Below are 56,536 nucleotides of genomic sequence, written 5' to 3' on the forward strand. Positions count from 1 at the left end.
GTGCCCCGGGGCCGGTTATGGGGGGGGTGGGGTGGCACTCTGTGCCACCCCACCGCCCCTTTCGCGCGGCGCGGAACGGTGCCGGCTCACAGCCAGCCGTCGAGGGGGACCTCCTCGCAGAGCCGGACGACCGGCCTGCGGCCGGACACGCCGGCGCCCGACGCGAGCTTGACCCGGACCCCGGGACGCACCGCGTGCAGCGGTCCGTCGACCCGGCAGCGGACCACGAAGCCCTCCGTCATGTGCACCGGCCAGAGGTCCGCGTCGGCGGCGGCGACCCCGCGCCGCACGGAGATCACGCCTTCTCCGTCGCTGAGTTCGGGCGCGAGGTCGGTCGACCCGCAGGTCGGACAGAGCAGCCGCTGGAACGTGGTGGTGTGGCACCAGCGGCAGCGCTGGAAGTAGAGCTCGGAGTCGGGGGCCGACTCCTCGGCCTGGACGGCGGTCCCGCTCCTCAATCCCGTGTGGAACACGATGCCTTCTCCTTGCACTCGACGGCTCGACCGTGCACGAGGCAAAGATATGGCACTGAGTGCCATCAAATAAAGACCTGAGTTCCCTCAATCGAAGATACCGGGGCCCCCGGGCGCCGTCCGGCCCCGCTCAGGTGCGCCCCGCGGCGCCCTCCGTGGTCCCGTCCCGGGCCGCTCCGGGCCTCCCGGATTCCCCACGGGCTGCTCCGGGGCCTCCCCCGGACTCCCACGGGCTCCTTCGGGCCTCCCCGGGCCTCCCCCGGTTCCGTCCCGGGCGCCCCTCAGCCCTCGCCGAGGCTCGCCTCGACCTCGCGCACCACGCGCCACATCGGGGTGGACCGCTTGGTGATCACCACCACCACGTCCTCCGTCTCCTCGGCGGCGGCCGGGGCGGGTCCCCAGGTGGCGCGCACGAACTCCAGGGCCTCGTCCACCGCCGCGAGCGGATCGCCCTCGCCCCCCGAGCGCAGCCAGTGCCGCAGGGCGTGGTTGTGGGCGGCGACCACGGCCGCCGCGACCACGTTGGCGCGCAGGGTGCCGTCCCTGCGGTCGGCCCAGCGGGCGCGCAGGTAGTCGCCGAGGGTCTTCTCGTACCGCCAGACCACCGACAGCTCGTACGTCCGGAGGCCGGTGACCTCGCGGGTGAGCCGGTAGCGCTGGACGGAGAAGGTGGGGTTCTCGGCGTACATCCGCATGACGAGCCGGGCGGCGTCGCCGACGCGGACGACCGGGTCGTCCGTGTCGGCGCTCGCGGCCAGGAAGCGGGTCATGTCGGCGAGGCACTGCTCGTGGTCGGGGAAGACCACGTCCTCCTTCGACGGGAAGTACCGGAAGAAGGACCGCCGGCCCACGCCCGCGAGCGTCACGATGTCGTCCACGGTGGTCTGCTCGTAGCCCCGCTCCAGGAAGAGCTGGAAGGCGGCGGCGATGAGGGAGTCCCGCATCGCGGGCTTCGTGGAGTGCGTCGACGCTGTTCCCATGGCCCGAACCTAACACCCGGGCGGACCCGGCGCGGCACTAGGTGCCAGAGAGATACGGCACCCAGTGCCCTCGCGGGGTACGGGGATCAGCGGGCGGTCATGCGGAGCGCGCCGTCCATGCGGATCGTCTCGCCGTTGAGGTAGTCGTGCTCGACGATCATCGTGACGAGGCGGGCGTACTCCTCCGGACGGGCGAGGCGCTGCGGGAAGGTGACGCTCGCGGCGAGCCCGGCCCGGACCTCCTCGGTGAATCCGGCCATCATCGGGGTGTCGACGATGCCGGGGGCGACGGTGACGACCCGGATGCCGAACTGGGCGAGGTCACGGGCGGCCGTGACGGTCATGCCGGCGACGCCCGCCTTGGAGGCGGCGTACGCGATCTGGCCGACCTGGCCCTCGAAGGCGGCGATGGAGGCGGTGTTGACGACGAGACCGCGCTGTCCGTGCCCGTCGGGCTCGTGCCGGGCGATGGCCTCGGCGGCGAGCCGCATCACGTTGAACGTGCCGATCAGGTTGACGTCGAGCACCGCGCGGAACAGGTCGAGGTCGTGCGGGCCCTTCCGGCCCAGGACGCGGGCGGAGGGGGCGATGCCGGCGCAGTTCACGGCGAGCCGCAGCTCGGCCCCGTCGGCGTCGGCCACGGCGAGGGCCGCGCGGACCTGCTCCTCGTCGGTGACGTCGGCGGCGAGCAGCCGGACGCCCTCGGGGAGCGGCCCGGCGGCGGCCACGGCCTTGTCCAGGTCCAGGCCGTAGACGGTGGCGCCGCGCGCGGCGAGCGCGGCGGCGGTGGCGGCGCCGAGGCCGGAGGCGGCGCCGGTGACGAGAGCGGCGGAGCCGGCGATGTCCATGGAACTCCTCGTTCGTGTCGTGCGGGTGCGACCCCGCCGCCGGGATGGCCGCCGGATCGGACGCGTGCCCGCGGAGGACCGCGCGGTCCGCGCGATCTGCGCCGCCCACCATAGAACCGCGTGCCGCGCTCCCGGAAGCGGAGGCGGCGCGCGTCTCCGCCGGTCCGCCGGCACGGGACCCGGGAAGGACGCGTGGCCCGAACCGGTTGGCCGAAAATCCTGTGTCAGCGGGGCGTTAGCGCGACGGCAGCGGGACGTGAGCACCGCACGCCAAGGTGGAGGGGACCATCGTGGCCGGCGGGCCGGCCACGGACACCAGACCGCGGGGACCGCCACGCGCGCCGGACACCGGCCGACGGGCACCGGCGCGGCCGCCTTGCCTTCCGCACCCGGGCGCCCGACCACGCCCGTGCGGTCGGGGCGTGTGAGAAGGGGCAGGTAGCGGAAGTGCTCACCAAACGGGTGACGGTGACCGTCCACGCGTCCGATCCGCTCAGCCGGGCCGGTCTGATCAGCCACCTGCGGCACCAGCCGTCCCTGGACGTCGTGCCGGAACAGGACGGCGGCGAGCGGGACGGCGGGGACGGGGACGACCGGGCACGGAACGCCCCCGCGGTCGCCGTGATGCTCGCGGACCGGATCGACGAACCCACCACGGCCGAACTGCGGCGCCTGCTGCGCGGCCGGGACCAGCGCGTCGTCCTCGTCGCCGGCGAACTGCGCGAGCCGGACCTGCTGTCGGTGGTCGAGTACGGGGTGCGCGCCATCATCTGGCGCCACCAGGCCACCGAGCAGCGGCTGTTGAGCGCCGTGCACAGCGCGGCGCGCGGCGAGGGGGAACTGCCGCCGGACCTGGTCAGCCGCCTGCTGAACCAGGTGGGCCGGCTGCAGCGGGCGACGGCGGCGGGCGCGGCGGCCGGCGGGACGGCGCCGCTCTTCGGCATGGCCCCGCGCGAGGTGGACGTCCTGCGGCTGCTCGCCGAGGGCCTGGACACCCGGCAGATCAGCGAGAAGCTCGCCTACTCCGAACGCACCGTGAAGAACATCCTGCACGCGCTGATGACGCGTCTCCAGCTCACCAACCGGGCGCATGCCGTCGCGTACGCGCTCCGCGAAGGTTACATCTGATGATCCACGAGATCGACGAGGCGCTGCGCCGTCTCCTCGCACCCGCCGTCACGGGCGACGTCGCCTTCGACGCGCCGACCCGCGACTGGGCGGCCCGCCGCAACGAGCCGACCCTGAACGCCTATCTGTACGACATCCGGGAGGACGTGTCGCGGCGCGAGGGGGGCACGCTGGCCGAGCGGGACGCCCGGGGGATCGTGACGCGCGTGCGCCGGCCTCCGCGCTGGTTCCGGCTCTCGTACCTGGTGACCGCCTGGACCTCGCGGCCCGAGGACGAGCACCGGCTGCTCGCCGGCGCGCTCGCCCTCCTGCTGCCCCACGAGGCGCTGTCGGGCGACGCGGTGCCGGAGTCGGTGCGCCCGATCGCCACGGCCCTCCCGCTCTCCGTCGCGGTGCCGCCGGCCGAGTCGCGGTCGCTCGCGGACATCTGGTCGGCGCTCGGCGGCGAACTCAAGCCGTCCCTGGACCTCGTGGTCGCCACGCCGTTCCCCGTCACCCCGGTGTACGAGCCGGCGCCGCCGGTCACCGAGGGCGCGGGCCTGATCGTACGGGGGATCGACGGCGTGCCGGACGACTCCGGGCTCCGGATGTCGCGGCGGACGGGGACGGCGCCGGGAGCGGCGGCCCCCGGCGGGAAGGACGGGGACGGGCATGGCCTCCGGCGCTGACACCGGCACCACGGACACCGACATCACGGACACGGACACTACGGACACGGACACCACGGACACGGGCCGTCCGGGCGGGGACGGCGTGCTCGCCCGGATCGCCGCCCTGCGCGCCCGGGTCGCCGCCCTCGTGGACGCCCGCAGCGCCGGGGACCCCACGGCGGGCGATCCGCTGCGGGGCCTGTACGTCACCGGGGAGACGGCCCGCCGGATCATCGCGGCGGGCCCGCCCCCGGCGGCGCGGGAGGAGGACGTCGTGCCGCCGGACGCCGGCGGGACGGACCGGGCCGCCGGGCTCGCCCGCGCCTTCGGGCTCTCCCCGCTCGACGTCCATCTCCTCGTCGCGGCCCTCGCGCCCGAGGTGGACCGGGGGTTCGAGGCGCTCTACGGCTACCTCAACGACGACGTCGGCCGGCGCCGCGCCACCGTGGCGCTCGCCCTCGACCTCGCGGGCAGCGGCCCCCACGACCCGGCCGGCCGCGACCGCTTCCACCCGGCCGCGCCGCTGCGTTCCGGCGGACTCCTGGAGGTCGAGGACGAGGACCGGCCGCTGCCGGGACGGGCGCTGCGCGTGCCGGAACGGGTGGTGGCGCACCTCCTCGGCGACGACGGCCGCCTCGACGCCGCGCTGATCGGCGCGGGGGTCGAGCTGCTGCCACCCGAGGCCGCCGGGACGCCCCCGGAGCCCGCCTCGGTCGGGGCGCGGGTCGCGGCCGCCGGTCCCGTCACCGTCCACCTGCGGGAACGCGTGCCCGGGTCCGGTGCCGATCCGGTGGTGGCCGCGCTGCGGGACGCCGGACGGTCCGTGCTGCGGTACCGGCCGGAGTCCGTCGACGTCCCGGTGGCGCGGGCGCTGCTGCGCGAGGCCCGGCTGCGCGGTGCCGCCGTGGTCGTCGAGCCGCTGCCGGCGGGGCCGGGGCCGCTGGTGCGCGCGCTGGCCTCGCCCGCCGTGACGGTGGTCCTCGCGGGCACCGGCGCGCCCGACCCCCGGTGGGCGCCGGACGCCGACCTGCTCGCGCTGGACGCGCCGGGCGGCACGACGGCCCCCGGCGACCTGTGGCAGCGCGAACTCGGCACCTGCGACGCCGGCCTCGACCTGGCGGAGGCCACCGCTCCGTACCGTCTCAGCGGTGACCAGATCCGCCGGGCCGCCCGTTCGGCGCGGACGCTGGCCGCGTTCGAGGGCACCGGTCCGAACCTCGCGCAGGTGCGGCGCAGTGCCCGGCTGGTCTCCGCGCCGCTGCTCGACAGCCACGCGCGGCGGATACGGCCCGCCGTGGGGTTCGCCGATCTCGTGCTCCCCGGGGAACCGCTGGGGCTGCTGCGCGAGCTGACCGGGCGGGCCCGCGACCGGGACCGGGTCCTCGGCGAGTGGCGGCTGCGGACCGGGGGCGGCCGGGGGCGCGGCGTCGTCGCGCTGTTCGCCGGCGAGTCGGGCACCGGGAAGACGCTCGGCGCGGAGGTCGTCGCGGGCGAACTGGGCCTCGACCTCTACGTGGTGGACCTGTCGTCGGTGGTCGACAAGTACGTCGGGGAGACCGAGAAGAACCTGGAGCGGATCTTCACCGAGGTGGACCGCACGGACTGCGTCCTGCTCTTCGACGAGGCCGACGCGGTCTTCGGGAAGCGCTCGGAGGTGAAGAGTTCGCACGACCGGTACGCCAACCTGGAGAGCGCGTACCTGCTCCAGCGGCTCGAGGCGTTCGACGGGATCGCGGTGCTCACCACCAACCTCCGGGCCAACATCGACGAGGCGTTCACGCGCCGGCTCGACCTGGTCGTGGAGTTCCCGTTCCCCGATCCCGGGCAGCGGCTCTCCCTCTGGCACGCGTGCCTGGCGGGCGCGCCGAAGGAGGCGGACGTGGACGCGGAGATCGCCCGCTGCGCCCGGGAGTTCGAGCTGGCGGGCGGCGCGATCCGGTCGGCCGCGGTGACGGCCGGCTACCTGGCGGCGGCCCGCGGCTCGGCGGTGACCGGCGCGGACGTACGGGCGGGGGCGCGGCGCGAGTACCGCAAGGCGGGCCGGCTGGTGCCGGACGCGGGCCTCCCCTGGGCTCCCTGACCGTTCCGGCGGCCCGGCGCGGGGAGGGGACCGGCCGTGCGGCCGGTCCCCTCCCCGCGGTCCGCGTTCCGGCTCACATGACGCTGCCGCCGCGCATCCGGTGGAGCGTCGGCCCGTCGACGACGCCGGTGACGCCCAGTCCGACGGCCTGCTGGTACAGGCCGATGTACCGGGTGACGTTCTTGTCGTAGGCGGTGGGCGCCGTCTGCCCGGTGGCGAAGTAGGCGATGCCCTGCCGGGCGTACAGACGGTCCCGGGCGAGGTCCTGGTCGCTGTGCTCGCGGTTGTACGCCCACCAGAAGGCCGCCACGACCCGGGTGGTCTCCCAGCTGGAGCCGCCGGGCTTCAGCCGGTCGGCCGTGACGCCCTGGACCCACAGCGAGGTGAGGGTGGCGCGGCCGAGTTCGCCCTTCTTGTCGGTTTCGAAGATCGCGGCGGAGTTCTGGTTGTTCGCGAGGCCGTCGTCGACGACGGCCTGCTGGTAGCAGGCGAGGGAGGCGCGGGTCGGGCCGTCGATCACGCCCTTGCTCCAGGGCGGCTTGAGCGTGCAGCGGTTCTTGCTGCCGAGGGCGGCGAGGCGCGCCTGCGCGAACTCGACGACGTCGTCCTTCGGGTACCCGGCCTTCCACGGCGGCACGGTGACGGAGGGTGCGGGCGGGGCGGGGGGCTGTCCGCCCCCTCCGCCGCCCCCTCCCGGGGCACCGCCCGAACCGCCGTCGCCCGCGCCGCCGGGTGACCCGCCGGCGCCCGGTCCGCCCCCGCCGGGACCCGCCCCGCCCGGCCCGTCGCCCGTGCCGGGGTCGCCTCCGGCGGGCGGCGGCGTTCCGCCGCCCACGGGGGGCGGGGAGCCGCCGGGCTGGTTCCCGCCGGGCACGGGGCCGCCGGTCTCCGAGGGCGGGGGCGGGGGCGCCGCGGGGAGCGCGGTCCCGGCGCCCTGCGGGGCGGGGCGGGGCGCGCCCGTCGCCCCGAGGTCCCTGGCCGCGCTGACGACCTTCGGGGAGAAGCCGAACCAGAGCACGCAGAAGGCGATCGCGGCGGTCATCAGGAGCCCGCCCGCCACCATCAGCCAGGTCCCGAAGACGGGACGCTGGTCGAAGGTGGCCTCCAGGTCGAGGGGCGTGTCGTCGCCCGCCCGCCGGACGGCCACGGTGAACCGGTGCGACTCCTCGGCTCCGGTCCAGCGCACGGCCTGCGGCCGCACCACGAGGTCGCCGAAGGCGGCCCGGCCCGGGGCGATCTGCACGGCGTTCGGCCGCATGTCGAAGGTGAGCCGGTTCGCCTCGTCGCGCACCACCAGGGAGGCGGTCAGCGGGGTGTTGCCGAGGTTGTCCACGGCGATGCGGGCACGTCCCCGGAAACGGCCGAAGAGCGCGGGCGGCAGCACTTCGGCGCGCGTCTCGGTGAAGGGGGTGACGGTCAGCCGGCCCTCCACCACGTCGCGGGCGCCGGAGTTCTCCCGGGGATCGACGCGGACGCCGTACGCGACGGGCCCGGCCTCCACGTCCGAGGAGCGGGGCGGGGCGAACGAGATCTCGGCGGTCCCCTCGGCGCCCGGGTAGAGGCGGAGGACGTCGGGCTCCACCCGGGACCAGCCCGCGGGCCTGCCCACCAGGGAGAGCCGGTACTCCTCGACGGTGTCGCCGGTGTTCCGCACCCGCAGGCGGGCGGAGGTCCGGGCCCCTGGCTCGACGGTCGCCTCGGCCGGGTCCAGAGAGGTCCACATGGTCATGGGCGAAGGCTAGGGGTGAAGGGGCGGCGTCCGGTTGCCCGAACGTACCTGTTCGGGGGCAGCACGGCGTGCCTCCGCGCGCCCCGGAGCGGCCCGGGGGCGGGTTCCGGCCGTGAACCGGGGCGTGCCCCCGGGTCGTACCTTCGCACGCGCGGGCCGCGCCACCAAGGGGGTCCCTCCGCCCGGCCGTACGGCCCCGGCCGGGCCGCCCCGCGAAACGGAGGCGCTCGCGGCCGCCGGCGCCGAAGCCCGTGCCCGGCCCGTGCCGGTGGTGCCGGTGGTGCCGGTGGCACGCCTACCCGCCCCGGGCGTACGAAAACCCCGTGGGCGGCCGGGCGAAAGGGCACCGGGGCCTGCCCCCGGGGTTTCCCGCGCGCGCCTCCCCGCCCGCCGGCCCGCCCGGCAGTCTCGTCCTGTGGGTACGGGCCGGTCCGCACGGCCCGGACCGCACGGGCCGGTCCGTGGAACCGGCCCGTACGGGCGGTGGAGGCGAAGGCCCCCGCCGTCCCCGCGTCCCGGCCCTCCCGGGCCCGGCGGTCCTCCGCGGACGTGCGGACGTGCGAACGGAGGGCGGTGTCCGCGAGGGCAACCGCCCCTGCCCTCGCGAGCGCCCCTTCTTCCCTGGTCGCGGCGGTGGAGTCCGGCGAAAGTCGGAAGCGTACGACCACCGGCCGGGAACGCAGGGGAGGGCAAGCGGGATGAGGGCGGCGCACCACGGCGTCACCAGGACGGTCCGGGACGACCGCCCGGCACGGACGCCCTTTCCGGGAAACACCGCACGGCCCGGGGAAACCGTCCCGAACCCCTGAACCGCCCCTCACTCCCTAGGAGCACCACACCCATGCCCACGTACCTGTCCCCCGGCGTCTACGTCGAGGAAGTGGCCAGCGGCTCCCGCCCCATCGAGGGGGTCGGGACCTCCGTCGCCGCGTTCGTCGGGCTCGCACCCGCCGGGCCGCTCAACGAGCCGGTCCTGGTGACCAACTGGTCCCAGTACGTGGCGGCGTTCGGGGACTTCACGGACGGGTACTACCTCGCCCACTCCGTGTACGGCTTCTTCAACAACGGGGGCAGCGCCGCGTACGTCGTGCGCGTCGGCGGCGGGGACGCCCAGGGCGCCGCGCGGGCCGTCGCCTCCGCCGCCGACGCGCCGCGCGAGCTGGTGGCCGGCGAGGCCGTGGCGCTCGGCTCCTTCCGGGTCGCCGCCCTGACGGCCGGGACCGGGGCCGACGGGGCGCTCACCGTCGAGGTGCAGGACGTCGAGGGCGAGACCGAGCGCTTCAAGCTGGTCGTCAAGGACGGCGAGAAGGTCGTCGAGAGCTTCGACGCCTCCGCGAAGAAGAGCGCCCGCAACTACGTCGTCGCGCAGGTCAAGCAGCGTTCCAAGACCATCGTCCTGGAGGAGGCCGTGGCGGGCGGGCAGCTCGCCAGGCCCGACGCGCAGGCCGTCACCCTCGCCCCGCCGGCGCAGGCCCCCGTGGCCGTCCCGGCGCAGGCGGCGGGCCCCGCCGCGATGGAGTCCGGGCAGTTCATCGGCGACTCCGCCGACCGCACCGGCTTCGGCGGCCTGGAGGCGCTGGACGAGATCAACATGGTCGCCGTGCCGGACCTGATGGCCGCCTACCAGCAGGGCCTCATCGACCTGGAGCAGGTCAAGGCCGTGCAGCTCGGCCTCATCGCGCACTGCGAGCTGATGGGCGACCGGATGGCGATCCTCGACCCGCCGCCCGCCCTGAACGCCCGCGACGTCCGCAAGTGGCGCCAGGAGATCGCCGGTTACGACTCCCGGTACGCGGCCCTCTACTACCCGTGGATCAAGTCGTTCGACCCGGCGACCGGCCAGACCCGTACGGTTCCGCCGTCCGGCCACATGGCCGGCGTCTGGGCCCGCAACGACTCGGAGCGCGGCGTCCACAAGGCCCCCGCCAACGAGATCGTGCGCGGCGCGGTCGACCTGGAGCTCCAGATCACGCGCGGCGAGCAGGACCTGCTCAACCCGATCGGCGTGAACTGCATCCGCGCCTTCCCGGGCCGGGGCATCCGCGTGTGGGGCGCGCGCACCCTCGCGTCCGACCCGGCGTGGCGGTACCTGAACGTGCGCCGCTACTTCAACTACCTGGAGGAGTCGATCCTCGTCGGCACCCAGTGGGTCGTCTTCGAGCCCAACGACCAGTCGCTGTGGGCCCGCATCCGCCGCAACATCTCCGCGTTCCTCGTCAACGAGTGGCGCCAGGGCGCCCTGTTCGGCCAGCGCGCCGAGGACGCCTTCTACGTGAAGTGCGACGCGGAGACCAACCCGCCGGAGTCGATCGACCTCGGCCGCGTGGTCTGCGAGATCGGCATCGCCCCGGTGAAGCCCGCCGAGTTCGTGGTCTTCCGCCTGGCGCAGTTCCAGAGCGGTGGCGGCGAGCTGGAGGAGTAGACCTCCGCCCCGCCGCCCCACCCGTACGCCCTCCCCCGCCCCAACCCTCCGCGGAACCACGCGGGGCCGTCGCGAGCCGGCCCCGCGGTTCCCACCCGAACAGGAGTGACCCCTCATGTCCCTCGACACCGGTGACGCCCTCGCCGCCCACAATTTCGGCCTGCAGATCGACGGGGTGATGGTCGAGACCCTGCAGGAGGTCAGCAGCCTCTCGATGGAGCAGGACGTCATCGAGTTCCAGCAGGTCTCGGCCGACGGCAAGCCGATCATCAAGAAGCTCCCCGGCGTGAAGAAGGCCGGCGAGTGCACGGTGACCCGCGGCGCCACGCAGTCCGCCGCCTTCACCGAGTGGATCGCGGCCTCCATCGCGGGCGACATGGGATCGGCCCGCAAGAACGCCTCCATCATCTTCATGGACTACCAGCTGAACCCGGTGAAGCGGTACAACCTGCGCAACGCCTGGTGCACCAAGGTGGAGGTGAGCGGGGTCAAGGCCGGTGACGCGGCGGCCCTGACCGAGCAGGTCACCATCACCTTCGAAGAGCTGACGCTCGGCTGATGCGACGCGAGGGATCGGCGGGAACGCGGCAGGACCGCCCACACGAGCCGCTCCGTACGGAGTTCGAGTTCGAGCTGCCGCGCGGGTTCGTCGACGAGGCGGGCACCGTGCACCGCAACGGGGCGATGCGGCTGGCCACGGCCAGGGACGAGCTGGTCCCGCTGCGGGACATCCGGGTCCGCGAGAACCCGGCGTACCTGTCCGTGGTGCTGCTCGGGCGGGTCATCACCCGGCTGGGCACGCTCCCGTCGGTCCACGACGGGACGGTGGAGAACATGTTCGCCTCCGACCTGGCGTTCCTCCAGGACTTCTACCGGCAGATCAACGCGGAGGGCCACACCAGGGCCGCCGTCGCGTGCCCGCACTGCGAGGAGTCCTTCGAGGTCGAACTGGCCGGGAGCCGCCTGGGGGAATCGTGACGTACGCGGCCGACCGGATCGAGGAGGAGACCGCGTACCTCGCCTTCCACTTCCACTGGGGCATGGACGCCATCCTCGACCTGGAGCACGCGGACCGGCGCCGCTACGTGGCACAGGTGGCGTCGCTGGTGGAGCGGTCGCAGGAGTAGGGGCCGGGACCGGGATCACGGCCGGGGCCCCCGGGCCGGAGCAGGAGCAGGACGGGAAGGGAGGTCGGAGACGGTGGGAATGTTCGGGAAGTGGCGGACGCGCAAGCCGCGCGGTACGGGGGCGGACGCTCCCGCGGAGGCGGGTGCCCCCACGGGGGGCGCGGCCCCCGGGGCGGCGTCCGGCGACGCGTGGCGGGCGCTGCCGCCCGTGCAGCGGGTCCTCGACGCGCCGCGCACCGTGGCGGAGCACGGCTTCGCCTCCTCCCTCGCGACCCACTGGAACCCGTCCTTCCAGAGCGACCTGGGCCACGGCGCCCTCCCGGACGCCCCGGCCGGCGTCCTCCTTGACGCGGCGCGGACCGTCCGCCCGGCCACCGGCACCACCGCCCCCGAACTGCCGGGACTGCGGCTGCCGGTGGCACGGTCCGTCGCCCCGGACGCGGAGCCGGGCACCGGCCCGGACCCGGCCGACGGGGCCGGAGGGCCGCACGCGGTCCGGAGCGGGACCGCCGCTCCGGTACGGGGTGACGCTCCGGTGCGGAATGGCGGTCCGGTGCGAGGTGACGGCCCGGTACGGGGTGACGGCCCGGTACGCGCGGCGGGCTCCTCCGGCGCGTCCCCGGCCGTCCAGCGCGCCGCCGCGCCCGGGGGCGCTCCGGCGCGCCCCCCGGCGACCCCCGCACGCGGGGCCGTCGCGGGAACTCCCGGCCCCGCCGGTGGAAGTCCCGTACGGCGTTCGCCGCTGATCTCCGCTCCGCCCGTCCGGACGTCGCGCCTCCTCGCCCCGGCGGGCGCTCCCCGCCCCACCGTCCCGGCGTCCTCGCCCGCGCCCGCGGCCGGGGAGACGCCCACGGCCGCACGGCCCGCCGTCGCGCCGGAACCCCCGGCCGCCGAACGGCCCCAGATCGTCCCGGGCCCCGACTCCCCCGCGGGGCCCGGGACTTCCACCGGCACGCAGGGCGCGCCGGTCCAGCGCCGCCCCGCCGTGCGCCGTTCACGGCGTGCCCCGGGCGCGGACTGGAGCACGACGGCCTCCGCGCCCCAGGCACCCGCGCCGGGCCCGGCACCCGCACCGCCGGCCGTTCCGGTCGCGCCGCCGCGTCCCACCGCCCCGGCCTCCCGGGCCAACCCGGCGGACCGGAAGGCCCCGGCCCCCACCACGTCCCCCGCGTCCCCGGCCGCGTCCGCGCGCCCGGCGGCCGGGAACGCCGCACCCACACCGGCACCGGCGAAGCCTCCGTCGTCCCCGGCCGCCCGGTCGACTCCGGCCGTCCAGAGGAAGCCGGGGCCCGTCGCTCCTTCCGCGTCCGGGTCCCCGGCGTCTCCGTCGGCCCCGAAGAGCCCGACGCCCGCCATCCCGCCCGTGGCTCCGGCGGCCCCGGCGTCCGCCGCTCCACCCGTGGCCCCGTCGGCTCCGTCGGCCCCGTCGGCTCCGTCGGCCTCATCTGCTCCGTCGGCCCCGAAGAGCCCGGCGTCCACCACCCCTCCCGTGGCCCCGACGGCCCCGAACGCTTCCGTGCGCCCGGCGGGCCGGGCCCCGCAGGCGGCTCCGTCCGCCCGGACGAACCCGGCGCCCGGCGCCGCTCCCGTGCGTCCGGCCGTCCAGAAGAGCCCGGCACCCGCCTCGGCGCCCCGGACCCCGCCGACGGGTTCGCCCGCGCACCCGAGCCCGGCGCCCGGCGCGCCTCCCGCGCGCCCGGCGGCCTCCGCGCCTCCGGTGACCTCCGCGCCCCCGGTGGTCCAGACCGCGAGGACGGCCCCGTCCCGTCCCGTCGGCCCGGCGTCCGGCGCCACCCCCGCGCACCCGTCCGTCCAGCCGCTCCGGGAGAACCCGGTCGCTCCCCCGGCTCCGCGCGCGTCGACCTCCCCCGACTCGTCCCCGGCCACCCCTGCCTCCCCCGCCCCGTCCCCGGCCGCCCCGTCCCCCGTCCGGCCCGGACTCGGCGCCCCCGTGCGGCGCACCACCGGCGACGTACCGGCGGCGCGAGCGAACCCCGTGCCGCGGCGCTCCCCGATCGGGGCGCCCCTCACGCGGCCGGTCACGGCCTCCGGTCCCTCCGGGGCCGCTCCCGTCCAGCGCGCCACGGCCTCCCCGGCGGCACCGCCTCCGTCCGCCCCGGCCGCGCTTCCGGCTGCCCCCGTACCGCCCGCGTCCGCCCCGGCCGCACCTCCCGCCGCCCCCGTACCGTCCCCGGCCGCGCCGCACTCCCCCGGCACCGTCCCCCTCCCGGGCCCGGTCCAGCGGTCCTCCCGGGCCGCCGCCGCGCCCGGCGCCCCCGGAGCGGGCGCTCCGGAAGCGCCGCGCACGCCCGTTCCCGCCCCGGCCCGGCAGGCGCCCCCCGCCGCCCGTCCGCTCCCCGCCGCGCCGCGCGCCGGGGAACCCTCCCGTGCCCCGGGCCACGAGCCGGTCCCGGCGCCCGAACGCCGGTCCCCGGGCCGTTCCGCGCTGCCCGCCGGGCCCTCCGTCCCCCTGGTCGCCCCCGCCGGCCTCCCCCGGTCCTCCACTCCCCCGGTCCAGCGGCGTGCCTCGCTCCCCCTGGCCACCGGCCGCCCGCTGACCCCGCGCCTCCCGGACGCCCCGGGTCTCCCGGGCACGCCCGCCCCCGGCACCGCGAACACGGCTCCCGGCTCCCGTGCCCCTCACCGCCCGGCGCCCCTCACCGCCCCGGTCCCGGCGCCCCTCACCGCTGCCGCGCCCCGTGCCGCCTCCGGCGCTCCCACCGCGCCCCGGCCCGTCGTCCCCCTCTCCCCGGGCACGCCCGCTCCAGCCGTCCAGCGCGCCGTCCCCTCCGCCCCGGCCCCCCGGCCCGTGGTCCCCCTCTCCGCGCCCGCCGCCGCCGGGCCGGTCGCACGGCCGGTGGTCGCACAGCGCCGGAACGCCCCCGAGACCGCGCCCACGCAGGCGCCCGCGTCCGCCCCGCTCCAGCGGACGGCGTCCCGGCAGCCCCCGGCCGTTCCCAGCACCTCCTCCGTCCGGACCGACCCCGCTCCCGTCACCCGCACCGCGTCCGCGCCGCCCTCCGTGCAGCGCGGTGCGGAAGCCGCCTCCGACACCGCGTCGCCCACTCAGCTCGACGAGCTGGCCCGCCGGCTCGTCACCCCCCTCTCGCGGCTCCTGCGCGCCGAACTCCGCGCCGACCGCGAGCGGGTGGGCCGCCTCCGGGACCACGGCCACTGACCGCCGGAACCCGTCCCGCCCCCGCCCGCACCGCCGACCGCTTCCGTACCCGTCCACCCGTCCGGCCCGTCCGCCCCCGATCCGTTCCCTCCCGCACCGCCGACCCGAGAGACCTCCTCATGCCCACCCAGCCGGACCCCGCGTCCACCGTCTTCTTCAAGCTCACGATCGACGGCCAGGACCTCGGCCTGTTCAACGGCTGCGACGGCCTCTCCTCCGAGGTGGAGGTGGAGCAGCGCCGGGAGGGCGGCAACAACGGCTTCGTCTGGCAGCTCCCGACCCGCGTCACCTTCTCCACGATCCGCCTCTCCCGCCCCCTCACCGCTGACACCGCCAAGGTCGCCACCTGGATCTCGTCGCTCGCGACCGGGATCACCCGCCCGACGGCGCAGATCGCGGCCCTGCGCGCGGACGGGTCGACGGTCGCCCAGTGGGGTCTGGTCGAGGTGCTGCCGGTCCGCTGGACGGGGCCGACGCTCGACCCGGCCAGCCCGGCCGTGGCCACCGAGACGCTGGAGATCGCGCACCACGGCTTCACCGACGCGGGAGGCGCCTGAGATGGCTCCCCTCATCGGCGTGGCCCGCGGGCTCTCGCGGGCCACGCTCTCCATCCACCAGCCGCCGACCGACCTCGGCGGTTCCATGGGCGGCCGGATCGGCGAGGTGAAGTTCCAGTTCAACCCGGACCAGCTCCAGTTGAGCCGGTCCGCGAACTGGCACACCGAGCCGGCCGTCGCGTACACGCGGGGCGCGCCGCCGAAGTTCACCGGCAGCGAGCCGGCCCGGCTCCAGCTGGAGGTGTTCCTGGACCGGTCCGACGACCCCTCCTCGAACGACGTGCAGCAGCAGGTCGAACTCCTGCTGTCGTGCTGCGAGGTGACCTCGCAGAGCATCGGCGCGAAGGCGCCGTCGCCGCCGTGGGTGGAGTTCTCCTGGGGGTCGTTCTCGACCGTGCGGTTCGTGGCGTACGTGACCTCGGTCTCCGCGACGTACACCCTCTTCAGCCCCAGCGGCATACCGATCCGCGCCACCTGCTCCCTCTCCCTCACCGAGGTCGCCACCGCGACCAAGAAGCAGAACCCGACCTCCGGCGCGCTCTCGGCCCGCCGCGCGCACCGCACGGTCGCCGGGGACTCGCTCGCCTCCCTCGCCTGGCGGGAGTACGGCGACGCGACCCGGTGGCGGGTGATCGCCGAGGCCAACGGCATCGACGACCCGATGCGGCTGCGTCCCGGCACGGAACTGCTGCTCCCGTCCACCACCGACATGCCGGAGACCCAGGGCGCCCCATGAGCGAGAAGACCTTCACCACCGTCCTCCACGTGCAGCTCGACGGCACGCCGCTGCCGGACCCGCTGGCGGTCCGGCTCACCGAGGGCTGGGTGGACGCCAGCGTCAACGTCCCGTCCGCGTTCCAGCTGACGTTCAGCGACAAGGACGGCACCCTCACCGAGAAGTTCCCGTACCTCAAGGTCGGGGCGATGGCGGTGCTCTCGCCGTTCACCGACGGGCGGCTCGGCGAGCCCATGCTGACCGGGGAGGTCACGGCCGTCGAGGTGGACGCGGCGCCGGGCCACGGCCGGTACCTGATCCTGCGCGGTTACGACCCGGGCCACCGGCTGCTGCGCAACCGGCGCGTCGAGGGCTACCCGAACATGACGGCCTCCGACATCGTGCGGAAGCTCGCCGGGCTCAACCGCGTCCCGATCGGCAGGATCGACGCCACCCCGACCGTGTACGAGCTGGCGACCCAGCCGAACATCACGGACTGGGACTTCCTGTCCCGGCTCGCGCGGGAGAACGACGTGCGGCTGTCCCTGGACCCGGCGGGCCGGCTCGTCTTCGCCGCGCTGCCGCCCGCCTCCGCCGCGCCCTCCGACACCACCCCGGCCGCCGCCAGCCCGTACGTCCTGGACTTCGGGTCCAACACGCTGCACAGCCGGGTGTCGGTCACGGCCGCGGGACAGGTCGGGAAGGTCGACGTGCGGGGCTGGGACCCGCGCACCAAGCAGGCGCTGACCGCGCCGACACCGGCCGTGGCGAGCAGGGACATCGTCTCCGACATCACCCCGGCGCAGCTGTCCGCGCTCTTCGGCGCGTCCGAACTGGCCTCGACGGGAACGCCGTTCACGACCCAGTCGGAGGTGAGCCAGGCGGCCGCGGCGCTCGCCGACGACGTCACCGGCTCGTTCGCGGAGGTGGAGGTGGCCGTCACGGGCAACCCGGCGCTGAAGCCGGGGCAGCCGGTGGCCGTGAAGGGCGCGGGCTTCCCCTTCGAGGGCCGGTACACCGCGACCGGGGTGCGCCACGTCTTCGCGTCCGGGCGGCAGTTCACCACCTGGCTGACCGTGTCGGGCCGGCAGTTCCGCTCGCTGTACGGGACGGCCTCGGGCGGCGGCGAACCGGCGCCGCCCATGCCGGGCGTGGCGGTCGCGCTGGTCACCAACACCAAGGACCCCCTCTCCCTCGGCCGGGTCAGGCTGCGCTTCCCGTGGCTGTCGGCGACGTACGAGAGCGGCTGGTGCCGGGTGGCGCAGCTCGGCGGGCGCGGGGGCGGCGGCCTGGTCCTGCCGGAGGTGGACGACGAGGTGCTGTGCGCCTTCGACCGGGGCTCCCTGGAGCACCCGTACGTCCTGGCGGGGCTCTACAACGGCATCGACCGGCACACCCCCGCCACCGACCGGGTCCCGCCCGTCGACCCGACGAGCGGGCGGGTGCAGTGGCGCGCCCTGACGTCCCGCACCGGCCACACGGTGGAGCTGCGCGAGGAGGGCGGCCGGACGCGCGCCTCGCACGGCATCCGGCTGCGCACCTCGAAGGGGGGTCTGAGCGTCGAGCTGAACGAGGCCCGCACCACCCTGACCATCGACAGCGACGGCACGGTCACCATCACGGGCGCGCGGGGCGTCACGGTCGAGTCGGGGACGGACCTGAAGCTCTCGGCGGCGGGCCGGATCGAGCTGAGCGCGGGGCTGGGCGTGGACATCAAGGCGGGGGCGAAGTTCAAGGTGTCGGCGGTGACCCAGGCCGTCGTCAACGCCCCGTCCTTCATCACCTCGACCGTCCCGATGCCCAACCCGGTCGTGGCGAACCTGCCGTTCTGACCGGCCGTCCCCGTCCCGCCGTTCCCCCCGTCCCTTCCGATCCCGACCCTCCGAGGAGGACCTTCCCTTGAGTGAGCACTTCGTCGGCGCGGGCTGGGCCTTCCCGCTGCGCACCGGGCCGAGCGGTTCCATCGCGCTGGTCCGGCGCGACCGCGAGATCGAGGAGTCGATGCGGCTGGTGCTGGCCACGGCACCGGGCGAGCGGCCGATGCGCCCCGAATTCGGCTGCGCGGTGCACGAGCTGGTGTTCGCTCCGGTCAACGACACGACGATGGGGCGCATCCGGTACGCGGTGATGTCCTCGCTCGACCGCTGGGAGCCGCGCATCGAGGTGGAGGACGTCACGGTCGCCCCCGCCCCCGGGGAGCCGACCACCCTGTACATCGACGTCCGTTACCGGGTGCGCGGCGCCAACAACCCGCGCAACCTCGTCTTCCCCTTCTACGTCATCCCCTCCGAGGACTGAAAGAGCCGCCATGGCCCTGCCCGCACCCCATCTCGACGACCGGCGCTTCCAGCAGTTCGTCGACGACGCCAAGCGCTACATCCAGCAGGCGTGTCCCGAGTGGACCGACCACAACGTCTCGGACCCGGGGGTCACCCTGGTCGAGGCCGTCGCGCACATGGCGGACCAGCTCGTCTACCGTCTCAACCGGGTCCCGGAGAAGAACCACCTGGCCTTCCTCGACCTGCTCGGCGTGACGCTCTTCCCGCCGGCCGCCGCCCGCGCCGACATCACGTTCCGGCTCTCGGCGCCGCAGCCGGAGCCGGTGCTGCTGCCCGCCGGCACGGAGGTGTCGACCGGCCGTACGGAGACGGAGGAGGCGGTCGTCTTCGCGACCACCGACGACCTGACGGTGGTGCCCTGCTCGCTGACGCACCTGCTGCGCCAGGAGGCCGGGGGCGCGCCCGAGGACCGTTTCCAGGCGATGGCGGGCGGCGAGGACGTACAGGCGTTCTCACCGCTGCCGCGCGTCGGCGACCTGCTGCTCCTGGGGCTCTCGGCGGCCGTGCCGGACTGTGTGCTCGTGCTCGACCTGGACAGCCGGGTGGACGGCGTCGGCGTGGACCCGCGCAGGCCTCCGCTGGTGTGGGAGGCGTGGTCGGCGGCCGACGGCTGGACCGCGTGCGAGGTCGACGAGGACACCACCGGCGGGCTCAACCGGCCGGGCGAGGTGGTGCTCCACATGCCGTCCGGGCACGCGCTCTCACGGCTCGGCGGGCACGAGGCGGGCTGGGTGCGCTGCCGGGTCGTGGAGCCGGCGGAGGGACTGCCGTCGTACAGCGAGTCGCCGACGGTGCGGGCGGCGGGGGCGTTCACCATCGGCGGCACGGTCCGCGCGGCGCACGCCGAGACGGTGCGGGACGAGTTCCTGGGCGAGTCGGAGGGGGTGCCGGGGCAGCGGGTGCGGCTCACGCGCGTCCCGGTCGTGGACCGGCCCCCGCTGCTGCTCCAGGTCGCGGAGCGCGCGGACGGCGGGGACGGGGAGGACCCGGAGTCCGGCTGGACGGAGTGGACCGCCGTCCCCGACTTCGCGTCCTCGCGCCCCGGCGACCGGCACTTCACCCTGGACGCGACGACGGGCGAGATCGCCTTCGGCCCGAGCGTGCGCCGGCCGGACGGGACGATGCGGCAGTTCGGGGCCGTCCCGCCGAAGGGGGCGGCGATCCGCGCGGTCCGCTACGGCACCGGGGGCGGCCGGGCGGGGAACGTGGCCCGGTCCACGATCAGCGTGCTGCGCAGCTCCATCCCGTACATCGCGCGGGTCGAGAACCGCGAGGCGGCGCGGGGCGGGGTGGACGGGGAGACCGTCGAGGAGGCCAAGACCCGCGCGCCCGTCACGCTGCGGGCGCAGGAGCGGGCCGTGACCGCGCGCGACTACGAGGAGCTGGCCCGGCGGGCGGCGCCGGAGGCCGCGCGGATCGCCTGCCTGGCGGCGGACGCGGCCGAGGCGGGCGACAACGCGGTCCGGGTCCTGGTGGTGCCGCAGGCGGTGCCGGACCGGGGCGGGCGGCTGCGGTTCGAGCAGCTCGTCCCGGGCGAGGAGCTGCTGTCCCGGGTGACCGGGTTCCTGGACGAGCGGCGCCCGCTGGGCACCCGGCTGGCCGTGGGTCCGCCGTTCTACCAGGGGGTGACGGTGGTGGCGACGCTGCACGCCTTCCGGGCGGCGGAGGCGGAGCGGGTGCGGGCCGGGGCCCTGGACGTGCTGTACGCGTACCTGGACCCGCTGACGGGCGGGGCGCACGGCGAGGGGTGGCCGTTCGGGCGCCCGCTGCGGGCCGGTGAGGTCTTCGCGGCGCTCCAGCGGGTGCCGGGGGTGGAGCTGGTGGACGAGGTGCTGCTGCACCCGGCCGATCCGCTGACGGGCCGGCGGGGCGACACGACGGACCGGATCGAGCTGGCGCCGTCGGCGCTGCTGTTCCCGTTCGACCACCGCGTCCGTGTGATCGAGGCCCGGTGAGCGGCGCCCCGGGGGGCCCGGTGAGCGGTTCCGCGCGGGGTACGGTCCCCGGCCTCGCGACCCCGCACCCGCTGGGGGCGGTGCTGCCCGCCGTCTACGCGGAGGACGACTTCGGGCAGCGGTTCGTGTCCGGTCTGGACGTCGTCCTCGCCCCGCTGTTCAACGTCCTGGACTCGCTGGAGGCGTACTTCACGCCCGCGCTCGCCCCCGCCGACTTCGTGGACTACCTGGCGACGTGGGTCGGCGCGGAGCTGGAGGGCACCGAGCCGCTTCCGCTGCGGCGGCACGCGGTCGCCTCGGCCGTGGCGCTGCACCGGGTGCGCGGCACCCGCCAGGGGCTCGCGGCGGCGGTCCGGCTCGCCTTCGGCGTCCCGCCGGAGATCACCGAGAGCGGCGGGGCGAGCTGGTCCGCCCGTCCGCTCGGCCCGTTCCCCGGAGAGCCCGTGGCCGGGCTGCGCGTCGTCCTGCGGACCGCCGACCCGGCCTCCGTCGATCCGCAGCGGCTGCGCGCGGTCGTGGCCGCGGCCCGCCCCGCGCACCTGCCGTTCACGGTCGCGGTGACCACTTCCCGTACGCCCGAAGGAGCCCGACCCCATGAGTGACACGCCCGCGTCCCGCCCCTGCCCGGACTGCGCGAGTCCGGTGCGCGCGCGGAACCAGTCGTTCTGCGACAGCTGCGGGGCGTTCCTGCGCTGGGACACCCCGGCGGCGACGCCCCGCGAGGAACCGGAACCCGCCCGCCCGGCGGCGGGCACGGCGGACGCCCCGGCGACGGCCCCGGGGAACGGCGCGGCGGCGGGCGGCGCGGACGGCCCGGCGACGGCCTCCCCGGCGTCCGCCTCCCGTCCCCCCGCTTCCCATCCTGCGTCCGGTCCCGCGATCGGTCCCGACGAGGACACCGCTTCCCTGCCCGTCGTGGACCCGGAGGCGGGGGCCCCGGCACGGGAGGCCGGGCGGGGCTCCGCGGGGGAGCCGGCCCCGGACACGGCGGCACCCGCCCCCTCCGGGCCTCCCGCGCCCTCCTCCTCGTCCCCCTCCGACACGGTGGCCCGCTCGCTCCTGGTCCCGGTCCCGGGACACCGCCCCCAGGAACCGGCGGTCGCGGCCCCGGTGCTCCCGGCGCGCCCGGAGGCTGCGCGCCCGGTGGTGCGGGCGGCCGACACGGCGACCCCGGTCCCGGGCGGCCTCCCGTGCCCGGCCTGCTCGCTCACGAACACGCCCGGCCGGCACTTCTGCCGCTTCTGCGCGACGCCGATGGTCCCCGAGCGGCTCTCCACGGCCGAGGGCCCCTACGCGGGCCGGCGCCCCGGCCTCGCCCGCGACCGGAGCCGCTGGATCGTCCGCGCCCTGGTCGCCGTGGGGATCGCGACCGTGGTGACCGCCGGGGTGATCGGCGGCCCGCCGGCCGCCCGCGCGGTCCAGGACCACTTCGCCACCCGGGTCCCCGTCCACCCCGTCTCCTGGACGGCTTCCCACTCGGCGCCCGGCCAGGACCCGAAGCTGGCGGGCGACGGCTACTCCAACACCTGGTGGGGGACGGGGTACGCGGGCGACTCGGCGGGCCAGTACCTGGAGGCGGCTTTCGCGGAACCGACCGACCTGCTGAACCTGCTGATCACCCCGGGCAGTTCGAAGAACACCACGCAGGCGGACGGCCAGGCGACCCCGCGCACCTTCGAGCTCGTGGTCAAGGACGCGTCGGGCGAGGTCCACGTCTTCCAGCGCCTCGTCAACGACGGCGGGACCCAGCGCGTCGACCTCCGCGTCCGCGACGCCCTCTCGGTCCGGCTGGTCCTGCGCACCGCCTGGCGGGCGGACCCCCGCAAGCAGGTGGCCGTCGCGGAGCTGGAGTTCTTCGGCCGGTCGGTCTCCTGAGGCGGGACGGAGCGGGGGCCGGGGGCGTCACTTCCAGACGGCGATCGGGTCGCCCTTGCGGGAGGCGGGCACCCACTCGACGTGGGTCGGGCCCTTTCCGTCCTCGTCGGTGAGGTAGACGGTGCACGACGTGTAGGTCTTGCCCTTCGGGGCGCCGCCGAAGTCCTTCGTGTCCGTGTCGCCGGCGCCGCACGGCTCGAACTCCGGTGCCACCCTCATGGTGACCTTGCCGTCCGCGCCGACGGTCGGGGTGGGGAAGCCGGGCCGGATGCTCAGGGCCGTGAGCCGCCGCTTGTCGCTCCTGACGTCGAGGTCGGGCCACTCGGCGGCCCCGTCCGCGGTCTTGGTGACGCGGTAGTGGACGTAGTACGGCGTCCGGCCGGCGTACTTCCCGGGGTCCCGCAGCACCGACAGGTCGTCGGCGTCGCCCTGCTCCACCTTCAGGACGGTCACTTCGAGATTCTCGCCGGTGGCCTTCCCGCCGTAGGAAAGTTCCTGCCCGGAGGAGCAGGCGGTGAGGAGGAGGGCGGAAAGGACGAGCGGGGCGGCGTACTTCGGTCGGATCTTCACGGGTGGTTCCTCTCGGAGCGGGTCGTGCTCCCGCGGATCTCCCCGCGGCGCCGGCACGGCGTCACCCACTCTGCCCCGGGCCGCTGCGGGGCGGATGAAATCCCGCTGAAGGAGAGGAACGGCCCTCCCCCGGACCGCCCTGTCCCGCCCCGGAACCCGCGCGCCGCCGAGCTGCCGGGCCACCGGGGGAACGGGGAACGGAACGCCGACGGGCCGGGGGGCGGCCCTTTCGGGACGACCCCCCGGCCGTGCGTCGCCCGGTCACCGGTGGCGGGCGACGCGTCCGGCCGCCCGGTCACCGCTCCGGGAGCCGGGGCGGGCGGCTCAGCTGTCGAGGAAGTGCTTGACGGCCCGGAAGGTCGACACGTCGGCCAGGAAGCCGAGGTGGGTCTGGCAGAGGAGCCGGTTGTTGACGGCGCCGGCGAGCGGGGTGCTGGTGTAGGGAAGGATGACGCCGTCGCAGGGCGAGTACCAGGTGGCGTACTTGGTGTCCCCCGGGGTCTCGTCGCCCTGGTTGAGCGTGGCCAGGAAGGCGGAGCCGGGGTACATCTCCACGCAGGACAGGTTCACCAGACAGGCGCCGGCCGCGGTGGTGCCGTGGTTGGCGCCCGCGAGGGAGACGAGGTGGCGGACGCGGGGCTGGCCGCCGAGCTTCTTCACGTACCAGTTGCTGACCAGGCCTCCCATGGAGTGGTTGACGATGTCGACCCGCTGCGCGCCGGTGGCGGCGAGGACCTGCCCCACGTACGCGGACAGGCCGGCCGCGCTGGTCGCGTTGGACTGCGTCCAGTTGTACTGATAGGCGAACAGGTCGCCGTCGGAGTAGCCCTCGGCCTTGAACACGGCCCGCGCGGTGTCCCAGTTGCCGGCGTTGCCGCTGAATCCGTGGACGAAGACCACGGGGGTGCGGCCGCTGGTCGCCGCGCCGGCGGGGGCGGCCATCCCGAACACGGCGAGTGCCACGGCCGAGAGCGTGGCGAGCAGGATCGTACGGAGGCGTCGCACGGGTGACTCCCTTCTCGTTGTCCCCGGACGAGGGGACGGTCGGAAGGAGTGTGCGGGGGCCCGGTGCGCCGCGGACCGGTGGAACCACCAGTCTTCCGCCGGGCGCGGCGACGGCACGCCCCGGGACCGGGAGGTGCGGCGGGCCCCCGCCGACTCCCTGCCGTTCCCTTCCGTTTCGGCGGGCGCCACCTCACACTGCCGTCATGGACAGCGACAGGAACGCGTCCGTCCGCCTCCACGGGCGCGCCGGGGAGCAACGGGCACTGCGCGACGCGATCGCGGGGGCGCGCGCCGGGCGGGGCGCCGCCGTCCTGGTGACGGGCGCGCCCGGCGCCGGGCGCTCGGCGCTCCTGGCCGACGCCGCGCGTTCGGCGGCCGGATGCGCCGTGCGCCACGTCGGGGGCGTCGCGTCGGAGACCGCGGTGCCGTGGGCGTGGTGCCAGCGTCTGCTGCTGCGGCTGGACGAGGGTCCGCCGGCGCCGTCCGGGAGCGACGCGGAGGTCCTGGCCGGGGTCCTGGCGGGCCGGTGCGCGCCGGAGGAGGTGCTCGCGGTGGCCTCGGCGCTGCGCCGGGCGACGGCGGCCGCCTCCGCCGGGCGGCCGCTGGTGCTGTGCGTGGACGACGCGCACCTGCTGGACCACGTCTCCCTGCGGGTGCTGGGACTGCTGGCACGCCGCGCGGGGGCCTTGCGGGCCGCCCTGCTGCTCACCGCGGTCGCCGGGCATCCGGCCCTCGCGGACCTGGACGGGATCGACACGCTGCGGCTGCCCCCGGTGGACGGGACGGCGGCCCGCCGGCTGCTGGCGGACGCGGCGCCCCCGGGCCGGACGGCGGGCCTGTGCCCGGCGGCCGAGGCCGAGGTGCTCGGCCTCGCGGCCGGCAATCCGCTGGCGCTGACCGAGCTGGCGGCCGTCGCCCACGCCGACGGCCGCCGCGGCCCCCTCCGTCTGCCGGCGGACAGCCGGTGGCGGGCCGGCCACGGCCTCCGCTTCCGCCAACTGCCCGACGGGGCCCGCGCGGTGGTCGCCGCCGTCGTCGTCGGCGGCCCGCTCGGCCCGGACGTGCTGCGCGCGGCCGTCCGCCGGGCGGGGTTCGGCCCGGACGCGATCGACGCGGCCGGGGCCCGCGAGCTGATCGTGACGCGGGACGACGGCACGGCGGCCGTACCGGGCCGGCTGCTGCGCCAGGTGCTGCGCGCGGAGATCCCGCTGGCCGAACAGGACGCCGCGCACCGGCTCCTGGCCGGGTGCCTCGATCCCGACAGGTCCCGGCCGCGCCGCGCGCTGCACCGGCTGGCCTGCGGCACCGGTACCGCCGAGCAGGACGCGGAGGGGCTGGAGCGGGCGGTCGGGGAGGCCGGGCACGGGACGGCCGGGGAGGTGCTGGAGGACGCGGCCGACTTCGCGCCGCGGCCGGAGGTGCGGGAACGGTGGCTGACGCTGGCGGCCCGGCACGCCTTCCTGGCCGGCGAACCCGCCCGCACCCGGAACCTGCTGCGCCGGGTGCCGCCGCACGGCGTGCCCGAGGGGGTCCACGCGCTGCGGAGCCTGGTCGAGGGCGAACGCCTGCTGCGCGACGGCGCGCCCGCCGAGGCGTGCCGGGAGCTGACCGCGGCGGCCGACCTGCTCCTGGCGGAGCGCCGGGAGCCGGCGGCGCGCGCGCTGATGCTGGCCGGTGAGGCGGCCTGCCTCGCGGGCGACTTCGCCGGGTACTTCACGCTGGCGCGGCGGGTGACGCTCCTGCGGCACGACGGCGACGCGCCCGTCACGCGTCTGGTCCTGGACCATTTCGCCGGGACGACGGCGACCCTCGAAGGTCGGCACCGGGAGTCGGTCCCGGCGCTGCGGCGGGTGATGCGGCTGGCGGAGACGATCCCGGACCCGTACTGCGCGCTGTGGGCCGGGCAGGCCGCCTACACCCTGGGCGACGCCGCCCGCGCCCACGCCTTCGCCGCCGCCGCGGCGGACCTCGCCCGCCGCGAGGGCGCGCTCTCCCTGGTGCCCGCCGCCCTCGTGTACCAGGCCCTCGCCGCCCTGCTGACCGACCGGTGCGCGGCGGCCGAGGAGACCGCCCTGGACGGGCTGCGGCTGGCCCGCCGGACGGGGCAGCGCAACCTCGCCGTGGATCACCTGGCGGTGCTCGCGCTGGTGTCGGCGCTGCGGGGCGACGGTGACGGTACGGCGGTCAGGCTGCGGTCCATCACGCGGCAGGTGTCCGCGCGGGGGCTGGGCCGGCCGGCCGCGTTCGGCCGCTGGGCGTCCGCGTGCGCCGATCTCGCGGACGACCGGCCCGCCGACGCGCTGACCCAGCTGGCCGGCATGGCCCGCGCCGCCGCGGGCAACCAGACCAACCTGCTCATCCGGCAGCTCGCCACACCGCATTTCGTGGAGGCCGCGGTGCGGTGCGGCCGGGACGCCAAGGCGGCCGGGGCGCTGCGTTCCTACCACGCCTGGGCGGCCAGCGGGACGAGCGCCGCCCGGCTCGCCCTGGCGCACCGCTGCCACGGACTGCTGGCGCGTGACGACGCGGCGGCCGACGAGCAGTTCCGGCAGGCGGCGCGGCTCCACCACCGTGACGGGGCCGCCCTGGAGCTGGCCAAGACGGAACTGTTCCACGCCCATCGGCTGAGGCGCGCCCGCAAGCCCCGTCCGGCACGCGAGCTGCTGCGGGAGGCGCTGGAGATCTTCCAGCAGTTCGGTGCGGCCTCCTGGGCGCGGCGGGCCACCGCGGAACTCCGCGCCACCGGGGCCCGCACGCCGGCCCCGGCCCGCGCGGACGGCGGCGGGCCCGGAGCGGGCGCCGACCTGACGCCGCAGCAGACGCGGATCTGCGAACTGGTGGCCCGGGGCGCGACCAACCAGGAGATCGCCGAGGTGCTCATGGTCAGCGTCCGCACCGTCGAGTACCACCTCCGGAACGTCTTCGCCCGGCTCGGGGTGCGCTCCCGCATCGAACTGGCCGCCCACTTCCGCTGAGACGCGCCCGGACGACGCCGGACGACCGGCTCCCCGGCCGGCGGCCCGTCCCGCAACGGGCCGCCGGGCACCGCTCCCTCCCCGCCGCGCGGCCGGGCCCACCGCGGTACGGGAGGGGAGGACCGGGCGTCGGGACGGTTCGGCGGAAACGATCGTGTGGGGCCCCGCGGGAAATGGATCTTCGCCCACCGCCGGCTGTGGCAAGGTGCTCACGTGTCCAGCCCCCTCGCGTACCCGGTCTTCCGCACCACCGACCCGGTACTGGCGCTGCGCGTGGCGCGCCGGCTCGTGGCGGTGGGCGACCTGCGGTACGCGGAGGTGTCCGTGGACGTCGAGCTGCGCACCGTCCCGGAGGTGACGCGGATGCGCGAGGCGCTGCCGGACGCCTGGTTCCGGAAGGAGGACGTCGAGGGCTGGGCGCGCGACCCTTCCGACCCGACGGGTCTGTACGGCGGAGTCCACGCGTCCGGGCTTTCCACGGACCCGGACTTCCTCTCCTCGCACCTGCCGCTCCGGGCGTCGATGGAATACCGGCCCGTGGGCAGCGTCGAGGAGGAGTTCACCGCCCTGGTGGGCCCGAACGCCGGCGAGATCTGGTGGTCCAACCTGATCTGGCCCGGCGTACCGGACCGCGGCATCCGCGGCGAAGCCGACAACGCCCGGGTCTCTCTGCTGTTCAACTGCCGGGACCAGGACCTCGACCGGCGCTCCGACGACCACACGGTGCTCGTCCACGTGCGGCGCGGGGACCGCGGCGGGTCCGGGGAACGGCAAGCCTCCTGGCTGGCGGAGCGGATCGGCCGGCGCGTCATCGGCCCGCCCCAGAGGTGACCCCGCGCCCGGCCCGGGGCCCGTCCGGCGGACCGGGGCCGGTCGGGCCCTCACCCGTTCATCCCCCGGACACGGACGCTTCCGGTACGGCGGTTCCACCGCCGTGACCTGCGGCGACGACGGCACGGACGGCGGACGGGCGGCCGACCGGGCGACACCTCCCGGCGCCGCTCGTGTTGCGGTGATCAACGGCGGGCCTTTCCCTCGTGCTCGGAGCCCAGCACAGGAGCCGCGCGGACGAACCGGGCGGGAATCGCTCCGTCCGAGGAGAAAACCATGCGTCTCGCCCGTACCGGTGCCACGGCCGTCCTGATCGCCGGCGCCCTGGTCCTGCCCGCCTCCACCGCCGTGGCCACCGGGGGTGGGGCCACCGCGTCGGAGGACGTCCGCGTCGCTCCGGGGACGGCCTCCCCCGGCAGTACCGTCACCGTCAGCACGACGGCCTGCGGCAAGGAGACCTACGGCAAGGGCGAGTCCGTGGCGGGCGGCGCGTTCCACCTGCTCCCGGGCGACCGGAAGGGCGTCCTGACGGGTGAGTTCCGGCTGCCGAAGGACGTCTCCTCCGGTACGGACACCGTGACGCTCAAGTGCCCGCCCCGGAAGAAGATGACCGCCACGTACCGGATCTCCGGCCGTCCGAAGGGCGCCGTCGACGCCGGGTTCGGCGGGACCGCGGGCAAGGAGAGCGAGTCCGGTGCCGGCTGGCTCCTGGTGGGCGCGGCCGTCGCGGCCGGAGCGTTCGGGCTGCGCCGGCGCGCCACGGGCGCGGGCGCGGGGAACCGGGCCTGACGCGGACCGGCGGCCCGCGCCCGCGGTACGTCCCGCTGCCGGTCTGGGCCGCGCTCGCCGGGGTGCTGCTGCTCGTCGACACGCCGGCGGGCCATGACGCCCCGCCGCCCGTCGCGCAGGTCCCGCCGCGGGAGGCGCGGGCCGCCGGGGCGGGCGTCCCGGGCCGCTCCGGTTCCACGGCCGAGCCGCTTCCCGCGTCGGACCCGGTACGGGTCCGCATCCCGCTCATCGGGGTCGACGCCCGGCTGATGCGCCTCGAACTGGACGGGGAGGGAAGGCTGGAGCCGCCCCCGCCGAACCTCCCGGACCTCGCCGGCTGGTACGCCCGGGGAACCCCGCCCGGATCGGCGGGAACGGCCGTCCTGACGGGCCACCTGGACACCCCGGCCGGCCCCGCCGTCTTCCACCGGCTCGGGACCCTGACGCGGGGCGCCGGAATCGCCGTCGAACGCGCGGACGGCACCACGGCCCTCTTCACCGTCGACGCGGTGGAGGAGCACGCCAAGGACCGCTTCCCCGACGACAGGGTCTACGGCGGCTCCGGCGGCCCGGAACTGCGGCTGATCACCTGCGGCGGCGACTGGTCCGGCGACACCGGCTACCGGGCCAACACGGTCGTCTACGCCACCCTGACCGGCACAGACCGAGCCCACGCGGACTGAGACCGCATGGACCGGGCCCGCGTGGACTGATCCCGCGTGGACCGGGCCCGCGCCGACGGGCCCTCCCCTGGTGGAGGGCCCCGGGGCCCTTCCGGCGGATCTGGTGGGCCGTCTCCCGAACGGCCCCGACGCGCCCGTGTCCCGGGGGTGTGCTCGATCCGCCGTCGTCGCGGACGGCGGCGGTCACGGCGCGAGCCGTGTGCCTCGCCGCCGGGGCGGGTCGGCCGGGTGCGCGTCCGCCCCCGTGCGGGCGGGGAACGCGGACGCGCTTCAGGGCCCGGGTCCTCTGCGGTGCGCCGCCCCGCCCGCCGGGCGTGACGCCGGTCCCCGGGGCCGGGAAGGCCCCACCGGGACCCCGTCGGCCCGCTACTTCTCCGCCCGCACCAGCCCCCGGCTGATCACGAGCCGCTGGATCTGGTTGGTCCCCTCGAAGATCTGCATGATCTTCGCCTCGCGCATGTAGCGCTCCACCGGGAAGTCGCGGGTGTAGCCGTAACCGCCGAGGACCTGGACCGCGTCCGTGGTGACCTTCATGGCCGTGTCGGTGGCGATGAGCTTGGCCGCGCTGGCCTGGCGGCTGAAGGGGCGGCCGAGGTCGCGGCGGCGCGCCGCGTCCAGGTAGGTGGCGCGGGCCGCGTCGACGGCGGCGGCCATGTCGGCGAGGAGGAAGCCGAGGCCCTGGTGGTCGATGATCCGGCGGCCGAAGGTGGTCCGCTCGTTGGCGTGGGCGACGGCGGCGGCGAGGGCCGCCTGGGCGAGGCCCGTGGCGCAGGCGGCGATGCCGAGGCGGCCGTTGTCGAGGGCGCTGAAGGCGATCTGGAGGCCCTGCCCCTCCTCGCCGACGAGGCGGTCCTCCTCGATGAGGGCGCCGTCCCAGTAGGCGGCGGTGGTGGGGACGGCCTGGAGGCCCATCTTGCGCTCGGGCGCCCCGAAGCTGAGGCCTTCCGCGGTGCCGGGGGCGAGGAAGCAGGAGACGCCGCGGTTGCCGGGGGCCGTACGGGCGAAGAGGGTGTAGAAGCCGGCCCGGCCGCCGTGGGTGATCCAGGCCTTGGTGCCGGTGACGCGGTATCCGCTGCCGTCGTCCTGCCGCTCCGCCTTGCAGGTGAGGGCGGCGGCGTCGGAGCCGGCCTGCGGCTCGGAGAGGCTGTAGCCGCCGATGGTCCGGCCCTCCAGCATCGCGGGCAGCCAGCGTTCCTTCTGCTCCGGGGTGCCGAAGGCGTGGAGGGGGTGGCAGGCCAGCGTGTGGACGCTGGTGGCGACGGCCACGGCCGCCCAGCGCGCCGCCAGCTCTTCCAGGACCTGGAGGTAGACCTCGTAGGGCTGGCCCCCGCCGCCGTACTCCTCGGGGTACGCGAGGCCCAGGAGCCCCGCCTCCCCGAGCTTCGCGAAGAGCCCTTCGGGATAGGTCTCGGCAGCCTCGTGCTCGTCCACCCGGGGAGCGAGTTCCTTGTCGGCGATCTCCCGGGTGAGGGCGATGAGGTCCGCGGCTTCGGGGGTGGGAAGCAGGCGGTCGACATCCATGGCGACTCCAGCGGCGCGCAAAGTGGTACTGGCAGAGGTACTGCAGTACCGCTGAGAGTAGCGCAGCCGGGAGCCGCCGCAACCCCCCGGAACGGCGGCCTGGAATACTGGCGGGGTGATCGAGACCTCCGCCGCCGACACCCCGCACCTGACGGGCCGCGGAGCGGCACGCCGCTCCGCCCTCTTCGAGGAGCTGGTCGCCCTCCTCGTCGACGAGGGCTTCGCCCGGCTGACGCTCGACGATCTCGCCGCCCGCCTGCACTGCTCGAAGCGGACCCTGTACGGCCTGGCCGGCAGCAAGGAACAGCTGGTCCGCGCGGCGGTCGTGCACTTCTTCCGGCGTGCCACGGCCCGCGTCGAGGCCGTCCTCGCGGCCGCCACCGGCCCGGCCGAACGGCTCGCCGCCTACCTGCGGGCCGTCTCGGCCGAGCTGGCGCCGGTCTCGCCGCGGTTCTTCGACGACGTGGCGGCCTTCGAACCGGCGGCCGAGGTGTACGAGCGCAACACCCGCGCGGCGGCCGGGCGGGTCCAGCAGCTCATCGAGGAGGGCGTGCGGACCGGCGTCTTCCGCGAGGTGCACGTGACCTTCGCGGCCGACGTCATCTCCTCCGTGATGGTCCGCATCCAGCGGCGCCAGGTCGCCGCCGCGACCGGCCTGGCCGACGCCGAGGCGTACGACCAGCTGGCCGAGCTGCTCCTCAGCGGACTCCGCAAGACCTGAGCCGGGCCCGGGACCCGGAAACGGCCACCCCGTAAGCCCCCGCACCGGCCCCGGAACACCTCGCAGGCCCCCGCACCGGCCCCGGAACGCCCCGGACGGACCCCGCCCCGCCCGAACGACCCGCACCCCGGTCCGAATGGCCGGTTTCCACCCCGCCCCCTCCGTCACTCCTCGCGCCCGCTCCACTACGTTGTGTCGCACCCCTGGCCGTTCCGTCCCGAGGAGACCTCCGCGTGGAGCACAGCCGTACCGTCCTCAGAATCCGTGCCGTCCTGGCCGCCACGGGCGTCACCGCCGCCCTCACGGCGGCCCCCGCCGCGCAGGCCGCGCCCGCCGCGTCCGCCGGGGAGCACCGGGCCGCGCCGCACGCCCCCTGCACCGGGGAGTTCGGGGGCGACGCCCGCCTCGGACCCCGGTACCTGCCGAAGAAGAACCAGAAGCCGGTCGGACCGCTGCTCGACGGGTACCACCGGACCGGGAAGCTCTCCCCCGCCGCCTTCCTCAAGAAGTACTGGGAGGGCCCGGCCGGAACCGGGAGCTGGAAGTACCCGCCGAACGACGGCTTCGGCGAGGTCAACGGCGAGGTCGACAAGTCCCCCGAGGTCCTGGTGCGGGGCGAACGCCTGGACCGCTTCGGTTCGGAGTACGGGGGCTACCTCGCCCCCGCCGGCGACGCCTACGCCGAGCGGGCGCTGCCCCCGCAGAACCTCAACACCCGTGACGCCGCCTTCCCCTGCGACTACCACCTGTACGAGGTGCGGCGGGCGTTCGTGGCGTGGGAGGGCTCCATCGCCCCCTGGTTCGAACAGCCGGGCGGCGGCCGCCAGATCAAACTGGACCCGGCCTTCCTGGACCCGGGCGAGGGGCAGCGCCTCGACGTGAAGTGGCTCCTGGACCACGGCTACCTGGCGCGTGTTCCCGCGTGACCGGCCTCCGCGCGCTGGAGCGGGCGCTCGACGAGGCCGGTGTGCCCGCCGGTTACTACTGGATCGAGGGCGTCCACGAACCGTCCCCCGTCCCGACCGACTTCGCCTATCTGCGGAGGGCACCGGACGGGAGCGGCTGGGAGACCGGGGTGTACGAGCGGGGCGCGTACGAACCGGTCGCCGTGCACCCCGCCGAGGCGGACGCCTGCGCCCACCTCAGGACCCTCCTGGGCGTCTGACCCGTCCGGGAAGGGCCGCCGGGGCGGCGGACCCCCGTCGCGCGCCGGACGGTGCCGCTCCCGGGCGGCACCGTTTGGCGCGTGCGGGGAACGGGCAGCCGGTCCGCATCCGGCGACGGGACCGGAGCGACGACGAGGAGACCGCATGAGCGACGGGGGCGCGCCGACGGAAGTCCGCGCGGTGTTCGGGGAGTTCGACACCGACGACGACTGGCGGCTCGATGTGGGCGAGTTCGGCCGTGCCGTGAGGCGGCTGACGGGGCGGGACCACGACGACGAGGCCCTGCGGCACCTGTTCCGCAAGGCCGACGTCGACGGCGACGGCCTGGTGACGCTTCCCGAGTTCGAGGACTGCCTGAAGGAGCTGTGACCGCCGCGCCGGCCGGGCGGGAGCGGCGGTACGCCCGGGTGCGGGGACGGCCGGCAGGCTGCCGGGCAACGGTCCTGTCACAGGCGGTGGATACCCTGCGGGGATGAACAACGCGATGTGGGACGCCCTGGTGGCGACCCCCCTTCCGGAGGTGCGGCGCCGCGCGGCCGTCGTGGACGAGCTCACCGGGGTCGAACCGGTGACGGTGCCCGGCGCGTGCCGTCCGGCCTGGAACGACGGCGGCGGCCAGTCCGCGGTCTGGTACTTCGCGGAGGACGGCCGCGTCCTGCTGCTGACCTTCGACCACGAGTCGGAGCTGAACCTGTACGCCGAGGAGGACTTCGCCCTCCAGGAGTCCTTCTACGAGGGCGTCCCCGAGTCCCTCGTCGCCCTGGTCCGCGACCGTCCCGAGAACTACGAGTCGCTGAACCTCACGGACCCCGCGACGGGCCGGACGGTCCATTACGCGGGCGGCGTCTTCTGGTACGACGGCACGCGCTGGCACGTGTCCGACGGCCTGGCGGAGCACTGCCGCCGCGAGGACGTGGACCTCTTCGGCGAGTCCGGCTTCGACTACTGCCTGGACGTCTACGGCTTCGGCCGGGACTTCACCCCGGAGACCGTCGTGGCGGCGCGGGACGAGGACGGCCCGTACGAGGACGAGAAGGAGAGGGAGGCGGACCTCGCCCACGTCCGCGAGGTCTTCGCCCGGCACGCCTGACGCCCGCCCCGTGACCGGGGCGGCGCTCCGCCGCCCCGGTCCGGTCGCGGGGCGCCGGGCGGCGGAGGGATCAGAGGGCCGTGAAGAGGTCCCCCGACGCCCCGTCCGCGACGAACCCGTTGTCGAAGCGGACGCGGAGGCGCGCACGGGGCCCCCGCTGCCGGTACGCGGTCCACGCGGGTTCCAGGGAGGCGATCCGCTCTTCGAGCTGTCCCCTGCTGCCCGGGGGCATCTGGTGGCCGAAGGCGTCCAGGAGCGACGTGAGCCGTTCGTACTCGCGGACGTCCCGGTCCGGCTCCCGCTCCTCGTCCACCCGCTCGACGGTGCCCTCGGCGCCCGCTCCCAGGGCCAGGAAGCAGGCGCCCGCCTCCGGTACGGCCCCACCGGCCGGGACGGCCTCTCCGGACAGCGCGAGGTCCACCGCCAGCCTCACTCGCCGGCCCTCTTCCCACATGGTCGTTCCTTCGTCCGCGACACGGCCGGGCCGCGTCCGCGCGTGCGCGGCACGGCCCCTGACGGCCCATTGTCGCGGGCCGGACGCGGCGTTCCGGCACCGGTGGCGCCCGGGAGCGGCGGCGCTCCCTCCGGACCCGGTCGCGGGGAGGCCGGAACGGCCGGAGAAACCCGCTCCCGCGTTTCGGAGGCCGGTTCGGGGTTATGCGGCCTTCCATCACGAACGGAAAACACGAGAACGCGGGAACGCGGATCCACCGTTTCCCCGGGAGGAGCCACCATGTCGGGCAACGAGAAGATGCAGGCCAAGGGCGAGCAGGTCAAGGGCGCGGTCAAGGAGACCACGGGCCGTGCGCTCGGCAACGAGCGGATGGCCGGCGAGGGCCGCGCCGAGCAGGCGAAGGGCGACGCCCGGGAGGCCAAGGAGAAGGCGAAGGACGCCTTCAAGCACTGACCCGCAGGACCGGTGCCGCCGCGGACCCCGCACCCTTTCCGGGTGGGGGGCCGCGGCGCGCGTGGAGCCGTACACGAGCGAGGGAGGGGACCGGATGAGGGCGACCGGGAAGAACAGCGTGACGGTCCGGCGCGGCCCCGTGGCCGTCGGACGCGATCTGGTGCTCGCGATCGGGCTCACGGGGATATGCGTCGGCGGTCTGGCCCTCTTCTTCAAGACGGCCGAGTCGGCGGAGAGCCGCGGCTCGGGGGTCCCGGCCGCCGTCCTGGTGGCGCTCGCCGCCCTCGGCGCGCTGGCCGTCGGTCTCGCGATGGTCCGCAGGAGCGCGTCGGCCGTCCGGGGGCGCCGGGCCCGGCACCGGGCCGGGGCCGGGGAGTCCTTCGACCCGTACGCCCCCGACGTGCCCGGCGCCCCCGGCGGGCCCGGTGCGGCCGGTGCGGCCGGTGCCCCCGGCGTGCCCGTGGTGCCCGACGTCGGGACCGGAGCCCTGGATCACGCGGCGGTCGACGCGGACGGTTTCGAGCACACGGTGGCCGCGCTCTGCGCCCGGGACGGCTGCACCCCCGTGGAGGTGGTGGGCGGGGCGGGCGACCTGGGCGCCGACGTGATCGCCACGACCGTGGACGGCCGCCGTCTGGTGATCCAGTGCAAGCACTACGCCGAGACCAACCGGGTGGGTTCCCAGGACCTCCAGCGGTTCGGCGGCACCTGCTTCACCGTCCACGGGGCCGACGTGGCGGTGGTCGTGACCACCAGCTCCTTCACCGCGCCGGCCGCCGAGTACGCCGCCACGTGCGGGATCGTCTGCGTCGACGGCGAGGGCCTGACGGCCTGGACCGACCAGGCCTCCCCTCCCCCGTGGGACGCCCTCCCGGCGGACCGGGCCGAACCGGCCCCCCTGACCGAACCGGCGTGAGGCCCGCCGGCGGGCGTCCGGGGCCCCGCCCCCGCCCCTTCCGGCTCACCGGCCCCCGGTCGTGGGCCCCCCGGGCGTGAGTCCCCCGGGCGTGAGTCCCCCCGGCGCGGCGTCCCCGGCCGCGCCCCCCGGCCGGCCGGCCCGTTCCGGGGGCCCGTCGTGGTGGATCGGGGTGCGGGCGCCGGCGAGGGGGGTTCCGCTGCCGCCCCGGCGGTGGGCGACGATCTCGGCGCCGATCGACAGGGCGGTCTCCTCCGGCGTACGGGCGCCGAGGTCCAGGCCGATCGGGGAGCGCAGGCGGGCGAGTTCGGCCTCGGTGACGCCGGCCTCGCGCAGCCGCTCCTCGCGGTCCTCGTGGGTGCGGCGGGAGCCCATGGCGCCGACGTAGGCGACGGGCAGCCGCAGAGCCACTTCGAGCAGGGGGACGTCGAACTTGGCGTCGTGCGTGAGCACGCACAGGACGGTCCGGCCGTCGATCCCGTCCGCCGCGGCGGCGGCCTCCAGGTAGCGGTGGGGCCATTCGACCACGATCTCGTCGGCCTCGGGGAAGCGGGTCCGGGTCGCGAAGACGGGCCGCGCGTCGCAGACGGTGACGCGGTAGCCGAGGAACTTCCCCACCCGTACGAGCGCGGACGCGAAGTCGATGGCGCCGAAGACGATCATGCGCGGGGCCGGGACCGAGGACTCGACCAGGAGGGTCAGGGGCTGCCCGCAGCGGCTGCCGTCCTCGCCGATCTCCACGGTGCCGGTCCGGCCCGCGTCGAGCAGCGCGCGGGCCTCGCCGGCCGCGGCGCGGTCCAGCCCGGGGTGGCCGCCGAGGCTCCCCTCGTACGAGCCGTCGGGACGGACCAGGAGGGCGCGGCCGAGGAGGCCGTCCGGGCCGGCGACGATCCGGGCCAGGGCCGCCGACTCCCCCGCCGTGACGGCCGCGAGCGCGGCGGGAAGGACCTCGCCGCGCAGCGGGGAGACCAGGATGTCGATGGTCCCGCCGCAGGTCAGGCCCACCGCGAAGGCGTCCTCGTCGCTGTAGCCGAAGCGTTCGGCGACGGTCCGGCCGTCGTCGAGCGCCTGGACGCAGAGGTCGTACACCGCGCCCTCCACGCACCCCCCGGAGACCGATCCGATCGCCGTGCCCCCGCCGTCGACGGCGAGGGCGGCGCCCGGCTGCCGGGGGGCGCTGCCGCCGACCGCCACCACGGTGGCGACGGCGACGTCGCGCCCCTGCCCGACCCACCGGTGCAGCTCTTCGGCGATGTCCAGCATCTCGGTTCTCCTCGGGAGGTGCGGGAGGGCGACGGGGCGTCAGCCGACGCCGAGGCCGCTCTCGATCGGGTGGATGGCGAAGTACACGAGGAAGATCCCCGTCAGGACCCACATGAAGGCGCCCACCTCCCGCGCCTTCCCCTGTGCCGTCCTGATCACCGCGTAGGAGACGACGCCGGCCGCGACGCCCGTCGTGATGGTGTAAGTGAACGGCATCAGGACCACGGTGAGGAACACCGGGATCGCCACGGAGCGGTCGCCCCAGTCCACGTGCCGGGCGTTCTGCATCATCATCGAGCCGATGACGACCAGGGCGGCGGCGGCGACCTCCTGCGGCACGATCGCGGTCAGCGGGGTGAAGAAGAGGCAGAGGGCGAAGAACGCGCCGGTGACCACGGAGGCCAGGCCCGTGCGGGCGCCCTCGCCGACGCCGGTGGCGGACTCCACGAAGACCGTCTGGCCCGAGGCGCCGCCGACGCCGCCGACGATGCCGCCGGCGCCGTCGATGAAGAGGGCCTTGGAGAGGCCGGGCATGCGGCCCCGCTCGTCGGCGAGCTTCGCCTCGGTGCCGACGCCGAGGATGGTCGCCATGGCGTCGAAGAAGCCGGCGAGCACCAGGGTGAAGACGATCATGGTGACGGTGATGTAGCCGACGTCGCCCCAGCCGGTGAGGGACACCTCTCCGAAGAGCGAGAAGTCCGGCGCGGAGACCGCGCCGCCGTGGAGCTCCGGCGGGCCGGAGAACCAGGCCTCGGCGGGGATGTCGGCGACCGCGTTGAGGACGACCGCGACGACCGTTCCGGCGACGATGCCGATGAGGATGGCGCCGGGGACGCCGCGGGCCTGGAGGGCGAAGATCAGCAGCAGGGTGACGGCGAAGATCAGGACGGGCCAGCCCTGGAGTTCACCGGCCGGGCCGAGGGAGACGGGGCCGCCGCCCGGGGCGGGGTTCTCGTGCACGAAGCCGGCCTTCACGAAGCCGATGATCGCGATGAAGAGGCCGATGCCGATGGTGATGGCGTGCTTCAGGGCGAGCGGGATCGCGTTCATGACCATCTCGCGGAGGCCGGTGACCACCAGGAGGCAGATCACGGCGCCGTACACCACGGACATGCCCATGGCCTGCGGCCAGGTCATGACGGGGACGACCTGCGAGGCCATCACGCCGGAGACGCTCAGGCCGGCGGCGAGGGCCAGCGGCACCTTGCCCCAGAAACCCATGAGGAGGGTGGTCACGGCGGCGGTGAGGGCGGTGGCGGTGATGAGCGCCGGCCGGCCGAGCAGGTTCCCGTCGACGTCCTTGCCGCCGAGTATCAGGGGGTTGAGGAGGAGGATGTACGCCATCGCCATGAAGGTGGTGACGCCGCCGCGCACCTCCGTGGCGACGGTGGAGCCTCTCTCCGAGATGTGGAAGTACCGGTCGAGCCAGGACCTGCCCGCGGGGTTGCGCGAGCCGGGGCCCGCGTCCTCCGCACTGGTCCCGGGATCGACTGACGACTGGGTCATGGGGCCTACTCCCAAGGTTCAAAGGGGCACCCGCGCCGGACTTCGAAGGTTTCTGGTCCGCTGAAGACCGCGGGATTCGGGATGCTGCGTGGCCGCACGACCCGGGGGACGGCCCGAGACGAACGGGGTGGTGCGGGGCTCCGGGCGGTACCGGCGGGGAAGGGTGGCGCCCCCGGCACGGGCGGTACCGCCCGGAGACGTCTACCGGGTGCCGGTGAGCGCCTCGGGGCGGACCGGCACCCTGGTCAGCTCCAGGCCCGTCGCGTCCCGGATCGCCGCGAGGACGGCCGGGGTGGACGACAGGGTCGGGGCCTCGCCGACTCCCCGCAGGCCGTACGGCGCGTGGGGGTCGGCGAGTTCGAGCACGTCGACCGGGAGGTCCGGCGTGTCGAGGATCGTCGGGATCAGGTAGTCCGTGAAGGAGGGGTTGCGCACCTTCGCGGTGTCCGGGTCCACGACGATCTCCTCCATCACCGCGATGCCCAGGCCCTGGACGGTGCCGCCCTGGATCTGGCCGACGGTGGAGAGCATGTTGAGCGCCCGGCCCACGTCCTGGGCGGTGGCGAGTTCGACGACCTTGACCAGGCCGAGTCCGGTGTCCACCTCGACCACCGCGCGGTGCGCGGCGAAGGCGTACTGGACGTGGCCGCCGCCCTGGCCGGTGACCGGGTCGAGGGGGACGGTCGGGCGGTGGCGGAACTCCAGCTCGACGTCGACCGGGTCCTCGCCCTCCAGGACGTCGGCCAGGGTCGCGAGGACCTCGCCGGCGCCGGTGACGATCGCGCCGTCCTCCAGGAGGAGTTCGCCGGCCGCCCAGGCGGGGTGGCGGGAGCCGTTCTTGCGGCGCCCGATCTCCAGGACCTTCTCGCGGACGGCCTCGCAGGCCTTCTTCACCGCGCCGCCGGTCATGTACGTCTGCCGGGAGGCGGAGGTGGAACCGGCGGAGCCGACCCGGGTGTCGGCCGGCTGGATGGTCACCCGGGCGACGCCGAGTTCCGTGCGGGCGATCTGGGCGTGCACGGTGACGCCGCCCTGGCCGACCTCCGCCATGGCCGTGTGGACCATGACGACGGGCTCGCCGTTGACGGCCCGGAGGACCACGCGGGCGGTCGAGTGGTCGTCGAAGCCCTCGGAGAAGCCGACGTTCTTGATGCCGACGGCGTAGCCGACGCCCCGGACGACGTCCTCGCCGTGGGTGGTGTGGGAGAGGCCGCCGGGCAGGGCCCGGAGGTCCGCGCCCTCGCCCGCGGTCTCCCACTGGCGTTCGGGCGGCATCGGGCGGTCCTTGACCAGGCGCAGCAGTTCGGCGACGGGGGCGGGCGAGTCGACGACCTGGCCGGTGGGCATGACCGTGCCCTGTTCCATGGCGTTGATCCGCCGGAACTCGACCGGGTCCATGCCGAGTTCCTTCGCGAGCCGGTCCATCTGGGCCTCGTACGCGAAGCAGGCCTGGACCGCGCCGAAGCCGCGCATGGCGCCGCAGGGCGGGTTGTTGGTGTAGAGGGCGAGCGCCTCGATGTCGACGGCGTCGACCGCGTACGGTCCGGCGCCGAGCGAGGCGGCGTTGCCGACGACGGCCGGGGAGGACGAGGCGTAGGCGCCGCCGTCGAGGACGATCCGGGCCCTGAGGTGGGTGAGCCTGCCGTCCCTGGTGGCGCCGTGTTCGTAGTGGAGCCGGGCCGGGTGGCGGTGGACGTGGCCGAAGAAGGACTCGGCGCGGTTGTAGACGATCTTGACGGGCCTGCCGGTGCGGAGTGCCAGGAGGCAGGCGTGGATCTGCATCGACAGGTCCTCGCGGCCGCCGAAGGCCCCGCCGACGCCGGAGAGCGTCATGCGGACCTTCTCCTCGGGCAGGCCGAGGACGGGGGCGATCTGGCGCAGGTCGGAGTGGAGCCACTGGGTGGCGACGTACAGGTCCACGCCGCCGTCCTCCGCGGGGACGGCGAGGCCGGACTCGGGGCCGAGGAAGGCCTGGTCCTGCATGCCGAAGACGTAGTCGCCCTCCACGATCACGTCGGCCCGCCGGCGGGCCTCCGCCACGTCGCCCCGGACGACCGGCTGGCGGCGCACGACGTTGGGGTGCGGGACGTGGCGGGCGTGGTGGTCGGTGCGGCCCTCGTGGAGCAGCGGCGCGCCGGGGGCGAGCGCGGAGGCCTCGTCGGTGACGAGGGGCAGTTCCTCGTACACGACCCGGATCCTGGCGGCGGCGCGGCGGGCGGTCTCCGGGTGGTCGGCGGCGACGAGGGCGACCGGTTCGCCGTGGTGGCGGACCCGGTCGTGGGCGAGGACGGGGGTGTCCCGGATCTCCAGGCCGTAGTGCTTCGTCCCGGTCGGCAGGTCGTCGTGGGTGAGGACGGCGTGCACGCCGGGGGTCGCGAGGGCCCCGGAGACGTCGAGGGAGACGATCTCGGCGTGGGCGACGGTGGAGCGGAGGGTGTGGCCCCACAGCATGTCCTCGTGCCACATGTCCGAGGAGTACGCGAACGCGCCGGTGACCTTGAGGACGCCGTCGGGGCGGAGCGTGGATTCGCCGACGCCGCCCCGGGTGTGGTGCTGGGTGACGTCCGCGGGGGTGCCCGCGGGGACGGTGCGGGTGCTGCGGGTCACGGCCGGGCCGCCTCTCCCTGCCGGGCGGCCGCCAGGCGGACCGCGTCGAGGATCTTCTCGTAGCCCGTGCAGCGGCACAGGTTGCCGGAGAGCGCCTCGCGGATGTCCTGGTCGGACGGGTCGGGCCGCCTCTCCAGGAGTTCGTCGGCCGCGACCAGCAGGCCGGGGGTGCAGAAGCCGCACTGGACGGCGCCGGCGTCGAGGAACGCCTGCTGGACGGGGCTCAGTTCGGTGTCCCCGCCGGCCCGCACCCGGCCGGGGGCGGACCGGTGTCCCCCGGCGGTGGCCGCGCGTTCCGCGGCGAGGGCGGCGAGGCCCTCGACGGTGACGACCTCGCGGCCCTCGGCCTGGCCGGCGGCGACGAGACAGGCGCAGACGGGCACGCCGTCGAGGCGGATCGTGCAGGAGCCGCACTCGCCCTGTTCGCAGGCGTTCTTGGAGCCGGGCAGCCCCAGCCGTTCGCGCAGGACGTGGAGGAGGGACTCGCCCTCCCACACGCCGTCGGCCACCTGCGGGCGGCCGTTGACCGTGAAGGAGACGCGCATGGTCATGCGGCCTCCCCGGACGGGCGGCCGGTGCCGCGGTACCGCTCGCAGGCCCAGCCGAGCTGGCGGCGGGCCATGACGCCGACCGCGTGACGGCGGTACCGGGCGGTGGCCCGGACGTCGTCGATCGGGTCGGTGGCGCCGGCGCAGAGGTCGGCGAACCGCCGCGCGGCCGACGGGGCGACGGCCCCGCCGCGGTCCCAGAAGCCGCTCTCCTCCAGGACCGCGTTCAGGAAGGCCTCGGCCTCCCGGGCGCGGACCGGGGTCGGCGCGGCGGAGCCGATGCCGGTGCGCACGGTCCGGGTCTCCGGGTGGAGGGCCAGGCCGAAGGCGCAGACGGCGATGACCATCGCGTTGCGGGTGCCGACCTTGGAGTACTGCTGGGGCCCGTCCGCCTTCCTGATGTGGACGGCCTTGATGAGTTCGTCCGGTTCGAGGGCGTTGCGCTTCACGCCCGTGTAGAACGCGTCGATCGGGATGAGGCGGCTGCCGCGCACCGACGCGGCCTCGACCTCGGCGCCCGCGGCGAGCAGGGCCGGGTGGGCGTCCCCGGCGGGCGAGGCGGTGCCGAGGTTGCCCCCGACGCCGCCCCGGTTGCGGATCTGCGGGGAGGCGACCGTGCGCGAGGCGAGGGCCAGGCCGGGCAGTTCGGTCCGCAGGTCCTCCATGATGCGGGTGTACGGGACGGAGGCGCCGAGGCGGACGGTCTTCTCGCCGACCTCCCACTCGCGCAGCGTTTCGATCCGGTTCAGGTCCAGCAGGTGTTCGGGGCGCCGACGGTCGAAGTTGATCTCGACCATGACGTCGGTGCCACCCGCGAGGGGCACGGCCGCGGGGTGCTCGGCCTTGGCGGCGAGCGCTTCCTCCCAGTCGGCGGGGCGAAGGAAGTCCATGGGGCTCTCTTCCGGTGGTTCTGGCGGTCGGAGAGGGGGGACGGGCCCGGAACGACGGCCGGCCCTCGGCTTCGGTTCGTGTGCTGTTCACGCGGTGTGCGACTCAGTACACAAGTCCACGATCGCCCGGGTGCAGTCACCGAAAACATGAAGGAGTTGGCTGGGGTCCACCGTCGTCTTGTAGATTCGAACGAAAGACGGAGGGCGGAGGCCTCACCGTTTCCCCCCGGAAACGACGGCTCCGCCGCACCGTCCACCACGACACCCCTCATCACTGACGAGAAGGACGGCGGCGACACCATGCGGCTGCGCGCACTGCTGGAGAACGACGCGCTGGGGCTGCGCCTGCTCGGCGGCGAGGACGAGATGGACCGCACCGTCCGGGGCGTGATGACCACGGACCTCAAGGACCCCAGCCGGTACCTTTCCGGCGGTGAGCTGGTCCTCACCGGTCTCGCCTGGCTGCGGGAGCCCGCCGACGCCGAGCCCTTCGTCCGCATCCTGACCTCGGCCGGGGTGGCCGCCCTCGCGGCGGGCGAGGCGGAGCTCGGGGACGTTCCCGACGCCCTCGTGCAGGCGTGCGCGCGCCACCGGCTGCCGCTCTTCGGGGTCAACGAGTCCGTTGCGTTCGCGACGATCACCGAGCACGTCGTCCGGCAGGTGTCCGGCGAGCGGGCCGGGGACCTGGCGGCCGTCGTGGAGCGGCACCGGCGCCTCATGACCTCCGGCCCGGCGGGGGGCGGCCCCGAGGTCGTCCTCGACCTGCTCGGCTCCGACCTGGACCTGCGGGCCTGGGTCCTCTCCCCCACCGGCCGCCGGATCGCGGGCGCGGGGGAGCCCCTGGACGGCGGGCTCGCCGCCACCCTGGCCGGTGAGCACCTGGCCGCCTCGCGGACCGGCCGGCGCGGCCCGTACCGGGTGACGGCCGGTGGCACGACGTACTCGCTCTTCCCGATCCGCAACACCGGCCGGGGGCCCGTCCCCGCCCCCCGGGACGCGCGCGAGACGGTCCTCTCGGACTGGCTGCTCGCCGTGGAGGCGGACGCCGGGGACTGGCCGGCCGCCCGGCTGGACCTGCTCCAGGGCGTCACCCAGCTGATCGCGGTCGAGCGGGACCGGCGCGACGCGTCCCGCACGGTGCGGCGACGGCTCGCCCAGGAGGTCCTGGAGCTGGTGCAGACGGGCGCCGCGCCCGCCGAGATCGCGGCCCGGCTGCGGGTGGCCGCCCCGGTGCTGCTGCCCGGCCTCGGCTCGGCCCCGCACTGGCAGGTGGTCGTCGCCCGGGTGGAGTGGGAGCAGGAGGCGGGCCAGGGTCCCGCCGTGGACGGCGGACCGGTCGCGCAGGCCCTCCTGGAGGAGATCCTGGTCGACCCGGCGGCCGTCGGGGCCGAGTCGGCCGACCGGATAGCCGTCGCCCACAGCGGGGACGAGGCCATCGCGCTGGTGCCGCTGGCCGCCGGCCCGGCGCCGGACGGCGGGGACGGGGCCCGGACGCCCGCCGGTCTGCACGCGGACGCGCTGCTCGCCGCCGTACGGGCTCCGCTCTCCGCGGGCCTCGCCGACGACGGGCGCCTCACCCTGGGCGTCAGCGCGGCGGTGCACTCCGCGGAGGGGCTGCGCGGGGCCCTGGAGGAGGCCCGGCACGCCCGCCGGGTCGCCGCCGCCCGGCCGGGCCGGGTCTGCGCGGCCGGCCACCACGAGCTGGCCTCGCACGTGCTGCTGCTGCCGTTCGTGCCGGACGACGTGCGCCGGGCGTTCACGGCCCGCCTGCTCGACCCGCTGCGCGACTACGACCGGCGCCACCGGGCGGAGCTGATCCCGACCCTGGAGGCGTTCCTGGACTCCGACGGCTCCTGGACGCGCTGCGCGGCCCGTCTCCACCTGCACGTGAACACGCTGCGGTACCGGGTGGGCCGGATCGAACAGCTCACCGGCCGCGACCTGTCCCGTCTGGAGGACAAGCTCGACTTCTTCCTGGCGCTGCGGATGAGCTGAGGCGCCCTCCGGAGAGGACGGGGGCGACGGGGGCCGGGGAAGTCCCGGGACCCGGGAAAGCCCCTGGGGGGCGGGGAAGGCGCCGGGCGGGACCCGGGAGCTGCCCGGAAGGAACCCGGGAGGAGCCGGACGCGTCCCGGAAAGGACCCGGGAGGAACCCGGGTGCGTCCCGGAAAGGACACGGAAGGAGCCGGACGCGCCCCGGAAAGTGCCGGACGCGCCCCGGAAAGGACTCGGAAGGCGTCGGAAGGGGCCCGGAAAATCATCCGGGAATTCACTCCTTCGGAGGAGTCCGAAGGAGTGGCGTCCGGGCTGGTGGGGGCCGTCGGCGGAGGCGGCCGGCGGGTCGCCCGGGGGCGTGATCGCGGGCCCGGCGGCGGCCGGACGGGGTGCCGGGAGCGCTCCGGGGAGCGGTCATCGCACCGGTCACCCCCTTGTGAAATCTTTCACCCGACCCCTTGGCCGGGTGCTGCCCTTCGTGCTGAGATGCGGGTCTACTCAACAGCTCGATGGCGCGCTCGGGGAGGGCAATGTGGCGGATACCGCCATGTCTGGTTCCGAATCAAGGGGTGGCGAAGAACCGTCCCTCGCCCACGACGGGGAGACGCCCGTGGAGACCGCCGTGTGGCGGCTCCGCTCCCGGGGCTGCTGGACGGACGCGGCCGCCCTCCTCGCGCCGCGCGCCGCCGAACCGGCCGCGGCGCTCGAACGGGCCGCGCTGCTCATCGAGCGCTGCCTCTACACGGAGAAGGGCTGGGCCGACGCGGAGGAGGCACTCCGGACGGCCGAGGCGGTCGCCCGCACCGACGAGGAACGCGGGGCGGCCGCCTGCGAACGCGGTTACCTCGCCTACGCGTCCACCCTGCTCGGGGTCCGCGACCGGGCCGACGAGGCCCGGATGGCGCTCGGCCGGGCGGCGGCGCTGATCGCCCCCTCCGCCGAGGGCCGGCCGCTGCTCGACTTCCGGCGCGGGCTGATCGCCCAGAACCTCGGCGACTCCCCGCAGGCGGCCCTGGCCGCGTACCGCAGGGCGCACGCGGGGGCGGCCGCGCAGGGGGACTCGCTGCTGCTCTCCTCCACCTGGCGGCACCTCGCCGGACTCGCCTTACGGGAGGGCGAGTTGGCGGAGGCCCGGCACGGGTTCGCGGAATCCCTGCGCATCCGCGAGGAGTTGGGCTACCTCGTCGGTACGGCCCCGGCCCTCACCGCCCTGGCCACCACGGAGACGGAACCGGAGGCCGGGCGGCTGCGGGACGAGGCGCGGCGCCTCTTCCGCCTGCTCGGCGGCGTCCCCACCTGGCTGTCGTCCCAGCTGGTCCCCCGGCCGGCCGCCTGAACGGGCCCTCCGGAGAGGGGAACCGGCGCTCCGTCACCCGCGCGGCACGAGACGCAGGAGGCTCTCGTCCGTGCCGACGACGAGGGAACCGGTTCCGGTGACGGCGACGGCGCGGACCGGGGGCCCCGGGCGGAAGGAGAGCGCCGGGCCGCCCCCGGGCCGGCGGAGCTCCACGAGGCCGTCGCCCCACGCCACCGCGACCAGGGGCCCGCCCGGGGTCTCCGCCGCGTGCAGGGAGACCACCGGCGAGGAGCGTTCGGCGAGGGGTTCGGGGCGCGGGTCGCGGCCGGGTTCCCAGAGCCGTACGGTCCCGTCGGCGCCGCCGGAGCAGACGAAGGGGGTCGCGGAGCCGACCGCCGCGACCGCGGTGACCCGGCCGCTGTGGGAGGCCGCCTGGTGGAGGCCGGTGAGGCCGAAGGCGTGCACGGAACCGAGCCGGTCCCCCACCACCACCGAACCGGCGACGGCCGCCAGGGCCGTGCCCGGGTGACGGGCCAGGGTCGCGGAGACCGCCTCGGTGAGGCGCTCCAGGTACGGGGGACGGGGCGCCGTTCCCCGTACGGTGTGCAGCCTGCCCCGGTCGTCCAGGATCAGCACCGTGCCGTCCGGCGCGGGCGCCAGGGCCGTGATCCGGCCGGGGACGGCGTGCGCCAGGCGCCCGGCGGAACCGGCGTCCGCCTCGTGGAGCAGGCGGACGGTGCCGGTGCGGTCGCCCACGAGCAGCGTGCCCTCCAGCGGCCCGTCCGCCGCGCCGATGACGGTGACGGGGCCCGGCCAGGGCGGGGTCAGGTCGCCCCGGTGGCGGGCCCACCGGAGCCGCCAGGGCGCGGTCCGCGCGAGGTCCGCGAGGGCGGGGCGCAGCCGGGGGTCGGCCCCGTCGCCGAGCGCGGCGAGCAGCACCAGGGCCCGGTCCGCCGGGTCCTGGTCGCGGCAGAGCGACTGGCCTGCCCGCATCCAGGCGGTCCCGAGGCCGCCGTGGTCGCCGGCGGACCCGCCGGGGAGGCCGGACGGTTCGGGCCCGTCGGGGGTGCCGGGCACACCGGCGGGCGCGGCACCCGTGGCGTACGCCGTGGTGACGAGGAGGGGGTCCGCGACGCAGACGGCCACCGGGTCGGAGAGGTCCGGCAGCGGCCGTGCGGGGCCCTCGGGCGCGTCCGGGGCGCCGGGGGCCGGGCCGCCGGGGTCCGGAGCGCCGTCGAGGTCCACGAGGACGGCCCCGCCCGCGGAGCGCAGGGCGGCGAGGGCGGGGGTGCCGTCACGGGCCTCCACCACGAGCCGGACCCGTCCCACGCCCGCGAGGTCCGTGATCAGCCGGGTGAGCGCGGCGGGTTCGGCGGCGGCGTGCAGGTCGGTGAGGAGCAGGACGGGCCGGCCCGTGGACCGCGCCCCGCCGGTGGTGAGGGCGAGGGCGTCGACGAGTTCGCCCGTCGAACGGGCCACGACGCCGAGGCGGTCCGCGAGGGTCCAGGCCGCGCCGAGCGCGCTCTGCCCGGCGAGCGGGACGAGGACGCGGGCGGGACGGCGGCGGGCGCGGGCGGAGCGGGGGGCGGGCGCGGCGATCCGTTCGAGCAGGGCGGACTTGCCGGTGCCGGGGGCGCCGGTGACGAGGCAGAGCGGGGGCGCCCCGGGGTCGGTGAGCCAGCCGGTCAGGGCCGCGGTCCCGGCCTCCGCGTCGGTGGCGGGCCGGCGTCCGCCCCGGGCCGGGGGCGGGGTCGCGGACGGCATGGGAACACCTCAGGGGCGACACGGTGCGGGCGGCTGACGCCCACGGCCTCGGGACGTGGGGAGAAAGTCCCGTCCGGCCCGCGGGCGGGCGACGCCACTTTCGCTCCCCACCCTAGCCGCCCGGGGCCCGGAGGCGTCCTGCCGGGCCGGCCCCCGCCGACGGGTCCGGGAACCAGCGGCGGAGCCGGGTCCCGACGGGCGGGACCGGGGGCCGTCCGTGAAGCAGGGTTCCGACGGGCGGGACCGGGAGCCGCCCGTGGAGCCGGGTTCCGGCGACCGGAGCCTGGTTCCGGCGGCGGGACCGGGAGCCGTATGCGCGACCGGGTTCCGGTGGGCGGGACCGAGGCCGTATGCGCGACCGGAGCCGGGTGCCGGTGGGTGGGACCGGGAGCGCCCGTGGAGCCGGGTTCCACCGACGGGCCGGTCCGGCCCCCGGGCGGGCGGCAGCGCTCGCGCCGCGCGCCTCAGTACTCCGAGCCCGTGAAGTGCTCCCGTACGAGCGTCTGGACGACCGTCAGGTCCTGGGCGGCCAGGGCGTCGAGCAGGGCGGTGTGCTCGGCGGCGTCCGCGACGAGCACGCCGTGGCGGAGGGCGGGGGCGCTGAGCAGGGGCCACTGGGACCGGCGGTGGAGGTCGTCGGCGACGACGAGGAGCTGTTCGTTCCCGGCGAGGGAGAGGACGGCCCGGTGGAAGGCGCGGTCGGCCTCGGCGTAGTGGGCGCGGTCCCCCCGGGCGGCGGCGGCCGCGGTGGCCTCGGCCAGCGGGCGCAGCCCGGCCCAGCGGGCGGCCGGGACGGTGCGGGCGAGCCGCAGCATGACGGGGACCTCGATGAGCGCGCGGATCTCGGCCAGTTCGGCCAGTTCGCGGGAGGTGCGCTCGACGACGCGGAAGCCGCGGTTCGGCACGACCTCGACGGCGCCCTCGACGGCCAGGCGCTGCATGGCCTCGCGGACGGGGGTGGCGGAGACGCCGTAGCGCCCCGCGAGGACCGGGGCCGAGTACACCTCGCCGGGGACCAGTTCGCCACCGACGAGGGCGGTGCGGAGGGCGTCGAGGACCTGCCCCCGGACGGAGTGCCGCAGCACGGGGCGGGGGACGGGGGCGACCGGCCCGTCCTGCGGGTGCCGGTCCCGCGAGCGGTGGTTCTCCAGGTGCCGGTCCTGCGGGTGGCGGTCCTCCGGGCGGCGGTTCTCCAGGTGCCCGTCCTGCGGGCGGCGGTCCTCCGGGTGCCGGTCCTGCGGGTGCCGGTCCTCCGGGTGCCGGTCCTCCGGGCGGCGGTCCTCCGGGCGGCGGTCCTCCGGGCGGCGGGGGCCGCGCCGCGGCCCGCCGTCTCCGGTCCGGTCCGGGCCCCGGCCCGGGCCCGGGAGGCGTACGGACGTCCCGCGGGCGGCCCCGGCGGGCTCCGTGCCCGCCGACGGCCCGGGAAGCAGCGGCTCCGGGCGCCCGGCCCCCTCGCGCGCACGGTCCGGACACACGGGTTCCGGCTTCCGGGGGACGGCGTCGGCGGAGGGCGGGAACGGGCTCTCCGTCTCCCGCTCGCGCGCTGCGCCCTGCTCCACCCGGGTCCTCCCGCGACCTCGCACCGGGCCCGGCTCGCGTCGCGCGGGTCCCCCGTGCACCATAGGCGAACGGGACGACCCCGGGGGCACGAGGGACGCCCCGCAGGTCGGAGCGGTGCGTCGGCGGTGAGACACCCGACCGGATCGGGTAAGGTAAGGCTTACCTGCCAACGCTCGCGATTCGGTGGTCCGCATGACCGTCCCCACTCTGCTGCCCGCCCCGCCGGCCTCGCCCGTGGCGGCCTCCTACGCCCGCCTCGCCGAGGTCTTCCCGTACCTGCGGATAGAGGAACGGGTGCGCGGCGAGGCGCTGCCGCGCGGCGAGGGATGGGTGGACGCGGAGGCGCTCGCGGCCGGCGGTGCCGCGCTCGACGCCTTCCTCGCCTGGGACGACGAGCAGGTGCTGCGCGACTACGGCGTCCGGGGCCGCTCCGACGTCGTCGCCGGCTTCGGGCTGCACCGTTACGCCTGGCCCGCCTGTCTGCTCGTCACCGTCCCGTGGTTCCTGGAGCGCAGGGTGCCCCGCCTCCCCGTCCGGAACGTGGCCTTCCAGCGGACGCTGGGGCGTCTGGCGGTCCGGATCGAGGAGTTCGCCTGCCTGCCGGACGACCCCGCCGCGGCCCTGCCCGGCGCCCGGGTCGTCCCCGACGAGGAGGCGTTGCGGGCCGAGGTGCGCTCCTCGCTCGCCGAGCACTTCGAGGCGGTCCTCGACGGCTTCGGCCCCCGGATGCGGCGCGGCCGCCGGGCCCTGTGGGGGATGGCCACGGACGAGATCGTGGAAGGCCTCTGGTACGTCGGCACCCTGCTCGGCGAGGAGCGGCGGGCACGGGAGGAGCTGGAACTCCTCATGCCCGGCACCGTCAAGGCCCACAAGCCGTACGCGGGCTCCGCCGGCTTCCGCGAACTGCCCGGCGCCGAGGGGCCGGAGGGCGGCCCGCTCACCACCCGCGACCGGGCCACCTGCTGCTTCTTCTACACGCTGCGTCCCGAGGACACCTGCGTCACCTGCCCGCGCACCTGCGACGCCGAGCGGGTGCGGCGGATGACCGGGGCCGCCTGAAACACCCCGCCGGCCGCACAACGGTTCACGCCACCCGGAAGGGTGACGTGAACCGAACACAACCCCCTCCCCCTGAGCGGGTGTTCGACCAGAACGTCCTCATTCGCGCGGCTCGGCCCCCCGATGGCGTGCACTTGCCCGGAAACGCCGTGGGTGCCTCGCGGGGTCCGCCAGTATGGGCGGCCGAACACCCTGACGCGATGCAAGGGACACCGCATGAGACTGACCGACATATCGCTGGACTGGCTGCTCCCGGGCGGCGTGATGGTCGCCGGAGTGCTGACGGCGGTGGCGGTGCTCGCGCGCGGGAAGCGCGCCGGTGACCAAGCCGCGGCCGAGGACTCCTGGGAACGCAGCGAGGAGCGCCGCAGGCGCAAGGAGGCCGTCTACGGATTCGCCTCGTACGGCCTGCTCTTCTGCTGCGCGGCCGTCGCGGCCGCGCTCTCCTTCCACGGGCTCGTGGGCTTCGGCCGGCAGAACCTCAACCTCTCCGGGGGCTGGGAGTACCTCGTGCCCTTCGGCCTCGACGGGGCCGCCATGTTCTGTTCGGTGCTCGCGGTCCGCGAGGCCAGCCACGGCGACGCGGCCCTCGGCTCGCGCCTGCTCGTCTGGCTGTTCGCGGGCGCGGCGGCCTGGTTCAACTGGGTGCACGCGCCCCGGGGGATCGGCCACGACGGAGCCCCGCACTTCTTCGCGGGCATGTCCCTCTCGGCGGCGGTCCTCTTCGACCGGGCGCTGAAGCAGACGCGCCGGGCCGCGCTGCGCGAACAGGGCCTGGTGCCCCGTCCGCTGCCGCAGATCCGGATCGTCCGCTGGCTGAGGGCGCCCCGGGAGACCTTCGCGGCCTGGTCCCTGATGCTCCTGGAGGGCGTGCGGACCCTGGACGAGGCGGTCGACGAGGTGCGCGAGGACCGGCGGGAGAAGGAGCAGAACCGGCTGCGCAGACGGGACCAGGTCAAGCTGGACCGGGCCCGGCTCAAGGCGATCAACCGCCAGCACCGCGCCTTCGGGCTCGGACGCGGCGGCGACCGCCGGGTCGAGATGGCCGCCCTGAACGCCACGGCCCCTTCGGGGTCGGTGCCGGCACCGGGCGGGCCGGGCTCCGCGACGGCCGCCGTCCAGGCGCCCGTCGCGGAGCCCGCCATAGCGGACCCCGGACAACTGCCGCTCCGCCCCCGGCCGTCCCTGCAAGCCGTGAAGGGGGACGAGCCCCGGACGGGTGAACCCCGGACGGTGGACCTCGTCGCCGAGGACGACACCCAGGCGCTGCCCCGCCTCGACTCCCTGGAGCGCAAGCTCAAGGACCTGGAGCAGCAGTTCGGCTGAGCACGGGAGGAAGAACGGGTGAGGGGCGGAGCCGCCGTCGGGCGGCTCCGCCCCTCACCCGTTCCCGTCCCGGCCCGGACGCGTCACGGGCACGGTCCGGCCGCCCGCGCGGTCCGGCCGCTCACGCGGCCCCGCCGTTCAGTTCGAACCACACCACCTTGCCCGTCCCCCGGTCCTCGACGCCCCAGGAGTCGGCCAGGGCCTCAACGAGGACGAGCCCCCGGCCGTTCGTGCCGTCGTCGGCGGGCGGGGCGGGCGGCGTCCTCAGCCCCGGGACGAAGTCGCGGACCTCGACCCTCACCTGCTCGGGCACGACCGTCGCGGTCACGACGGCCCCGTGGCCGGTGTGGACCAGCGCGTTGGTCACCAGTTCGCTGGTGAGCAGTTCGGCCACGTGGGAGGCGTCCGGCCCGCCCCACTTCCCCAGCAGCTCGCGCAGGGCGTGCCGCACCTCCGGAACGGCGGTGAGATCCGCGCATCCCACCTTTCTGAGCAGTTGAGTCGGCTGTCGTGCCTCCCCGGTCATGTCCCCCCACCCGTGGTCGCGTCGAACAGGCTCACGGGGATGCATGCCCCACGGGACCGCCGGCACACATGGAGCGGTGGCGGAGCGTCAGGGCCTGGGTACGTTCCGCAGGTTCGACCGGGCCATCTGGAGCATCCGCCCCACTCCCCCGTCCAGGACCATCTTCCCGGCGGAGAGCGCGAACCCGGTGACCATGTCCGCCTTGATCTTCGGCGGGATGGAGAGGGCGTTGGGGTCGGTGACGACGTCCACCAGGGCCGGCCCCTTGTGCTTGAAGGCCGCCTTGAGCGCGCCCGCGAGCTGCTTGGGCTTCTCGACCCGGACGCCGTAGGCCCCGGCGGCGCGGGCGATGGCGGCGAAGTCCGGGTTCTTGTTCGTCGTCCCGTGCGAGGGGAGCCCGGCGACCATCATCTCCAGCTCGACCATGCCGAGCGAGGAGTTGTCGAAGACGACGACCTTCACGGGCAGGTCGTACTGGAGCAGGGTGAGGAAGTCCCCCATGAGCATGGAGAACCCGCCGTCGCCGGAGAGCGTGACGACCTGGCGGCCCGGGTCGGCGAACTGGGCGCCGATCGCCTGCGGCAGCGCGTTCGCCATCGAGCCGTGGCTGAACGAGCCGATGATCCTGCGCCGCCCGTTCGGGGTGAGGTAGCGGGCCGCCCAGACGTTGCACATGCCCGTGTCGACGGTGAACACGGCGTCGTCGTCGGCCAGTTCGTCCAGCACGGAGGCGACGTACTCGGGGTGGATCGGGGTGTGCTTCTCGACCTTGCGGGTGTAGGCCCTGACGACCCCTTCGAGGGCTTCGGTGTGCTTCTTGAGCATCTTGTCGAGGAAGCGGCGGTCCTTCTTGGCCCGGACCCGGGGGGTCACGCAGCGCAGGGTCTCCCGGACGTCCCCCCAGACGGCGAGGTCGAGCCGGGAGCGGCGCCCGAGGCGCTCGGGCCGGACGTCCACCTGGACGATCCTGACGTCGTCGGGCAGGAAGGCGTTGTACGGGAAGTCGGTGCCGAGCAGGATCAGCAGGTCGCACTCGTGGGTGGCCTCGTAGGCGGCGCCGTAGCCGAGCAGACCGCTCATGCCGACGTCGTAGGGGTTGTCGTACTGGATCCACTCCTTGCCCCGCAGGGCGTGCCCGACCGGCGCCTTGATCCGCTCGGCGAAGCTCATCACCTCCGCGTGCGCCCCGGCCGTGCCGCTGCCGCAGAAGAGCGTCACCCGGTCGGCGTCGTCGATCATCCGTACCAGGGCGTCGACCTCGGCGTCCCCCGGGCGGACGGTGGGCCGGGTGGTGACGAGCGCGGTCTCCGCGCCCTTCTCGGGGGCCGGCTCGGCGGCGACGTCGCCGGGCAGCGAGACGACGCTGACGCCGCCGCGGCCGACGGCGTGCTGGATCGCCGTGTGGAGCAGCCGGGGCATCTGCTTCGGGTTGGAGACGAGTTCGCTGTAGTGGCTGCACTCGCGGAAGAGCTGGTCGGGGTGGGTCTCCTGGAAGTAGCCGAGGCCGATCTCGCCGGACGGGATCTGCGAGGCGAGGGCGAGCACCGGGGCCATGGAGCGGTGGGCGTCGTACAGGCCGTTGATGAGGTGCAGGTTGCCCGGGCCGCAAGAACCCGCGCAGGCGGCGAGGCCCCCGGTGATCTGGGCCTCGGCGCCCGCCGCGAAGGCCGCCGTCTCCTCGTGCCGCACATGGACCCAGTCGATCCCGCGGGTGCGGCGGACGGCGTCGACGACCGGGTTCAGGCTGTCGCCGACCACCCCGTAGAGGCGCTTCACGCCCGCGCGCACGAGGATGTCGACGAACTGTTCAGCGACGTTCTGTTTGGCCATGGTCCCATCAACACACGACCTGCCGGGTTACGCCTCCCAGACGGCCACCGCCGTACGGTCATCGGCGTAACCGGTCACCCTCAGCTGGGTGTCGGCCAGGAAGTCGGCGAGGCCGGGCGGCTCCGCCCCGGTCCAGCGGTCGGCCAGCTCCCGGGCGAGGCCGGGTTCGCCGCGCATCGGATCGGCCAGGCCGGGCGAGGCGAGGAGCAGGGTGTCACCGGGACGGGCCACGGAGGCGCGGAAGCGGAACGGCTCGGCCGGCGGTGGCACGGGCTCCTCGACCAGCGGTCCGGGCGCGGTGGTGATGCCGAGGTCCATGGTGAGCCGGTCGCCCTCCTCGGTCGCCTCCGGCCCGGACGGCGGCGAGCCGAACCCGACGACGGGGGCGCCGGTGACGGCGGCCGGTTCGGGCAGGAGCGGTTCGATGTCCTGCCAGGCGCCGTCGCGGAGCCGGAAGAGGCCGCCGGCGCCGACCCCGAAGAAGATCCGGGTGCGGCACTCGGGGTCGGCGGGGAGGAGGAGGCAGCGGAGCGCCGCGGTGTACCCCTCGGGCGCGAGGCCCTTCTCGGCGGCGCGGGCCCGCAGCTTGCCGTACGTGCGGTCGGTGAGCCGGTGCAGTCCGGACTTGAGGTCGCGGCGGCGGCCGGACCTGATGTCCTCGGAGAGCCGGGCGTGGCTGCGGCAGACGGCCTCCGCGATCCAGCGGCAGGCGTCGGCCGCGGCGGTGTGGGCGTCCTCGGCGGCACGGGAACCCGCGGCGACGGCGACGAGGACGAGTGCGGTCTCGTCGTGGCCGAAGCGGGCGGTGAGGAGGGCGTCGCGGCGGAACTCGCCCCGGTAGCGGGCGGAGTCGCCGCGTACGGAGGCGGCGCGCAGGGTGCAGGTCCCGTAGCGGGCGCCGTCGAGGACGGTGTCCGCGACCAGCCCGGCGAGTTCACCGGGACGGGCGACGGGCAGGGCGGTGGGTTCGGGGTCGTAGGTCGGCGGCCGGCTGCCGACGAAGCCGGTGCGGGGCCGGGGCACGGCGGCCCGGCCGGCCGGACCGGTGTCGTCGCCGCCCTCCCCTACGGGGCCGGGGTCCTGGTCCGGCGGCACCGGGGCGGTGGGCGCCTCGACGGGCGGCGGGGGCGGCGAGGGGAAGGTGCGCGGACCGTCCTCGGGCGGCTCCCAGGGGGCACGGACGGGGACGGGGGGCGCGGAGGGGACGGGCGGCACGGGCGCGGGTGGCGCGGAGGACGCGGGAGCTTCGGGCGCGGGGGCGGGTGGTGCGGGGGTGGACGGCGCGGGGGCCGGTGGTGTGGGGGCGGACGGCGCGGAGGGCGCGGCCGGGGTGGAACGCGCGGGGTCCGGGCCCGCCGCGGGGGGCGTGGGGGCCGCGGGGGGCGTAGAGACCACGGGCGGCGCGGGCGGTACCGGTGCCGCGGGTGCCTCGGCGGCGGCCGGGGCCGGCGCCGGCTTCGCGGTGGCCGTGCCCGGCCCGGCGGCCGGTGCCGCCGGGGCCGGTCGCGCGGCCCGGGGATCGGGGGGTGGCGCGTCGCCCGGTGGGCCCGCCGTGGCGCGGGCCGCCGTGTCGAAGTGGTCGTCGAGCGTGTCGCCCGGGTCCGTCGGGGCCGTGTCCGGCGCCGACTCGTCGTAGAGCTTGTCCCACCAGCTGTCCGCCTGCTGAGTCATGCCCTTATTGTCCACCGTGCGCGGGTCCCGAAAACGGGACATCGCGAAAAGCGTCGCGGCACACGGGTGGTCCGCCGGACGGCCCCACCCCCCACGGGAAGGACGTCCGGCGGACCGGCGTGGTCAGCGCACGTCGTAAGCGCGGACCACGGTCTGGGTGACGGAGTTGCCGTTGGCGTCCGTCAGTTCGGTCCTCAGGGTGACCGGTTTGCCGGTCGCGCCCGCGTGGTTCACGGTCGCGGTCCAGCGGCCGCCCTGCGGGGAGACCCGTGCCCCGGTCCAGGTCTCGCCCCCGTCGTAGGAGTACGAGAGCGTGGCCGAGACGATCGCCGCGGGGGTGTAGCCCGCGTGGCCCGTGACGGTGAGGCCGATGTGCTGGCCGTCGGTCGCGGGGAGGGTCTTGAGGCCGTCCTCCGGAAGGTCGTACCGGGGGAAGAGAATCGGGATGCCCTGAGAATAGACGTTCTCGTCGAGCTTGGAGGTGAATTTCCACACCGAGTTGACGGACGTGGAGCGGGCCCACACCTTGCTGGCGATCTTCGCGACGTTCTGTTCGAGCGTGTACGTCCCGGCTTCGGCCGGTACCTCGAAGGCGCCGTAGGGCCAGGCGTTCTGGCCGATGAGTTCGCCGTCGCGGTGGAGGCGGAGGTTGCCGACGTCGCCGAAGGAGCCGGGCACGGCGTAGTGGGTGTTGTCGCCCCACATCGCGGCGGCGAAGCCGATGAGGTTGCCCTGCCGCTCGGCGGCGAGGACCGGCTTTCCGTCGGTGTCGCGCGGCGCGGTGGGGGCGATGACGCCGTCGTACCAGCGCTCGGTGCGCCTCTCCCCCGCCGTGTAGGCGTGCCGGGTGCCGACCATGAGTTCCCCGAAGGGGAAGTTGCTGCCGACCAGTTGCTCCCAGGCGGTGTCGCCGGTGGAGTGGTACTCGGTCCGGGTGCCGGGCATCGGGACCCCTTCGAGGGAGGCGAAGGAGACGCGGAGGCCGTTGGGGCGGTACGCCGCGGGGCTGTCCATGAAGTCGGTGGCGATGCCGGTGGAGCCGTACGTGGAGTCCGTGCGGCCCAGTTCGCGGTCGCGGACCCGGTACTCCTTGCCGGCGCGGATCGTGCCGGTCTCGGGGAACGCGAGGTTGTAGACGTACGGGCTCTTCGCGGTGGCCTCCCAGGCGAGGGTGACCGGACCCGCCGCCAGCCTCGTCAGGAGCGCGGCCGCCTCCGCCGACGGGACGGAGAGGGCCGGCAGGCCGGCGCCCATGAAGCCACCGGCCGGGTACCAGCGGCCGGGGGCCGAGTGGTGGGCGACGACGGCGACGGCTCCGGCGGCCTTGGCCGCGCGGACGACGGGGAGCACGTCCCTGGAGTCGTCCGGGAGGCGGACGAGGACGACGCGGTCCTTGGCCCCGGCGGCCCTCAGTTCGTCCGGGGTGCCCGTTCCGGCGTCGACGAGCGGGGCGGAGCCCGTGCCGTCGAGGTTGTCGGAGCCGGT

The 56,536-nt window shown here is 75.9% G+C and carries 49 protein-coding genes (1 of these 49 running past the window's edge); 30 read left to right on the forward strand and 19 right to left on the reverse strand.

From position 1 onward, the window contains the following. Window positions 1-86: 86 nt before the first annotated feature. From ACZ3IL_RS23620 to ACZ3IL_RS23630, 3 genes are all read right to left on the reverse strand, one after another. On the reverse strand, window positions 87-473 hold the full coding sequence (locus ACZ3IL_RS23620) for a zinc ribbon domain-containing protein (RefSeq protein ID WP_467393083.1): 387 nt from the start codon (window positions 471-473) through the stop codon (window positions 87-89). A 281-nt stretch (window positions 474-754) separates the two neighbouring features. Further along, the gene (locus ACZ3IL_RS23625; RefSeq protein WP_467393085.1) at window positions 755-1,453 is read right to left on the reverse strand and encodes a TetR/AcrR family transcriptional regulator; all 699 of its coding nucleotides are present in this window, start codon (window positions 1,451-1,453) and stop codon (window positions 755-757) included. Between the two features lie 86 nt (window positions 1,454-1,539). Next, on the reverse strand, window positions 1,540-2,301 hold the full coding sequence (locus tag ACZ3IL_RS23630) for an SDR family NAD(P)-dependent oxidoreductase (RefSeq protein ID WP_467393087.1): 762 nt from the start codon (window positions 2,299-2,301) through the stop codon (window positions 1,540-1,542). Between the two features lie 447 nt (window positions 2,302-2,748). Here ACZ3IL_RS23630 and ACZ3IL_RS23635 point away from each other — a divergent pair, with 447 nt between their 5' ends. From ACZ3IL_RS23635 to ACZ3IL_RS23645, 3 genes are read left to right on the forward strand one after another with little or no spacing between them, the layout of a single operon-like run. Next, a complete protein-coding gene (locus ACZ3IL_RS23635) occupies window positions 2,749-3,429 on the forward strand; it encodes a helix-turn-helix transcriptional regulator (protein WP_467393089.1) in 681 nt (226 codons plus the stop codon). Then, a complete protein-coding gene (locus ACZ3IL_RS23640; protein WP_467393091.1) occupies window positions 3,429-4,097 on the forward strand; it encodes a Pvc16 family protein in 669 nt (222 codons plus the stop codon). The genes ACZ3IL_RS23635 and ACZ3IL_RS23640 overlap by 1 nt, the downstream gene beginning before the upstream one ends. Continuing rightward, window positions 4,081-6,159 carry an AAA family ATPase gene (locus tag ACZ3IL_RS23645; RefSeq protein WP_467393093.1) on the forward strand — a complete coding sequence of 693 codons (2,079 nt, stop codon included), beginning with the start codon at window positions 4,081-4,083 and terminating at the stop codon, window positions 6,157-6,159. Before ACZ3IL_RS23640 ends, ACZ3IL_RS23645 begins: the two co-directional genes overlap by 17 nt. Window positions 6,160-6,232: 73 nt before the next feature. Here ACZ3IL_RS23645 and ACZ3IL_RS23650 read toward each other — a convergent pair whose 3' ends face one another. Next, window positions 6,233-7,888: a COG1470 family protein gene (locus ACZ3IL_RS23650; protein WP_467393095.1), complete on the reverse strand. Its 1,656-nt coding sequence runs from the start codon at window positions 7,886-7,888 to the stop codon at window positions 6,233-6,235. A gap of 841 nt (window positions 7,889-8,729) precedes the next feature. Here ACZ3IL_RS23650 and ACZ3IL_RS23655 point away from each other — a divergent pair. The 12 genes from ACZ3IL_RS23655 to ACZ3IL_RS23710 all read left to right on the forward strand — a co-directional run bounded on the left by ACZ3IL_RS23655 (window position 8,730) and on the right by ACZ3IL_RS23710 (window position 22,056). After that, window positions 8,730-10,310, forward strand: coding sequence for a phage tail sheath family protein (locus ACZ3IL_RS23655; RefSeq protein ID WP_467393097.1), 1,581 nt, complete (start codon window positions 8,730-8,732; stop codon window positions 10,308-10,310). A 115-nt stretch (window positions 10,311-10,425) separates the two neighbouring features. Further along, a complete protein-coding gene (locus ACZ3IL_RS23660; RefSeq protein ID WP_467393099.1) occupies window positions 10,426-10,869 on the forward strand; it encodes a phage tail protein in 444 nt (147 codons plus the stop codon). Then, the gene (locus tag ACZ3IL_RS23665) at window positions 10,869-11,288 is read left to right on the forward strand and encodes a hypothetical protein (RefSeq protein ID WP_467393101.1); all 420 of its coding nucleotides are present in this window, start codon (window positions 10,869-10,871) and stop codon (window positions 11,286-11,288) included. The genes ACZ3IL_RS23660 and ACZ3IL_RS23665 overlap by 1 nt, the downstream gene beginning before the upstream one ends. Next, window positions 11,285-11,437, forward strand: a complete 153-nt coding sequence (locus ACZ3IL_RS23670) for a DUF6760 family protein (protein WP_467393103.1) — start codon at window positions 11,285-11,287, stop codon at window positions 11,435-11,437. The genes ACZ3IL_RS23665 and ACZ3IL_RS23670 overlap by 4 nt, the downstream gene beginning before the upstream one ends. Before the next feature lie 2,857 nt (window positions 11,438-14,294). Next, a complete protein-coding gene (locus ACZ3IL_RS23675; RefSeq protein WP_467393105.1) occupies window positions 14,295-14,615 on the forward strand; it encodes a hypothetical protein in 321 nt (106 codons plus the stop codon). 119 nt (window positions 14,616-14,734) lie between these two features. Then, on the forward strand, window positions 14,735-15,172 hold the full coding sequence (locus tag ACZ3IL_RS23680) for a phage tail protein (protein WP_388696214.1): 438 nt from the start codon (window positions 14,735-14,737) through the stop codon (window positions 15,170-15,172). A gap of 1 nt (window position 15,173) precedes the next feature. Further along, window positions 15,174-15,908 (forward strand): CIS tube protein, encoded by a 735-nt coding sequence (locus tag ACZ3IL_RS23685; protein ID WP_467393107.1) that lies wholly within the window; start codon window positions 15,174-15,176, stop codon window positions 15,906-15,908. Further along, the gene (locus ACZ3IL_RS23690) at window positions 15,905-17,719 is read left to right on the forward strand and encodes a VgrG-related protein (protein WP_467393109.1); all 1,815 of its coding nucleotides are present in this window, start codon (window positions 15,905-15,907) and stop codon (window positions 17,717-17,719) included. Before ACZ3IL_RS23685 ends, ACZ3IL_RS23690 begins: the two co-directional genes overlap by 4 nt. A 67-nt stretch (window positions 17,720-17,786) precedes the next feature. After that, entirely contained in the window at window positions 17,787-18,185 is a 399-nt protein-coding gene (locus ACZ3IL_RS23695; RefSeq protein WP_467393111.1) for a GPW/gp25 family protein, read from the forward strand. 10 nt (window positions 18,186-18,195) lie between these two features. After that, a complete protein-coding gene (locus ACZ3IL_RS23700) occupies window positions 18,196-20,181 on the forward strand; it encodes a putative baseplate assembly protein (RefSeq protein WP_467393113.1) in 1,986 nt (661 codons plus the stop codon). A gap of 20 nt (window positions 20,182-20,201) precedes the next feature. Next, complete coding sequence (locus tag ACZ3IL_RS23705; RefSeq protein ID WP_467393115.1) at window positions 20,202-20,783, forward strand: phage tail protein; 582 nt, start codon at window positions 20,202-20,204, stop codon at window positions 20,781-20,783. Then, window positions 20,776-22,056: an NADase-type glycan-binding domain-containing protein gene (locus tag ACZ3IL_RS23710; protein ID WP_467393117.1), complete on the forward strand. Its 1,281-nt coding sequence runs from the start codon at window positions 20,776-20,778 to the stop codon at window positions 22,054-22,056. The genes ACZ3IL_RS23705 and ACZ3IL_RS23710 overlap by 8 nt, the downstream gene beginning before the upstream one ends. Before the next feature lie 27 nt (window positions 22,057-22,083). Here the strand turns inward: ACZ3IL_RS23710 and ACZ3IL_RS23715 are convergent, their stop codons facing one another. Together ACZ3IL_RS23715 and ACZ3IL_RS23720 are read right to left on the reverse strand one after the other, a co-directional pair. Continuing rightward, complete coding sequence (locus ACZ3IL_RS23715) at window positions 22,084-22,626, reverse strand: hypothetical protein (protein ID WP_467393119.1); 543 nt, start codon at window positions 22,624-22,626, stop codon at window positions 22,084-22,086. A gap of 324 nt (window positions 22,627-22,950) precedes the next feature. Further along, entirely contained in the window at window positions 22,951-23,631 is a 681-nt protein-coding gene (locus ACZ3IL_RS23720; protein WP_467393121.1) for an esterase/lipase family protein, read from the reverse strand. 203 nt (window positions 23,632-23,834) lie between these two features. Here ACZ3IL_RS23720 and ACZ3IL_RS23725 point away from each other — a divergent pair, with 203 nt between their 5' ends. From ACZ3IL_RS23725 to ACZ3IL_RS23740, 4 genes are all read left to right on the forward strand, one after another. Continuing rightward, window positions 23,835-26,606 carry an AAA family ATPase gene (locus ACZ3IL_RS23725; RefSeq protein ID WP_467393123.1) on the forward strand — a complete coding sequence of 924 codons (2,772 nt, stop codon included), beginning with the start codon at window positions 23,835-23,837 and terminating at the stop codon, window positions 26,604-26,606. Window positions 26,607-26,819: 213 nt separating this feature from the next. After that, entirely contained in the window at window positions 26,820-27,437 is a 618-nt protein-coding gene (locus ACZ3IL_RS23730; protein WP_467393125.1) for a hypothetical protein, read from the forward strand. A gap of 276 nt (window positions 27,438-27,713) precedes the next feature. Then, window positions 27,714-28,226, forward strand: a complete 513-nt coding sequence (locus ACZ3IL_RS23735) for a sortase (RefSeq protein ID WP_467393127.1) — start codon at window positions 27,714-27,716, stop codon at window positions 28,224-28,226. Between the two features lie 62 nt (window positions 28,227-28,288). Then, window positions 28,289-28,888, forward strand: a complete 600-nt coding sequence (locus ACZ3IL_RS23740) for a class F sortase (RefSeq protein ID WP_467393129.1) — start codon at window positions 28,289-28,291, stop codon at window positions 28,886-28,888. A 366-nt stretch (window positions 28,889-29,254) separates the two neighbouring features. On the opposite strand, the gene ACZ3IL_RS23745 is transcribed toward ACZ3IL_RS23740, so the two are convergent. After that, entirely contained in the window at window positions 29,255-30,409 is a 1,155-nt protein-coding gene (locus ACZ3IL_RS23745; RefSeq protein WP_467393131.1) for an acyl-CoA dehydrogenase family protein, read from the reverse strand. 115 nt (window positions 30,410-30,524) lie between these two features. Here ACZ3IL_RS23745 and ACZ3IL_RS23750 point away from each other — a divergent pair, with 115 nt between their 5' ends. The 5 genes from ACZ3IL_RS23750 (at window position 30,525) to ACZ3IL_RS23770 (ending at window position 33,386) form a co-directional block, all read left to right on the forward strand. After that, window positions 30,525-31,130 (forward strand): TetR/AcrR family transcriptional regulator, encoded by a 606-nt coding sequence (locus tag ACZ3IL_RS23750; RefSeq protein WP_467393133.1) that lies wholly within the window; start codon window positions 30,525-30,527, stop codon window positions 31,128-31,130. A gap of 233 nt (window positions 31,131-31,363) precedes the next feature. After that, entirely contained in the window at window positions 31,364-32,056 is a 693-nt protein-coding gene (locus ACZ3IL_RS23755) for a TNT domain-containing protein (protein WP_467393135.1), read from the forward strand. Beyond that, window positions 32,053-32,295, forward strand: coding sequence for a hypothetical protein (locus ACZ3IL_RS23760; protein ID WP_467393137.1), 243 nt, complete (start codon window positions 32,053-32,055; stop codon window positions 32,293-32,295). The genes ACZ3IL_RS23755 and ACZ3IL_RS23760 overlap by 4 nt, the downstream gene beginning before the upstream one ends. A gap of 145 nt (window positions 32,296-32,440) precedes the next feature. After that, a complete protein-coding gene (locus tag ACZ3IL_RS23765; RefSeq protein WP_467393139.1) occupies window positions 32,441-32,665 on the forward strand; it encodes an EF-hand domain-containing protein in 225 nt (74 codons plus the stop codon). Between the two features lie 103 nt (window positions 32,666-32,768). Then, a complete protein-coding gene (locus ACZ3IL_RS23770) occupies window positions 32,769-33,386 on the forward strand; it encodes a hypothetical protein (protein ID WP_467393141.1) in 618 nt (205 codons plus the stop codon). Window positions 33,387-33,456: 70 nt separating this feature from the next. Here the strand turns inward: ACZ3IL_RS23770 and ACZ3IL_RS23775 are convergent, their stop codons facing one another. Then, window positions 33,457-33,840, reverse strand: coding sequence for a hypothetical protein (locus ACZ3IL_RS23775; RefSeq protein ID WP_467393143.1), 384 nt, complete (start codon window positions 33,838-33,840; stop codon window positions 33,457-33,459). 279 nt (window positions 33,841-34,119) lie between these two features. On the opposite strand from ACZ3IL_RS23775, the gene ACZ3IL_RS23780 reads away from it, so the two are divergent. Both ACZ3IL_RS23780 and ACZ3IL_RS23785 read left to right on the forward strand, forming a co-directional pair. Then, window positions 34,120-34,293, forward strand: coding sequence for a CsbD family protein (locus ACZ3IL_RS23780; protein WP_467393145.1), 174 nt, complete (start codon window positions 34,120-34,122; stop codon window positions 34,291-34,293). A gap of 94 nt (window positions 34,294-34,387) precedes the next feature. Continuing rightward, the gene (locus ACZ3IL_RS23785) at window positions 34,388-35,209 is read left to right on the forward strand and encodes a restriction endonuclease (RefSeq protein ID WP_467393147.1); all 822 of its coding nucleotides are present in this window, start codon (window positions 34,388-34,390) and stop codon (window positions 35,207-35,209) included. A 45-nt stretch (window positions 35,210-35,254) separates the two neighbouring features. Here ACZ3IL_RS23785 and ACZ3IL_RS23790 read toward each other — a convergent pair whose 3' ends face one another. The 5 genes from ACZ3IL_RS23790 to ACZ3IL_RS23810 form a co-directional block, all read right to left on the reverse strand. After that, window positions 35,255-36,472 carry an XdhC family protein gene (locus tag ACZ3IL_RS23790; RefSeq protein ID WP_467393149.1) on the reverse strand — a complete coding sequence of 406 codons (1,218 nt, stop codon included), beginning with the start codon at window positions 36,470-36,472 and terminating at the stop codon, window positions 35,255-35,257. Window positions 36,473-36,511: 39 nt separating this feature from the next. Beyond that, complete coding sequence (locus tag ACZ3IL_RS23795) at window positions 36,512-37,978, reverse strand: NCS2 family permease (RefSeq protein ID WP_467393151.1); 1,467 nt, start codon at window positions 37,976-37,978, stop codon at window positions 36,512-36,514. 201 nt (window positions 37,979-38,179) lie between these two features. Next, a complete protein-coding gene (gene pucD, locus ACZ3IL_RS23800) occupies window positions 38,180-40,585 on the reverse strand; it encodes a xanthine dehydrogenase subunit D (RefSeq protein WP_467393153.1) in 2,406 nt (801 codons plus the stop codon). Continuing rightward, on the reverse strand, window positions 40,582-41,130 hold the full coding sequence (locus ACZ3IL_RS23805) for a (2Fe-2S)-binding protein (RefSeq protein WP_467393308.1): 549 nt from the start codon (window positions 41,128-41,130) through the stop codon (window positions 40,582-40,584). The genes pucD and ACZ3IL_RS23805 overlap by 4 nt, the downstream gene beginning before the upstream one ends. A gap of 2 nt (window positions 41,131-41,132) precedes the next feature. Beyond that, on the reverse strand, window positions 41,133-42,023 hold the full coding sequence (locus ACZ3IL_RS23810; RefSeq protein ID WP_467393155.1) for an FAD binding domain-containing protein: 891 nt from the start codon (window positions 42,021-42,023) through the stop codon (window positions 41,133-41,135). Between the two features lie 300 nt (window positions 42,024-42,323). Here ACZ3IL_RS23810 and ACZ3IL_RS23815 point away from each other — a divergent pair, with 300 nt between their 5' ends. Next, window positions 42,324-44,018 carry a PucR family transcriptional regulator gene (locus tag ACZ3IL_RS23815; RefSeq protein ID WP_467393157.1) on the forward strand — a complete coding sequence of 565 codons (1,695 nt, stop codon included), beginning with the start codon at window positions 42,324-42,326 and terminating at the stop codon, window positions 44,016-44,018. Window positions 44,019-44,565: 547 nt separating this feature from the next. Further along, window positions 44,566-45,354 (forward strand): hypothetical protein, encoded by a 789-nt coding sequence (locus ACZ3IL_RS23820; RefSeq protein ID WP_467393159.1) that lies wholly within the window; start codon window positions 44,566-44,568, stop codon window positions 45,352-45,354. A 33-nt stretch (window positions 45,355-45,387) separates the two neighbouring features. Here the strand turns inward: ACZ3IL_RS23820 and ACZ3IL_RS23825 are convergent, their stop codons facing one another. Together ACZ3IL_RS23825 and ACZ3IL_RS23830 are read right to left on the reverse strand one after the other, a co-directional pair. Next, window positions 45,388-47,079, reverse strand: coding sequence for a hypothetical protein (locus ACZ3IL_RS23825; protein WP_467393161.1), 1,692 nt, complete (start codon window positions 47,077-47,079; stop codon window positions 45,388-45,390). A gap of 464 nt (window positions 47,080-47,543) precedes the next feature. After that, complete coding sequence (locus tag ACZ3IL_RS23830; RefSeq protein WP_467393310.1) at window positions 47,544-48,230, reverse strand: GntR family transcriptional regulator; 687 nt, start codon at window positions 48,228-48,230, stop codon at window positions 47,544-47,546. Window positions 48,231-48,831: 601 nt separating this feature from the next. Here ACZ3IL_RS23830 and ACZ3IL_RS23835 point away from each other — a divergent pair. After that, a complete protein-coding gene (locus ACZ3IL_RS23835; protein ID WP_467393163.1) occupies window positions 48,832-49,698 on the forward strand; it encodes a (2Fe-2S)-binding protein in 867 nt (288 codons plus the stop codon). Between the two features lie 216 nt (window positions 49,699-49,914). Then, window positions 49,915-51,024: a DUF2637 domain-containing protein gene (locus ACZ3IL_RS23840; RefSeq protein WP_467393165.1), complete on the forward strand. Its 1,110-nt coding sequence runs from the start codon at window positions 49,915-49,917 to the stop codon at window positions 51,022-51,024. Window positions 51,025-51,145: 121 nt separating this feature from the next. Here ACZ3IL_RS23840 and ACZ3IL_RS23845 read toward each other — a convergent pair whose 3' ends face one another. From ACZ3IL_RS23845 to ACZ3IL_RS23860, 4 genes are all read right to left on the reverse strand, one after another. Next, window positions 51,146-51,550: an ATP-binding protein gene (locus ACZ3IL_RS23845; protein ID WP_467393167.1), complete on the reverse strand. Its 405-nt coding sequence runs from the start codon at window positions 51,548-51,550 to the stop codon at window positions 51,146-51,148. 87 nt (window positions 51,551-51,637) lie between these two features. Further along, window positions 51,638-53,380: a pyruvate dehydrogenase gene (locus ACZ3IL_RS23850; RefSeq protein WP_467393169.1), complete on the reverse strand. Its 1,743-nt coding sequence runs from the start codon at window positions 53,378-53,380 to the stop codon at window positions 51,638-51,640. Window positions 53,381-53,407: 27 nt separating this feature from the next. Beyond that, window positions 53,408-55,051, reverse strand: a complete 1,644-nt coding sequence (locus tag ACZ3IL_RS23855; protein WP_467393171.1) for a protein phosphatase 2C domain-containing protein — start codon at window positions 55,049-55,051, stop codon at window positions 53,408-53,410. 123 nt (window positions 55,052-55,174) lie between these two features. Next, window positions 55,175-56,536: the end of a S8 family peptidase gene (locus ACZ3IL_RS23860; RefSeq protein WP_467393173.1), read on the reverse strand. The gene runs 2,400 nt beyond the window's last position; only the last 1,362 of its 3,762 coding nucleotides appear in the window; the start codon falls outside the window, past its right edge; its stop codon occupies window positions 55,175-55,177.

The sequence above is a fragment of the Streptomyces sp. NPDC014907 genome, assembly GCF_055562975.1.

Coding starts and splice junctions, on each gene's coding strand:
- ACZ3IL_RS23650 (WP_467393095.1), bottom strand. CDS start 7,888: ATGACCATGTGGACCTCTCTGGACCCGGCCGAGGCGACCGTCGAGCCA.
- ACZ3IL_RS23855 (WP_467393171.1), bottom strand. CDS start 55,051: ATGACTCAGCAGGCGGACAGCTGGTGGGACAAGCTCTACGACGAGTCG.
- ACZ3IL_RS23710 (WP_467393117.1), top strand. CDS start 20,776: ATGAGTGACACGCCCGCGTCCCGCCCCTGCCCGGACTGCGCGAGTCCG.
- ACZ3IL_RS23805 (WP_467393308.1), bottom strand. CDS start 41,130: ATGCGCGTCTCCTTCACGGTCAACGGCCGCCCGCAGGTGGCCGACGGC.
- ACZ3IL_RS23690 (WP_467393109.1), top strand. CDS start 15,905: ATGAGCGAGAAGACCTTCACCACCGTCCTCCACGTGCAGCTCGACGGC.
- ACZ3IL_RS23640 (WP_467393091.1), top strand. CDS start 3,429: ATGATCCACGAGATCGACGAGGCGCTGCGCCGTCTCCTCGCACCCGCC.
- ACZ3IL_RS23735 (WP_467393127.1), top strand. CDS start 27,714: ATGCGTCTCGCCCGTACCGGTGCCACGGCCGTCCTGATCGCCGGCGCC.
- ACZ3IL_RS23850 (WP_467393169.1), bottom strand. CDS start 53,380: ATGGCCAAACAGAACGTCGCTGAACAGTTCGTCGACATCCTCGTGCGC.
- ACZ3IL_RS23765 (WP_467393139.1), top strand. CDS start 32,441: ATGAGCGACGGGGGCGCGCCGACGGAAGTCCGCGCGGTGTTCGGGGAG.
- ACZ3IL_RS23745 (WP_467393131.1), bottom strand. CDS start 30,409: ATGGATGTCGACCGCCTGCTTCCCACCCCCGAAGCCGCGGACCTCATC.
- ACZ3IL_RS23775 (WP_467393143.1), bottom strand. CDS start 33,840: ATGTGGGAAGAGGGCCGGCGAGTGAGGCTGGCGGTGGACCTCGCGCTG.
- ACZ3IL_RS23820 (WP_467393159.1), top strand. CDS start 44,566: ATGTCTGGTTCCGAATCAAGGGGTGGCGAAGAACCGTCCCTCGCCCAC.
- ACZ3IL_RS23835 (WP_467393163.1), top strand. CDS start 48,832: ATGACCGTCCCCACTCTGCTGCCCGCCCCGCCGGCCTCGCCCGTGGCG.
- ACZ3IL_RS23660 (WP_467393099.1), top strand. CDS start 10,426: ATGTCCCTCGACACCGGTGACGCCCTCGCCGCCCACAATTTCGGCCTG.
- ACZ3IL_RS23630 (WP_467393087.1), bottom strand. CDS start 2,301: ATGGACATCGCCGGCTCCGCCGCTCTCGTCACCGGCGCCGCCTCCGGC.
- ACZ3IL_RS23645 (WP_467393093.1), top strand. CDS start 4,081: ATGGCCTCCGGCGCTGACACCGGCACCACGGACACCGACATCACGGAC.
- ACZ3IL_RS23845 (WP_467393167.1), bottom strand. CDS start 51,550: ATGACCGGGGAGGCACGACAGCCGACTCAACTGCTCAGAAAGGTGGGA.
- ACZ3IL_RS23680 (WP_388696214.1), top strand. CDS start 14,735: ATGCCCACCCAGCCGGACCCCGCGTCCACCGTCTTCTTCAAGCTCACG.
- ACZ3IL_RS23770 (WP_467393141.1), top strand. CDS start 32,769: ATGAACAACGCGATGTGGGACGCCCTGGTGGCGACCCCCCTTCCGGAG.
- ACZ3IL_RS23685 (WP_467393107.1), top strand. CDS start 15,174: ATGGCTCCCCTCATCGGCGTGGCCCGCGGGCTCTCGCGGGCCACGCTC.
- ACZ3IL_RS23725 (WP_467393123.1), top strand. CDS start 23,835: ATGGACAGCGACAGGAACGCGTCCGTCCGCCTCCACGGGCGCGCCGGG.
- ACZ3IL_RS23700 (WP_467393113.1), top strand. CDS start 18,196: ATGGCCCTGCCCGCACCCCATCTCGACGACCGGCGCTTCCAGCAGTTC.
- ACZ3IL_RS23840 (WP_467393165.1), top strand. CDS start 49,915: ATGAGACTGACCGACATATCGCTGGACTGGCTGCTCCCGGGCGGCGTG.
- ACZ3IL_RS23790 (WP_467393149.1), bottom strand. CDS start 36,472: ATGCTGGACATCGCCGAAGAGCTGCACCGGTGGGTCGGGCAGGGGCGC.
- ACZ3IL_RS23780 (WP_467393145.1), top strand. CDS start 34,120: ATGTCGGGCAACGAGAAGATGCAGGCCAAGGGCGAGCAGGTCAAGGGC.
- ACZ3IL_RS23810 (WP_467393155.1), bottom strand. CDS start 42,023: ATGGACTTCCTTCGCCCCGCCGACTGGGAGGAAGCGCTCGCCGCCAAG.
- ACZ3IL_RS23815 (WP_467393157.1), top strand. CDS start 42,324: ATGCGGCTGCGCGCACTGCTGGAGAACGACGCGCTGGGGCTGCGCCTG.
- ACZ3IL_RS23625 (WP_467393085.1), bottom strand. CDS start 1,453: ATGGGAACAGCGTCGACGCACTCCACGAAGCCCGCGATGCGGGACTCC.
- ACZ3IL_RS23665 (WP_467393101.1), top strand. CDS start 10,869: ATGCGACGCGAGGGATCGGCGGGAACGCGGCAGGACCGCCCACACGAG.
- ACZ3IL_RS23655 (WP_467393097.1), top strand. CDS start 8,730: ATGCCCACGTACCTGTCCCCCGGCGTCTACGTCGAGGAAGTGGCCAGC.
- ACZ3IL_RS23825 (WP_467393161.1), bottom strand. CDS start 47,079: ATGCCGTCCGCGACCCCGCCCCCGGCCCGGGGCGGACGCCGGCCCGCC.
- ACZ3IL_RS23795 (WP_467393151.1), bottom strand. CDS start 37,978: ATGACCCAGTCGTCAGTCGATCCCGGGACCAGTGCGGAGGACGCGGGC.
- ACZ3IL_RS23785 (WP_467393147.1), top strand. CDS start 34,388: ATGAGGGCGACCGGGAAGAACAGCGTGACGGTCCGGCGCGGCCCCGTG.